The sequence below is a fragment of the Traorella sp. mt218 genome, from assembly GCF_055420025.1.
In genome coordinates this window covers 1-56484 of the sequence record NZ_JBVAYM010000012.1, presented here as the reverse complement: position 1 = coordinate 56484, position 56484 = coordinate 1, and the positions used below count along the sequence as shown (strand labels likewise).

The window sequence follows — 56484 nt, the reverse complement described above, 5'->3', positions numbered from 1 at the left end:
TGACTTACTTGAAGATCAACGCTCTTTGAAGCCAATTTATCCAATGCATTTAATGTTCCAAAGACAATTGAAGAAACCCCGGCACATACCAGATCTTCACCCTTCCGGGCACTTCCGGCATGACCGCTCACCGTTATTTTCTTGATTGCTTCATTCTTTGAAACAACACAGACCCGGACCATCTTAACCTTCGATAGCTTCTACAGTTAATTTTGTATATGGCTGTCTGTGACCCTGTTTACGGTGGCTGCTTCCGTTTTTACATTTGTACTTGAAGATGATGATCTTCTTTCCTTTACCTTGTTTTTCAACCTTTGCTACAACCTTAGCACCCTTAACATAAGGAGTACCTACCTTCGTTGTTCTGTTTGAATAACAAACCACCTTGTCAAATTCAACTGTATCTCCTTCGTTAACATCTAACTTTTCTACGAAGATCGTTGAACCAACTTCACATTTTACTTGCTTTCCGCCAGTTTCAATAATTGCGTACATCGTTGCACCTCCTTCTATCTTTGACTCGCCAAATGAGGGGACCATCGTCTTAACCCTTTTATGAGCGGTTGTACCCAAATAAGGGAAACAACATCCGTATATTACCATAAAGGCACTCAAGAGTCAACAAAATTCGAAAAAAAGCCTTTAAACAAGCATGTTTTTTAAACAATGACAGAAATGACTAATAAATATCATCCTCTTTAAATAATTCACTATCCATATTCTGTTCAACTGCCGGCAGATCCGGAAGCTCTTTTAAGCTTTCAAGCTTAAAGGCATCCATGAACTCCTCTGTTACCTCATAAAGAAAAGGACGTCCCGGACCATCTGTACGGCCACATTCCCGAATCAGGTTTCTGGCCAGCAGCTTACGGATCATCATATCACAATTGACCCCTCGAATTTCTTCGATCTCAATACGTGTCAGCGGCTGTTTATAAGCAATGATCGCCAGTGTTTCCAAAGCTGCCTGGGAAAGCGTAGCCATCTTGCTGCTTGAAAAAAGTGCTTCAGCCGCTTCATGGATCTTCTCCTTCGAAATAAACTTATAGCGTCCGCCATAATTCACACATTCAAAACCATGATACTCCTTGCAATACTCATCCATGATATCCTTGATCAGCTCCAAGACATCTTTTTCCATCATATTACAAGAAGCAGCCAGCTGTTCAAGCGTACATCCTTCATCACCGCTCAAAAAAATCAATCCTTCGATCACGCTGCATCTCTCATCCATCATCTTCCACTCCTTTTACGATCCAGATCTCATCCTCTTCATCAATGATATAAGAAATGATCTGGAATTTGATCATATCTAAAATAGCCATAAACGTAACGATGACCATCTGTTTGCTGGTACAATCGCTGCAAAGCTCTGTAAAACTCATCGTACCTTTAAAACCATCCAACCGCTCTTCAATCTGTTCCCTGCGCTCATCAACACTTAATTCCTTCACCGTCATCTTGGTTTCAAGCGGGTGATTCAAAGCTAAACGGCGCAGCACCTTATTCATGGCCTTCATCAGATCATAAGGACTGCCGCTGAGCTTTTCTTCTTTTACCACGCTCATCCACTGCTGTGTTTCATTGCTTAAAGGTTTTGTATAAGAAAGCTGACGTTCTTCATATAATGGTTTTAATGACTCGCTCGCTTCTTTATAACGCTGATATTCAAGAAGCCGTTTCACCAGTTTGTCACGATGATCTTCTTCATATTCTTCTTTGATCTCTACTTTTTCTTTCGGTAAAAGCTTTTTGCTTTTATATTCCAAAAGACCTGCCAATTCAGTTAAGAATTCACTGGCAATATCAAGATGCATCTCTTCCATCTGATTCAGATATGCCAAATATTGCTCACTTAAAACATCCATATCCAGATCAAAAAGATCCAGCTTATTTTCTTTGATCAAATGATACATCAGATCCAACGGACCTTCAAATTCTGAAATCGTAACTGAAAAATGCATAGAAATCCTCCAACTATGATATTATATCATAATATCTTTGATAAAAACATGCTTTATCTTTTTCAAATATACCTATATACTATATGTAGGTAAACTATGTCCTTCATTACTGTCTTATTACAAAAAGGATGGAGAGATTAATCATAATAAAATAAACAAAAAAAATATGAAAAAAAACAGCTAAAACATTAAGATGTGTATCTTCTGCTGGAAAAACTGCCTTTATTAGTTCATTTCAAATAACTGCAACCGCTTTAGCTGGAGGAAAAGTTTCTGTGTCTGCATTTGAAGGTATGTATTCTCATTAAAACTTAGCTTCAGTGGTAATATCGGTATAACCGTGGGACCAAATTCCAGTGTTTCATCCAGTTTATCTGTATCAGGTTCACTAACGGCAAATTTTGAAAAAATGAATCACGTATATATACCCAGAAATTTATAAATACTAAATCGTTCTAAAATTCTATAAAAAGCTGGAAAGGGGTATGAGCATGTTTAAATTTATTAAAAAACGTCTGATATTAGATAAGAAATCTAGTAAATTGTTTGATTTATTATTGATCGGATTCACGATTGGTATCATAAACTTTATTTTATCAGCTTCCTTTTCTAATTATTTATTTAACAGTTTTAAAATTTCACTCATATCCTATACTGATATAAGTCTGCTAACTGCATTGGCATCTATGCTTTATTTGTATTATTTAGATGAATTACCTGCTTTATCTTCATTGATTGATGATGAAAATATAAAAATTATAATTAAAGGTATTTTATGGTCAATACTTATTGGTCTGATTGTAGCATCTGTTTCTCTTCTCAGTAATCTTTTGCTTCAAGAAATATCTAAGAGCGAAGCACCGCCGATCTTTGTCTTTGAAGTATATCCACCATGTTTTCTTCTTGTTTCTCTTTGTTATATATCTAAACATATACAGTCAAGCAATCAGAAAAAAGATAGAAATTTAAAATATTCGCTGTTCTTTTTAATCATTGGATTTGCCGGCATGCTTTTACGTCTTTTCCTTTTAAATGATGTTTATTTTGGTGGAGAACTTGTGACGATATTTGGTGCCTTTCCTTTTATCATTCACTTGTTTACATATTTTATTTCACCATTGCTTGTCATAGTCGGACTTATCAGGATTTTATTTTCGAAAAACCAAAATAGAAGAAACTGATCCTTAAAAATGCTTTACTATGATTTAATATAAAGAGATGATACATATGAAATTCATATATCATCTCTTTTTCTATCTGTTAATCTACGATCTTACCCGGATTTAAGATGAACCGGGGATCAAAGACCTGTTTGATTTTTCTCATCAATTGAATTTGAGTTTCACCTACAGATTCTTCTAAATATTTCTTTTTCGCATGACCGATTCCATGTTCACCGGAAACTTGTCCATTTAATTCTCTTGCCTTTGCATAAAAGCCATCCATGACTTCATGAACGACACGCGTCCAGGTTGCATCATCCATGTCATCTTTACAAATATATACGTGAAGGTTGCCATCACCTGCATGTCCAAAGCTGCGAATACGCACATGATATTTCTTTGAACATTCTCTTGTATATTCTACAAATTCAACGACCTTGTCAAGGTTCAAGACAACATCACATTCATCCATTTCAGTCGTTGAGTTTTTGATGGCTTCAAGAAAAGCACCTCTGGCATTCCAAATAGCTTCCTGTCTTTCTTCAGTATCAGATAAGAATACATCTAAGGCCTTGTTTTTCATAGCTGTTTCAGAGGCTCTATCCAACATAGATTCAATTTGTGCTTGTGAATTTCCGCTATATGAAACGATCAGATATGCCGGATAATTGCGATTTGGAAATTCCTTTCCTAAATATTCCTGGGCATCATCCAAGACTTCTTTTTCCATAAATTCGATTGTTGTCGCTACATCAGGCAATTTCATGATTTCAGGAACGGTTTTTAATGCAGCTGACAAAGAATCAAACGGGATCAACAAGCTAGTCATCTTCTTTGGAGAAGGCAGGATCTTCATCGTAATACGGGTTACGATCCCAAGTGTTCCTTCCGAACCGATCATAAGATGCAGCAAGCTGTATCCACTGCTGTTTTTTGCTACCTTACCGCCTAATTCCAGGATTTCTCCTTCCGGTGTTACAACCTGCATGCCACGTACATAATCACGGGTAACGCCATATTTCACGGCCCGCATGCCACCGGCATTGGTCATCACATTTCCGCCGACCGTAGCACTTTTTTCACCCGGATCAGGAGCATATAAAAATCCGGCATTCTTTACGACTTCTTGCACTTCCATCAATAATACTCCCGGCTCCAAGGTCACGCTCATGGTATCCGGATCAATTTCCAGGATATGATTCATCAAGGAAGTGTTGACAACGATACCGCCTTCTAAAGGCACACAGCCGCCGCACAAACCGGTTCCGGCTCCTCGAGGTGTTACCGCAATATTCTTTTCAGAAGCATATTTCATGATCTTGGCTGCTTCCTGGGCATTTTTTATCTGAATGACAACCTCGGGTTTCCTTTTCCCGTATATCATCATTTCATCATGAGAATAATCAGGATGAATGTCATCATTCACAAAGATACGATCCTCAGAAACAAAGCTTCTTAAAACTTCAAGATCCTTTTCATCAACTTTCTTATAAGGCTTCATGATTTACCCTCCTTAATTTTCGCAATAAGCTTAGGTATCAACGTATAAATATCATCTACAACCGCATAATGTGCCAGATCAAAGATCGGTGCATGAGGATCCTTGTTGATGGCAATGATCATCTCACTGTCTTTCATCCCTGCCGTAAATTGAATAGCACCGCTGACACCACATGTGATGATTAATTTAGGCTTGACGGTACGTCCTGATAATCCGATTTGCTGATTGACATGTCCCAATCCCTTTTCAACCATTGGACGAGTCACTGCAACGGAAGCATTTAAAAGCGATGCAAATTCACGAATCATTTTCATTCCTTTTTCATCCTTGATCGCTGAGCCGGCAACAACTAAGCTTTCAGCTTCTTCTATGCTTGAAACCTTGGCCTTTTTTTCTACTTTAAGAATTTCAATATCTGATTTTTTTATTTCATCACTGACCTTACATTCAATGATCTTTCCTTGCGGCTTTCTTAACCTCTCAGAAGCATTCATGACCTTATATCGTACGGTCGCAAATTGCGGACGACATCTCGTGTTAATGATCTGGGCCATGATATTTCCACCAAAGGCCGGACGGATTTGGATCAAATCGGTATTTTCACGCATTTCAAGTGAAGTACAATCTGCTGTCAAACCTGTTTGGAAACGGACAGCCACCCGCGGAGCCAGTGAGCGTCCTGTTATCGTTGCACCCACAAGACATACAGAGGGTTTCATTCGATGAATACAGTCCTCAAAAACATTGGCATAGCTATCGACACGAAATATTTCCAAGCTGTCATCTTCATATAAATAAACCCTATCTACACCGCTATATAATAGTTCTTCCGCAAGCTTCTTGATATTTTTACCGGCCATCAAGGCTGCAACCTTCATATGAACGGGCCTGGCTAATTCAAGTGCTTTTCCGATCAATTCGTAACTGATAGGATGAATCATTTTATGATCATGTTCGATATATACCAAAATATCCTGCCATTGGCTTTTATCCACTTCAGCTTTCTGCTCTTCCTCTATATGAATCGCATTTACGGGACAATTTTTTACACAGATACGGCACATCTTACATGCCGCATTGATCTCTACTTTTCCATCGACCATCGACATGGCAGCAAAAGGACATTGTGCTACACATAACCCGCACTGAATACACGTATCATGATTAATTACCAATTGTGCCATGTTTCTTTCCTCCTTCGAACACTTTTAACTCTAAAAGCTTATCATATAATGCAGATGCATTTTCTTCACTCGTGCCTTCCAAGCGTACAGATTCTAAATCATAGGATGGCTCAAAGATCTTCTCTACTTGGGTAGGTGAACCGCTTAATCCATATCGCCGGATATCACGACATTCACAATCATCCATCGTTAATAAATGAATATCTTTCTTTTTTGCCTCCTTCATCTTAAGATATGAAGGCAGCCCCGGTTCAAAGATACCTTTTTCGACAGTCAGAAGACATGGATAATTCAAACGTACCTCAGCCACGCTGTCCATCATTTCCTGCAGAACCGTAATTCCCATTTCATCAGCATCGATCAGCTTCCGCACCCAACTGACATGAGGAATTTTCAGCACTTCTCCAATCGCAGGACCTACCTGAGCCGTATCCCCGTCAGTCGTCTGCTTACCGCACAAAATCAGATCGACATGGCCCATCGTTTTAATTCCCTGTGCCAGAGTAAAGGATGTTGCCAGAACATCTGCCCCGGCAAAACGGCGGTCGCTCATCAGCCATGCATCATCAGCACCTAAGGCCATGGACTCATATAAAACAGCCTTTGCCGAATCGGGTCCCATCGTGATCACATAAATTTCAGCTTGTGTTTTTTCCTTGATACGAAAAGCAGTTTCTAGTGCATATAAGTCATATGGATTCATTTTCGTGTCAATGCCCTGACGGATAAGGACGCCTGTTTCAGGATCTACTTGTACCTTTTGAGTATCCGGTACCTGTTTGACACATACCACTATTTTCATAATTCTCCTCCTTACCAAATCAACGTCTTTATGAAACAATTATAACTATTATAGCACTAAATCCGATAAGGTGAAACCGTTTTCAAGCCAAAACATTGTGAAATAATTTATAAATGCCTGTCCATCCATCAATGGTCATCATGATGCTCAGATATAAATAAATGACAGCACAATTGCTCATGCTGCCTAAGCTTTTTTCTCTTGTTAATCTATTTTGTATAGATATTGGTATCTACGATCATACGCTTCAATTCTTTGATATCAAAAGGAAATAAAGGATAAAGATATGGAAGCTTAAACGTACGTGTTGTCAGAAGCAATAAAAAATGAATGAGCAGGCCGATACAAAAGCCGGTTATTTGAAAGGCCAATGACAGCATCGTCAGCATGATACGCATGATCTTATTCGCCAGTGCCACTTCATAGGATGGAGTTAAAAAATTACCCAGATTGCTTAATGCGACAAGCAATAGGATCTCTTTCGTATAAGCTCCCATTTCAATTCCAAAATCACCTAGGACAAAGACAACCAGAAAGCCCATCATGCTGTTGATCAAATTAGGTGCATACAGAAAGGACTGACGGATCCATTCGATCAAAAGCTCACAGATCAAGACCTGAAAGGCGATAAATCCGATATTACGGCTTTCTGCCGGAAGCTGTAAGAAGGAATGGGGACTTAGCATGCATACGATGATGAAAGGCAAAAGATAGATGCTCATAAAGACACCTAAATAACGGATCAACCGTGTAAAAAATGAAACGATCGGCGTTTGGGTATATTCCTCGATCTGTGAAAGCTGTTCAAAAAAAGTAGTCGGCAGGATCATGGCACTTGGCATGTTATCTACCAAAATGATGATATGTCCTTGAAGCAGATGTATCGCACAGATATCGGGACGTTCGGAATAACGTACATGGGGATAGGGATTTAGCGTTTTGCCATATAGCACTTCAACAAGATTACGTTCATTATTGATTTCAATGTTTTGATTAAGCATCATTCGTTTTTGTATATCCCCAAGAAGCCGGTGATCTGCCTTATCATCCATATAACAGACAGCAATATCATTTTGAGTCATCCTGCCTTCCTGTGTCAGCTCGATCTTTAGCTTTTCGCTTCTGATACGACGGCGAATGAGTCCTACATTAAAAAGGATATTTTCGCTGAAGGAATCATGACTGCCGCGAATGCTTTTTTCAATATTCGGATTTTCGATCCCCCGATTTGGATAAGCACGTGTTTCTAAAGCATAGACTTCATCTTGAATACATACCAGACATTGTCCGCTCATCAATAAAAAAACAGCTTTAGAATAGTCGTCAATCTTTTCAGAAGAACCATTGAAAAAACATAACGGATCCTGATCTTCACTAAATAGAAAGCCTTCGATGATGGAAGTAATTGAACTTGTTGATGTCAGTGAGGAAAGAAACATCATGAAGACGCTTTGATGATTCAGGATGACCTCATGCTTGACGATATCAAAGGATTCAAGATTTTTTAATCGTTCAATCATGGGCTTTAAAGAAAATGGCTACCCAGAAAGCCATAAAGATCGCAAAGCTGATTCCGCTGGCAGTCTTATCAAATAAACCTGTTAGGATACCGATCCAGCCTTCATTCTGAGCGGCACTGAGTGAAGCATGCGTCAGTGAATGACCAAATGAGAGAATCGGCAATGTGGCTCCGATACCACAGATGCGGATCAGAAAATCATAAACGTTTAAGCATTCCAGCAATGAACCGATAACTACAAATAAGGAGGTGATGTGGCCGGGAGTCAGCTTTGTATTATCATAGATCATTTGACCGGCCAAGGCACATCCACCGCAAAATAAGAATCCGTATAAATAAGTCATGCTAGCTCCTTTCAATGCAAATGGCATGGGCAACGCTTGGGATTGAAAGCTTTTGCTGAGTCAAAAAAACATTATGCAAAGAACCGGTCGCTACCAATAAGATTCTCTTCATCTTCTTGCTTCTTAGATCTTTGAATAGCTTTCCTAGTAAAACAGCCATGGAACATCCGCATCCGCTGCCGCCGCAAAAGACATCCTGATGATTGATATCATAGATCATGATGCCACAGTCATTCAGCTTATTTTCTAACTGAAATCGGGCTTTTTCGATCATTTCGGACAGCATTGCATAACCAATCTTTCCCAGATCCCCGCTAACGATCAGATCATAATCATCAAAGGTGCGCCCCAGATCTTCAAAATGAGTCATGATCGTCTGATAAGCTGCCGGTGCCATGGCCTTTCCCATATCATTGACATCGCTAAACTGCCAGTCGACGACACTGCCGATCGTAAAAGAGGTAACCTTAAGGTCAGAAAATTCATTACTTAACAAAACTGCACCGCTGGCAGTAACCGTCGATGTCGAACATTCTTTTTTCTGTACACCGTATTCATTCGGGTATCGAAACTGACGTTCCGCAGCCTGTGTATGAGAGCTTGTAAAAGCAAGGACATGCTTCATATGCAGATGTTCTACTGCCATCGCCGCATGACCGATCGTCAATGCCGAATTGGAACAGGCACCATAGAGTCCTACAAAGGGAGCTTTCAATTCACTTGCTAAATAATGGGTGCAAAGCTGGTTGATCAAATCTCCGGCATAGATCAGATCCACCGTTTCAGCCTTTCCTTTTTTCAGACATTTATCTACACATAGACGATTCATTTCTATTTCTGCTTGTTCAAAGGAAGGCTGATTCAAATAGGGATCACAGGTATAATCATCAAAATAAGAACCTAAGGGTCCTTCTTTTTCTAATTTTCCGACAATGACATTTTCACTTTTCACATAGACATTCTTAAATTGCAGCGTCGTCATAACATTCTTACCCAATAGGTGATCAAAGAAAAGATGATCGCACTGACAATTCCATAAGTAATGACCGAGCCTGCCAGCTTGAACATATTGCTTCCGATACCATAAATCAATCCTTCCCGTTTACATTCCAGCGCTGAGCTGGAGAGTGCGTTTGAAAATCCTGTAATAGGAATGAAAAGTCCTGCTCCGGCATATTTCGCAAGCTTGTCATAAATTCCCATGCCGGTAAGTATCGCGGCGATGAATATAAAGAATAAGATCGTTAAGATACCGGCATTTTCTTTAGAAAAATATATCATCAGCCAGTCGTTCAAAAGCTGACCGGATACTGCCAGCATCCCTGCACTGATAAAGGCTATCAATGCTTTTCTTGCCTTGTGGTCATTCACCTGATGGCGTGAACTGATTTCATGCAATTCTTTTTGATTCATAAAAAATCCTCCTTTTCATTAGTATGAACAGGAGGATTTGATTAAATCATTTTATCTTTCAGTTTTTGCAGAATACCTTTCTCAGCTCTGGAAATCTGTACCTGTGTACAGTTAAGACGTTTGGCCACCTCACTCTGGCGGAATCCCAAGGTGTAACGGAAATAAAGGATGAGCTTTTCTTTTTTGCTAAGAAAGCTGATTTCATGATTTAAGCCTAATATAAGGACCTCATCTTTTACCACATCCGCAAGCTGATCATTAAGGGTGATCGTCTTTCCATCACTTTCAGTGATCTGTTCATCAATGCTGGAAATATGCTGATGGGCATCAAAGGCAATATAGACCTCTTCAATGCTGCATGCACAGGCAGCGGCGATCTGCTCATAAGTAGGCTCACTGTTCAGCTCATGTATCAGCCTTTCCCTTTGCGCAAGCATACGGATATAATTCTCCTTGATCGAACGCGAAATGCGGATCGAACCATCGTCACGGAAAGAACGCTTGATCTCTCCTAAGATGATCGGAATCGCATAGGTAGAAAACTGGACATCCTTGGAAAGATCAAAGTGATTGAGTGCCTTCATCAGACCAACGATACCGATCTGGAAAAGATCCTCACGATTTCCTTTATATAAGAATCTCTGAATACATGAATAAACCAATCCCTGATTTTTTAATACGAAGTATTCCTTCGCTTCTTCATCATTTTCTTGAATGATGCGTATCAGCTCAAGATTACTTAGATTTTTGTAGCTGTTTCTGGACGACAACGCTCGTACCCTCTTTCAGACGTGAAATCACATCAAAGCTATCTGAGAAGGTTTGCATGATCGTCATCCCCATCCCGCTTCTTTCAAGCTCAGCCTTACTTGTATATAGAGGCTCCATCGCCTGCCTGATATCTTCAATGCCATTTCCCGAATCACTGATGATCATTGTCACACAGCCATTATCATCATAGCCGATTTCCAGCTTCACAAGCTTATTGGGATTTGAATCATATCCATGAAGGATGGCATTGGTCACCGCTTCGGAAACGATCGTCTTGATCTCCATCATCTCCTCGATCGTTGGATTGAGGGGAGAAAGAAAAGCACAGGCCGTGATCCTCGCAAATGATTCATTTTCCATACGGCTTTTAAATTTTAATGTTACTTTATTCATAAGCAAGCCTCTTCCTTGATCAGATGAAAAAGTCCCGACATGGCAAATATCACCCGATGATGCTGATTCAAGCCTCTTAATACTAACTCACACTGATTCGATGCACACTGCTTGTAGCGTGCAAGCACAAAACCGATACCTGTACTATCCACAAAGCTGACATCAGTAAAGTCCAGAATGACCTTTGCCGGATGCACTGAATCGATCAAACGAATACATTCTTCTTTGATCAGCGAAATCTGATAATCATCTACATCTTCATTTAAATAAAAAGTCAACACATCTTTTTTCTTTTCAACGCGCATAACTCATTCCTTTCGGATTCATTTTATCACGTTATGAAACAAATGTGGTGACTTGCGACAAACTAAGTCAAAACTCGCCAAAAAGACATCTGAAAATAATCCAAAAACTGCATCTTGGAAACGCTCTGTGCCACACCGATATCAACGATACTTTCACTTTGATTATCATAGATGATCCTTACTTCACCGATCTTCTCTTGAGCATCTAACGGCAGATCAAAGCGTGTCTGTGTAAATATCTGTGAAGTCACATCTACCTTTTCATCCTTATTCAAAACAACACCTACATCATTCAAATAAATCAGATCAACCTCATGCGGCAGCCCGACCTCAAAGGTATGACGCTGATATACCTCATTCTTCTTGAAAATAGGCTGATAGATAACCTTAGAAAAACCAACGTTGATCATTTCCATCACTTCCGCATTTCTCGTTTTAGAATCCGGTTCCTTCATCACCACACCGATCAAACGTAAATCATCCTTTTTGGCCGTAACTGTAATACAGCTTAATGCTTCCTGGGTAAAACCGGTTTTCAAGCCATCGACACCTTCTACATGTTTGACAAGCTTATTGGTATTGACCAGCCAGAACGGATTGGCACTATCCTCACGAATATAGGCATCATAGGTAGAAGTAATGGAAAGAAGCTCCTCCTTTCCCACTTCGATCAGCTTTTTGGCGATCAATGCCATATCCTTGGCACATGAATAATGATTTTCATCATGCAATCCCGTCGTATTTTCAAAATGTGTATTGACTAAATTCAATTCACTGCCTTTTTCATTCATCCTGGCAACAAATTCAGATACGCTGCCACTGATCCTTTCCGCAAGTGCCACCATCGCATCATTTGCACTTGAAATACAAACTGCTTTTAAAAGATCCCTGACGCTCATCTGTTCATTAGGCTGCAAGAAAACCTGGCTGCCTCCCATGCTGGCAGCATTTGTTGATATGCTCAAGATCTCCTCTGACTTTAAAGAACCATTATTGAGGGCTTCATAAACAAGGATCAAGCTCATCATCTTTGTCATGCTGGCAGGAAAAAGCTTTTCTTCACCATTCTTATCGTAAAGCACCTTTCCTGTTGTCGCCTCAATAAGATAAGCACTTTGGGCATGAGCCGCCAGCTCTTCTTCACCATGAACATTTTGTGTAAAACAAAAAAAGCATAAAAATAAGAGAACTACTTTTTTCATAAACCACCTCATCCTATTTTATGAGGCAATGAGAAAAGTTAGACATCGATCGAAGAACTCTTTCTTATCAGAAAAAGAAAGATGACACGCAAGACCCCCAAGCTTAATACACTGAAAAGAGTCAGGATATCTGCATATCGTGCACTTACCTGTTTAAATATTTTATGTGACAGAAAACAATCTAAGACAAAGCCGCATAGCAGTAATAAAAGAAATACTACGAACAAAACTGCATGAAAGCTTTGAAAATGATAAAAATAGAAACCTAGCAATATGATCAAACAATTATTCAATGCCAGTATCCCACCAAGCCTGTTTGAATGGGCTGCTTTTCCCAAAAGATATTTATTATAAAAGGGGATCCATGCCTGCCAATATCCGCTGTCATGGGCATTTTTATAAATCTGCATCAACGCAACGCTTTCAAATACATAGGTAAATAACAGATAAGCCATGAGAATAAGAAAGATTGCGACAAAAAAATAAAAAATTGCCGATAAGATGCTAATTAGAATAAGAACGCTTATACCACCCATAAGATCACCTCAATATGTAAATATTATAACATATGATAAAAAGAAAAGCATTCTCATAAAGAAAATGCTTTTTCATGTTATTCAATGACCTTATAGATCAATGGTGCCTTTTCAACCTTTTCATTGCTCATTTCAAAGCAATCATAGAAATGATCGATCCACTCATCGCTCAATGGCTGATCTGTATGGATGGTCGCTAAAAAATCACCAATCTCAACATGATCACCATCTTTTTTATGAAGAACGATTCCCACAGCATGATTGATCGTATCTTCCTTTACCGCTCTTCCGGCACCGATCTGCATTGCCAATGTTCCCAGCTCCAATGCCTTCAAGCGTTTCACATAACCCTCTTTTTTAGATGCCAGTTCAATTTGCATCTTTGCCTTAGGAAGCAGCTCCGGATGGAGGACCTGCTCAGGATTTCCGCCCTGTGCCTTGACCATTTCAACAAGCTTGCCAAGAGCAGCACCGTTATCAATATTTTTCTGAAGCATGGCTCTTGCTTCCTGTTCATTTTCAGCCAGTTTTCCCTGCATCAGCATGATTGCACCGGCATTCATGCATAATTCTTTAAAATCTTCAGGACCTTCATTTTTTAAAGTGGCAATGGCTTCTTCAACCTCTAAGGCATTGCCGATCGCATTGCCTAACGGCTGGTCCATGCTGGAGATCATGGCACGGGTATCCTTATTTAATTTTTTGCCGATTGCTATCATGGTGCGTGCCAGCTTTTCCGCATCCTCAGGAGTCTTCATAAAAGCTCCATCTCCGAATTTCACATCTAAAAGGATCGTATCAGATCCACTGGCAAGCTTTTTGGACATGATGCTTGAGGCAATCAGCGGAATGGAATCTACGGTTGCAGTCACATCACGTAAGCTATATAATTTCTTATCTGCAGGTACCAGCTGTTTGGTCTGACCGATGATGGCCAGACCGATTTCATTGACCTGTTTTTTAAACTGTTCTTCATCCAAAGCAACCTGAAAGCCATCAATTGATTCAACCTTATCTAAAGTTCCGCCGGTATGACCAAGCCCTCTTCCGCTCATCTTTGCAACCTTCAGGCCACAGGCAGCGACCATCGGTGCCAATGACAGGGATGTCTTATCACCTACACCACCTGTTGAATGCTTATCTGCTTTGATGCCGGCAATATCACTCAGATCAATGATCTCACCGCTATGCATCATCTCATCACAAAGCCATGCGATCTCATCATCATTCATTCCCTGAAAATAGATGGCCATGCATAAAGCGCTGACCTGATAATCCGGAATGCTCCCATCTACATATCCTTTGATCCAGAAGGAAATCTCTTCTTGTGTTAAGGCAAGTCCATCTCTTTTTTTCTCAATTATATCTACAAAACGCATATTATGCTTCCTTTCTTTGCAGTGTTACGACACTGAATCGTTCATATTTCTGAATGCTGACCGTTTCAAAATCATCCTCATCATAATCAGGAAAATACGTATCTCCTTCATATGCCTGATCGATGACGCTGATCACCATTTTATCTACATAAGGCAAGGCTTCTTTATAAACCTGTGCCCCACCGATGACAACTAATTCTTTGTCATTATTTTTATATTTGTCAATGACTTCTTTTATATCATGAATGACCTTTACGGCATCATCATGATATTCATAGTTTCCCCTTGTCAGCACGTAATGAAAGCGATGCGGCAAAGGCTTCTTGAAGCCTTCAAAGGTCTTACGGCCCACAAGCAGATCCTTGTTCATCGTATAATCACGAAAATGCTTCAGATCCTCTTTGATGTTCCATGGCATCCAGCCATCCTTGCCAATCAGATGATTGACATCATAAGCAACGATAAGGGAAATCATACGCTGACCTTTCCTTTGATTGCCGGCCATGGATCATAATCAACGATTTTAAAATCATCATATGTAAAATCATAGATGCTTGTCACATTCGGATTCATGACCAGCTTCGGAAGCTTTCTTGGTTCTCTTGAAAGCTGGGTTTCGATCTGTTCAAAATGATTGCTGTAAATGTGGACATCTCCAAAGGTATGAATGAACTCCTTTGCTTCATAACCACAGACCTGAGCTATCATATGTGTAAAAAGGGCATAAGAGGCAATATTGAACGGTACGCCTAAAAATACATCGGCACTTCGCTGATAGAGCTGACAGGATAAATATTTTTTATCTGAGGAAACATAGAATTGCATAAAGGCATGGCAAGGAGGAAGAGCCATATCTTTGATCTGGGCAGGATTCCACGCACTGATGATATGTCTTCTGGAAAAAGGATCATTTTTCAAATCATGGATCAGATTTTCCAGCTGGTCCACCCCAAAGAAATCACGCCACTGATGTCCGTAAACCGGACCCAGATCACCATACTTCTTCGCAAAATCATCATCATTTTTGATCTTTTCGATAAATTCTTCCATGCTCTCATTCTGATAAGCATCAGATTGCTTATATTTTTCATAAGGCCATTCATTCCAGATACGTACATGATCCTTAACGAGAGGCTGGATATTCGTAGAACCGCTGATAAACCATAAAAGCTCTAATGCAATTCCCTTGAAAAATACCTTTTTGGTCGTCAGTAAAGGAAATCCTTCCCGAAGATCCATCCGCATCTGATATCCAAAGCAGGATTTCGTACCCGTATGGGTACGATCCATTCTCATCTCACCATTTTCCATGACATGTCTGCATAAATCCAGATATTGTTTCATAATTGTCCTCCCAATTCTTTAATTTCATCCTCACTTAAGCTGCGCCATTCTCCTGCCTTTAGGCGAGCATCCAGCTTCAGCGGACCAAACGCCACTCTTTTTAAATAAACGACCTCATTTCCGACATGATGAAGCATACGCTTGACCTGATGATACTTTCCTTCCTGAATTGTCAGATAGATCTCCTTTGAACTGATCCGCTCGGCCCTGCCCGGCTGATAGATTTCATCTTTGAGCTCGATGACCTGTTCAAGCTTTGAAAGCATCTCTTCTGTCACCTCATTTGCACACTGCACGTAATACTTCTTGTCAACATGATATCTTAAAGAAAGCAGACGATGGGCCAGTGCTCCATCATTGCTGATTAAAAGCAGCCCTTCCGTATCCTTATCCAGTCTGCCAATCGGAAATACATCATCTCTTAAAGGAATATCAAAACAATCTAAAACTGTTTTATCCTTACGGTCTGTTGTCGCACTGACAACTCCCTGCGGCTTATTCAACATATAATAAACATATTTTTGATAAATGATCCTTTGATCATCAAATAAAATGATATCATCTGCTTCATTGATCTTCAGATCCTCTTTTTTTACGACACAGCCATTGACCTTGATCCTTGACTGTCGTATCAGCGCTTTAACTTCCTTGCGCGTTCCCAGATTTGCATGGGCAAGATATTTATCCAATCTCATCTTCTTTTCAGCTTTCTGATGATCATCTTAAAATTGATATGGAAAAGCTGCTGCGGAAGCTGGAAAACAGCCGTCAAAGCTACATAGACGATCAGGACGATCACTCCTTCCAATACAAACAGCGGTATCATCTCAATTCTGCCAAAGCGGGTAATATCTCCAAAGATCGCATGAAGCCCCATATATACAAGACTTGTCAGCAAAAGACAGAAGCACATCACCAAGATCTTTCTTAACGTATAATTCCAATTGATCTTATATTGACGATTGAGATAATAAACATCCATCACGATGATCGTGATATAAGAAAGCAGATTGGACATCGTTGCCCCGGTCATTCCAAAGATCTGGACACAGAAAAATAATGAAATAAACTTCACGACAGCTCCAACAGCTAAAGAAATCAAAGGTTCCTTACGCAATCGGCAGGCAATCAACAGTGATGTAAATAATGGTGCGATCGTTCCGAAGATTGCATCTATCACACGATAGCGCATCAGATAATCCTCGTAATCAAGCTGCTGGATCGTTGCCACGACCTGACCCAGACCATCACTCATGGAAAGTGTAGGATTACCGAATAACAGATACATGACTTCTTTTGAAAAGAAAAACAAACAGAAGGACAACGGCAAAACGATATAAAGCACTGACTCTAACGTATCCTTCACATGCTTGCAGACCTGCTTGAAATTTTTACTTTCCAAAGCAGTAGTAATATAAGGAATCAGCGAGGCACTGAAACCGACAGCGAGGATCTGCGGTATCGCAATGATCTTTTTCGTATGCATCGCTATGACCGTACCATAAATATAATTACTTAAATCAGCATTCATTCCGGTGGATTCCAGGGCTCTTGAGAAGAACATCAGATCGATCATATCCGAAGAATAGGCAACGATCGAAGAAACAAAGTAAGGGATCGCGATGATGATCAGCTCTCTCAGCAACAGCTTAGGATTATTGTTGGCAATTCTCTCTTGGGTTGCCGCCAATTCCCTCATTTCCTTTGTTTCCTGCTTATCATACTTATAAATATGCAGTAAAGCACAAATCGCTGAAACAGTTGCCGAGAAGACCGCAAAATATACGGCCCATATCTGATCTTTATCAAAGATATAGACAGCGATGGCCCCTGCACCTAACAGGAAAAATACTCTGACCAGCTGTTCAAAAACCTGTGAAAAAGCATAAAGCTCCATCCTCTTCAAGCCTTGATAAAAGCCGCGATAACCGCTCAGCACCGGTACAAAAAACAAAGCAAAAGAAATGATGATCAATACGTTCTTCGTAATTTCAATATCTTCCGCACTGCTTCCTTTGGCAAGTATCAATTCCGCAAGCTGGGTGCTGGTCAGCAGGACAAAGCACATTCCGGCAAACCCCAACGCCATCATCAGCCCCAAAGAAAGTTTTTTGATCAGCAAAGCTGTCTTATAGTCTTTTACGTTATAATATTTAGCTACCATCGTCGCAATGGCAAACGGAATACCGGCTACCGATATATTCAAAAGATAAGAATAGATGTTATAAGCATAACCATAAAATCGAATATTCTGATCTCCGGCAATCATATTAAACGGTATGACATAGACCAATCCCAACACCTTGGAAAGCAATACCCCGGCACTGGAAATCAGTCCTCCAAATATGATCGATTGCTTACGATTTTCATTCATTGCCATCCACTACCTCTTCACCTACAAAATCATCATAATTTGCATTAATGATAAAATATATATAATTGTCTGTCTGATTCCTATCTCGATAAACAACAAGACAATTCAGCACGAACGCCTTCTCGCTGCTCGTACCGCTGATACCTATTCCTTCATAATACCCTCTGTCGACATTGACTTGATTCGGGATCATGTTATATACCGTATCTTCAAAGATACCGATACTTGGTGCAACCTGTTTTTCATTGATCTCCGCAATATTTGCCCCGATCATCTGAACATTGCTCATTGCAACTCTTGGATTAAAGATTCTGACCTCATATATGTAGCCATCCTCGCTTTTTTCCATCTGAAAATCCCAGTCAAACGGTATATTCGTGGTAATCTGCTTCGAATTGTCAATCAGCAGCTCCATAAAGTTTTCATATCTTTCATTCTGCTCCTGTTCATTGCTGCCATTCGATTGAAAGCAGCCTCCCAGCAAAAGTGTTAAACACAGCAGTATTCCTGTTTTTTTCATGACAACACCTCGTCAACATTGTATCACAATTAACAGCTAAATGGTACTATAAAAAGATCTCCTGCATTTTTCAGGAGATCCTTTCAAGAATTAACAGCAATTACTCTGTACGCATACGGAATGAAACACATTCAGTTTCATGGGTACAGTTAGGACTTGCACAGCGATCACATCCGACACTGATTTCATGAGCATCACAAATTTTCTGGTTATTAAAGATACATGACATGACCGAACAATTGATCTTAGTTTTATTTTCCATCTTTTTTTCCTCCATGACTTAGTATGCCAGATAAAAAGAGTTTTATTCCTCATAGAGGATCAATGCGCTGAAACAATAGATCTGTTCATCATTGTTTTTGAAACAGGCATTGGAAAACTTAATATCAATGACCTTCTTATCCTTGATAAATTCGTTGATGACCATCGTCAGATCATTCTCATGCTGTTCATCGATACATTTTACTTTCATAAAAGAATGATATCTAAGAATCCATAAATAATTTGTCGTAATTTTGATCAAGAACCACTCTGGCTTCATAACCGATCGCTGTCATTGGCAGACGTAATACATTCTCACATTCATTCTTTTGACTCAGCAAGTATTTGATCACGATCGGGTTAGATTCTAAAAAACATAGATGTGCAAGCTTCTTAAAAAAGATATCCAGCTCACTGACATCTCTTCCCTCTTCAAGACCTTCAAAGAAAGCGTGCATCTGTAAAGCCGCAAAATGAGCAATGACGCTGACGACTCCGCTCATTCCACTTGTGATTCCTTCTAAAAGATAATCATCATTGCCGCTGAGCACAATAAAATCTTGGGTGGCATTTAATATTTCCTTGACCATTTCCAGATCTCTTGAAGCCTGCTTCAACGCAACGATATTTTCAAAATCATTTGCCAGTTTGATAACAGTTGCCGCACTCAATGATACGCCACATCTTGCAGGCACATTATAAAGCATGATCTTCTTTTTAGTTTCAGTCGCAAGCGTTGAAAAGTGTTCATATAACCCAAACTCTGTAGGCTGATTGTAATAAGGGGTCACGACCAGATAGCCTTCAAAATCCAACGCTTCACTTAATTTCAACAGGCGCATGGAATCACAGGTATTGCTGCTGCCGATCCCAAAATAGATCTCGGCACGGTGATCACAAAGTTCAATCACATGTTCCAGCAAGGCAAGCTTTTCATTTTCACTGCATGTCGAGCTTTCACCCGTTGTCCCACATACCACAAATCCTTCTACCTTTTCATCTAAAAGACGTAAGATAATCTTATCAAGGGCCGGATAATCAATGTCGTTTGTAATCGTAAAGGGTGTAATAAGGGCCGTATATAATTTTTTCATTGTTTTTTCTCCATTAATATTGGCTGTATCTGCCTAGATTTATAAGCTAAATCCAAAGCAGCTTTCAGTTGTGTAAAATCACTTGTACAGCTATTCGGTTTCAGCTCACAAGCATCCTGATAAAACGGCAGGATGTAGAAATGCTTCATATTGATCACTTTCATGACATTCACACCACTAATGCCTAAGATATCATTGCTTGCGATCCCTATTAACACGTTTTTCTGATTACGTACCATTGCTTTTGCACATAATGCTACCGGACAATCATAAGCACCATGGACGATTCTGGAAAGCGTATTGGCACTGCATGGTACGATTGCCATCAGATCAAAATCATTGAGCGGTCCGATCTTTTCTGCTTCCACTATATTCGTAATGATCGGATATGTGGTCAATGCCTGACATTTTTTCATTAAATCAGCAGCACTGGAAAAACGTGTATCAAGCATCGCAACGTTTTTAGTAAAGACAAAGCTGAGCTCATATTCATCATAAAGCTTTTTTAGTTCGCATAGAACGCGTTCATGATTGCAGAAGGATCCGCTGATCCCAACCAACAGCTTATTTTTCATATAAGATATCCATAAGCGTTTCCTGCATGACATGGGCAGCACTTTGCGGTGAAAAAATAGCGGGAAGCGGTCCGGCATGAACGATTCTGCAATGTCGCTGGCGAAGCAGCGCTTCATTAAAGGAGGCACTTCTTACCAGATTGATGATCAGATTTTCATCCATCTTGCGTATCATCAGATCATCAATGATATTCGTAATCGAAGTATTGATGATGATCGAAGAAGGTTTGAGTCCGAGATACTCATCAACGCTTACAAAATCACTGCTTTCCTCCAATACGACTCGGCGAACCACCCGTATTTTTACGCCTATCCTTTTCAACAGCTCATAGATTGCCTTGCCGCTATGCCCATAGCCGATCAGATCCACATCAAGATCCAGAAGACCCTGATTTGTGTTATCTAAAAGCAGAAACAAAACACCTTCCGCAGTAAGTTTGGAATTGGCCTGAATAAAGGCCTCATAAGAATTTAAATCAATTTTTCTATAAGGTAATTCTTTGATCTTAGGCGTCATATTTCCACATATGATGACTCCATCTTCTTTGATCATATCAAAAAATTCTATTGGACATTTCATATCAATACCACGAACCACCATGGCTCCGTCATCCTTCCATCCGGACATCGGCAGTAGGATCGCATCAAACTTCATTTTTAAAACAGTAAAATCATCAAGCAGGATACACTCCATCTTATTTTTTAGATACTGATATACCATATTCATGCGTGTATCACTATTTAATATCGCAAGCATAGTCACACCCTTTCAATATAAAGTATGCCCAATGGCATATCTTGCGACAAAAAAAACGCACAGAGTGCGTTTTACTGGGCAATGACGTAATAATTTCTTTTGCCGCGCTTAATAACTGTCTTATTATCAAAAAGAGCGTTTTCTTTAGAAATGATCGCTTGAGGATCCTTGAACTTTTCTCCATTCACCTGAATCGAACCCTGTGAAATCCATTCTCTTGCCTCTCTTTTGCTGCTGGCGATATGAGCTTCCACTAAAACATCACACAAGGTCTGAGCGTCGGTTACATCAGAAGATTCAAAAGTAGAAAGGGCATCCTTGATCTCATCCTCTTTCAGTTCCGTGATATTTCCTCTGAACAATACTTCGGTGATACGCAACGCTTTCTGCAGCTCCTCTTCACCATGAAGGTCACGGACAACTTCCGCTGCAAGAGCCTTCTGGGCTTCACGCTTGTGAGGTTCAGTCTTCATCTTTTCTTCCAAAGCTTCAATTTCTTCTTTAGATAGGAAGGTCAGAGTTTTCAGATAATCGATGACCTTGCTGTCTTCACTATTCACCAAAAACTGATACATTTCATAAGGAGATGTCTTTTCACGATCCAGCCAGATCGCCTTTCCCTCGCTTTTTCCAAATTTAGTACCGTCAGCTTTAGTAACCAGCGGCATCGTAAAGGCATAAGCTTCTTTACCAAGCTTCTTGCGAATCAATTCGATACCGGCTGTCATATTGCCCCACTGATCTTGTCCGGCCACCTGCATGATACAGTTTCTGCTTTCATAAAGGTGCAAAAAGTCAAGAGCCTGAATGATCATATAAGAAAATTCAGTATAAGTGATTCCCTCATCCAATCTTCTTGAAACGATATCTTTATTCAACATATAGTTGATATTAAAATGCTTCCCATAATCTCTTAAAAAATCAATGAAGTTGATATCCTTGCACCAATCAAAATTATTAACGACCTCAAATCCAAAAACCTCAGATGCCTGCTTGGTCAATTTTTCGATATTGTGTGCAACCTCTTCCTTAGATATCATGGCCCTTTCTGCAGTAGGCTTCGGATCTCCGATCAGCCCGGTAGCCCCTCCTACCAAAAGAATCGGATTATGTCCTGCTTTCTTCAATCTTTTCGAAATCAAAAAAGATGAATAATGACCGATATGCAAACTGTCACCGGTAGGATCGGTTCCGATATAAAAAGTAATTTTTTCATTGTTTAAAAGATCTCTGATCTTAGGCGAGCTGCAGTCCTTGATAAGTCCTCGCCATTCTAACTCTTCATACAAATTCATAATTTCCTCCCTAAAAATAAAAAAGCGTCATCCAAGGACGCTTTACGTGGTACCACCTTAGTTCACATCAAATGTGCACTCATATCGTTAACGCCGATATACGTCTTATTCTCATAAGCAGCTCCAAGGTGTATTTCTATAGTCACATTATGATTTTCACCAGCCATCATATCTCTGAAAAGTGATCCTATAGCTCTTTTCTCTTCAACGCTATTTTGTTGTTTTACGAGCAGTATAAATATAACTTAATTCGATTTCTTTGTCAATAACTTCATTTTCATCATGCAGCATCTTTGTCATGACACGCATCGCTACGGCACCCAGATCATAGTCAGGGATCTTGTAGGATGAAATCTGAGGACGTGCCATTGAGTTATACTTACTGTCATAAACACATATAATTTCCATATCATCCGGGACTGAAATACCATTTTCATTGGCTGTATTCAGCACGGCCATAGCCTGTGAATCACGATATGCCAGTACCATCTGATGAGTATGCGTCTTAAAATATTCCTTTAAATACAAATAAGAGGAACGATATTCCTTAGGAATCTCCACATACTGATCAAAAACAAGTCCTCTTTCTTCAAATGCCTTCTTGACACCGCGTAAAAGCTGACGAATATAAGAAGGATTTTTGCGGTCTTCTATGAGCGCAATATTTTCAATCCCCTTATCCAAATACTTCACTGTCGTTTCATAAGCCAAGTTCTCATAATCGATAAAGACAGATCCTATCATTTCATCCGAGATCCTGTTTCCGATCACGACGATAGGGATCTGATAGCTGTTAAGTGTTGCCAGCTCATTCCGATTCAGCTTGTCATTGAAGATGATGACACCATCTGCCCTTGACTTAATAATGTTATCGATCACATCCTCCATCTGTGTGATACCTTCGCTCACCGAATGCAATACGATATTATATTTATAGATCTTAGCTACATCCAAAAGTCCGTTGATCACTTGTCCCGTCATAAAGATGCTTGTTCCCGGAACGACCAGTGCGATGGTCGTTGTCTTCGATAACGCCAGGCCCTGTGCAATCGCATTTGGCTTATATCCAAGCTTATTGATCGCTTCTTCAACCTTAAGACGTGTATCTTCACGCACGACATCACTGCCATTGATCACGCGCGAAACAGTGGCCAAGGAAACATTCGCTTCTTTCGCAACATCATAAATTGTAATTCTCTTCATCTTCATCACCTGCCCATCATTGTTCTTCTTTGTCATCCAAAATATTCTTCAGTCCTTCATAAGCGCTTGTCGCAACATTTAAGATACCCTTTTTCGTTGCTTTGATGCCCTTTTGCACCTTATCATCATGAATTACTTCAACTACTTTATCGCTCACTGTATCGATCGTCTTAGCGACCTTCTCATTTTCCAGAATATTGCCAACGCCGCTTTCTACACCGGCATAGATCTTTTTTGAAAGCTCTACGACCGTTTCTTTACCGCTTGCCAGCTTTTCCTGCAATTGAGGATTGTTTTTGATATCATGGACGACCTGAGAAGTCTTATTTACCAGCTGATTCATTTCATTAATAAACGTATCTTTCATTTCCTGTGCTTTTTCAGAATTTTTATTTTCCGCATACCATGCCTTAAACTTTTCAAAAGCCTTGTTCATTTCTTCAATCACATTTTCGATTAATTTTTTGATCTTAGAATCGTCATCGTCATCATCCAGTGTGATGATCTTATATTTCAGTTCTTCCTGAATTTTTTCAATATCCTTATTGTTATTATTTTCCATGTTTTCTCCTTTATTCATCCTGTATAGGGACATTTGTTTTCGATGAAGCATCTGCTTCATCAGCACTCATATCAACATCACTTTCAAATTCCTTATTCTTTCCGTCCTTATGAATAAGATTCATCAGCCATTCCTTTAAAGCACTTATCGTTTGAAACAAGCTCAAGGAAATACTTTTCAAAGACTCCTTTGTCAATTCATGCACCTGATCGATACTTTTTGATATTTCACCCACTGTATGAAGCGGTACATCCAGCTTCCTTAGCTGCATATTTGCCTCATCAAGCGTTTTAGCGGCACTCTTTAAACAAATGATAAGATTCCTTACCATGATGATCAGATAGATCAGCAAAACAACTCCTAACATTGGCAAGATCTTTAAACAGATGTAGCTCAATGATTCAAAAAACTGTTCCAGTTGCATATGTTCACCTCATTATTATAAATATACCTTATTCTGTAAGCAATTTCAAGAGCAATGAAAACTTTTTACAAGATCTTTCCACTTATAAATATCTTTTGAACTCATAAATAAATAAACGACATTCTCTTCTCTGCTTAAGATACGGGCATTTTCTTCTGTTTCATCCATGACCCTGCAGTTTGGAATCAGCTTCGCCAAATCATAAATATCAATATCGATGCCCTCTTCTTTTTTAGCGTTTTCCGGGAAAGGACAAAGGATGACCTCATCTGCCTTCTGCAAGCTCTCTGCGAAATCATTCATAAAAGCATAGATGCGTGAATAACGATCCGGCTTAAACACAGCAACAAGCTTTTTGTCAGGAAACTTAATACGAGCCGCTTCAATCGTCAAGGCAATAGCAGTCGGATGATGAGCATAATCATCAATATAGATCTGAGTACCCTTGCTTTCGATCGCAAAGCGTCTTTTCGCACCTTTAAATGTTGACATTTGTCTTTGCACCACGTCTGCCGGAATGTTCTCGCAATATGCAAGTGCAATCACGGCCAGCGTATTCCAGCACAGATGAATACCTACATAAGGTAAATCAAAATGGCCATAAAGCTTACCATGGATCATGACATCAAATGTCATGCCGTTTTCATCCTCCTTGAAATCAACGGCCTTGACATCACACTTCTCATGCAATCCATAAGTAAGTACAGGACGCTGAAAATCCATGCTTTGAATATTTTGATCATCTCCAAATACGATCAATTGTTTTTTTACCTGTTTTCCGAAATCGATAAAGGCACTTTTATAGTCATCCAGATCACGATAATAATCGATATGATCCAGATCAACGCTGGTAATGATGGCATAATCAGGATGATACGCCATAAAATGACGCTGATACTCACAAGATTCAAGTACAAAATAATGAGCATCCTTTTCCATATCACCTCTGCCGTCACCAATAAGAAAGCCGGTAGGCTTAACTGCCGACAGCAAATGAGCCAGCATGCTTGTCGTCGTTGTCTTGCCATGCGTGCCCGCAACAGAAATCGAAGTATATCGATCCACCAATTTTCCCAAATATTCATGATAATAATATACTTCGGCATTCTTTAATGATTTTGCCTTCTTTACTTCGACATTCGATTCATCAAAAGCATTGCCGATGATGATCGTTTCACCTTCATTGATATTTCCTTCATCAAATGATGTAATTTTTATATTTCTTTCCTCCAAAGGCTTTTGCGTAAAAATATATTTATCAATATCGCTTCCCTTGACCTCTTCTCCCATATCATTCAGAATGCATGCCAGTGAAGCCATACCGCTTCCTTTGATTCCTATAAAATGTACCACATTGCTCCTTCTTTCTACTCATTGATCGACTTATTATCACCAAACAGTGAAAACTGTACGCAATCATCGCTCTCTTCTTCACCACTGATCAGCTCTTCCAAAGGAATATCATCCTTCCAGTCATCTTCCTCGATGACCGGCATATCCGCCTGCTCATTTTCCTTGATTTTTGCAATTGCTTCCTGTTCATGAACATTCAGCTCAGCCTGTCCGTAAATAGGTGAGATCACAGTTCCCAGACCGTCTTTTTTCTTTGTAACAGGGGAAGACGGTGCCAAGGCCTCGACCTTTTTTCCTTCACCCTCACCAAACATCGGAGAAATCACTGAATTGATCTCAATGTCACGCTCTTTCTTCTCGCTGACAGCTCTTTCAGGACGCTTTGTTTTTATTTCAGCTGCCTTTTCTTTTTTCGGCTCATCCTTAAGCTGTATATTAAATTCTGTTCGCAGCAAGACCTCATCATGATCCTCTTTCTCTTTTACAGCCGGAGTTTCACTCTTTTCAGGACTTCGCTGAACATTGCTTTGGACCATCGGCTTATTTGGAGCTTCAGAGAGAATATCTTCAAAATCATCCACTTTTGTGAAATCGATCTGTTCAAGCTTATCTTCTTCTACGACAACATCTTCTTCATCAAACAATAAATTTTTCAGCCACTCAAACATCCTTTAACCTCCTTAAGTCATCCATGATCCCTATTTTTCAAGCATCGAGCTTAAGAAATCATCGATTTGTTCTTTTGTCTTTCTCAATTTGCTGACAAATCGTCCAATTTCCTTTCCCTGTCTGTAAACGACAAAAGAAGGAATTCCCATGATCTCATGATCGATACAAAGATCGATATAGGCATCTCTGTCAACATATACAAATACATACTGGGAATATTTTTTTATCAATTCAGGAAGAAAAGGCTTGATATATACACAGTCCGGACACCAGTCGGCACTGAATACAAAAACATGGGTCTTATCTTCCTGGATCAATTCATAAAACTGTTCTTCACTTTCTAAAACATCCATCAATTCTTTCATAATGACTCCTTTACTTATTCACTTTGCCCTTCGATCAATTCTGAAAGAGAGCCGCTATCCGGAAGCTCCTTATTAAATTCATCCAGATCGCTCATGACAGAATCTGAAGAGCTTCGCAGAGAATACTGCGCAATCACCTCATCAGAATCATACTGCAGGGATTTCGCAATAATAAACATTGAATGCACCAGTGGCTGGATCTGTACTGCTCTTAAGACAGCTGTAAAATTTACATATTCCATATCTAAAAGCAATAGATAGCTTCCATCCTCAAGCTCTGTGATCTGACACTCATATTTATGGTAACGATGATCGCTGCCTTTAAAGGTACCGGTAACATCATAAAATAAATCTGATATTTCATTTTCCACCGGCTCTTCCAATTCATAAGTGGTTGATGCCTGATAGTAATCATGGATCACTACTTCATTTGGATTAAAATTCATGATGAATCTTACGCCATCTTTCATGAAAAGTGAGCTTAAAGGGTTCGACTGCAAACGTCCGACATCTTTAGGAAGATAATATGAATAAAGAGGCTTATTCATTGTGGTATAAGATATTGGAGCCTGATCAGAAAGCTCATGAAATTCATTTGTAAGCTCGCTTTTTAAATCAGCTTCATTTACCTGACAACCGCATAGCAGCAGCGCCAGCCATAGACATGCCACTTTTTTCATATGTCACATCCTTTCTTATTTACGCCAGATTCCCCGATATATCGGATGATCCTGTTTCATAAATTTCAATTCATATTCGCTGATGGCATCTTCAGGATGATCTTCCTTACGAAAATCTAAATAAACTTCCTCTAAATGAAAACGACATTCCTGAAATTCAAGCAGCGAAAATTCAAAAAGCTGTGTATTATCTGTTTTCATGATCACTTTTCCATGATCACTAAGCAGATTGCGATATACTTCTAAAAAGGTACGATAAGTAAGTCTGCGCTTCGTATTTCTTTTTTTCGGCCACGGATCAGAAAAATTCAAATGAATGACATCCAGTTCTCCCTTTTCAAACCACTCATTTAAATCCTTGGCATCCTGACAGATAAATAAACGGTTTTTCTGAAAACTGCCCTCTGCTTTTTTTAACGCTAAAGCAGCAATGCTGGTATTTCTTTCAAGACCGATCCATCCTTCATTCGGATACTGTTCGCTCATCGCCAGCCAGTAATCCCCCTTCCCGGAACCAATCTCAAGATGCAATGTATCAACCTGAAGAATTTCTTTCCATCTGCCTTTATATTCATTCGGCTTTGCCACATAAGATGGCTGTGTAGGCAAATAATCCTTTGCCCATGGAAGATTTCTGACGCGCATATTATTTACCCAAAGTTTCTAATGCAGCAGCATAGATAGCAATGCTCGTCAGCATCTCTTCGATATTGATCGCTTCATCGGCCTGATGCGGACCGCCAATAGTCAATGTTGTTTCTAGAGGACGTGGAAATTCCGGACCGAAAGCAACACAATTCGGTAATTTACGTGCATAAGTTCCGCCGCCCATTGTCATAGCAGGCGTAAAATCATCCTGTGAATACTCTCTGTAAACCTGCATCAGCTTTTGAATAAAATCGCCGTCAGGATTCAAAAACAAAGGCTTGCTGTCAGACAGACACTCTACGCTTCCATCAAGGCCCGCCTCTTTCAAAGCCTTTCTCATGCCTGAAGTCACTGTTTCACAGGTAGTATCATTTGGATAGCGTATATCTAAGATCATCGAAATTTCATCATCATCGATACGGATGATTCCCGTATTACAGCTTAAAGGTCCCATATAAGCACCCTCAATACCTATTTGTGTCTTATATCCGCGAACATCCATTAACATCTGTGCCAAACGCGTCAGCTGATCATCCTGATACACGCAGCCTACAAAATTTAATAAATGCAAGCCCGCATTGACACCCATCCAAGGAGTAGAAGCATGCGCAGAAACACCATCAAGATGGATCTTCGTCATACCCTTTTCTTCTGAAAGAGAACCGCTTAGACCATTTGCTTTCAAATAAAAATCAAATTCCTTCCCATAATCGAAATCATTTACATAAGCATCCGCTTTTCCGATAACGACATTCATGCGTTCACCTGCTTGCATCGATTTAATAGGAGTATCATTTTTAAATTTTAATTCAAGGCTCATGATTCCCTTTTCACCGTAGATCACAGGAAAAGAAGCATCCGGAGTAAAGGAAAAAGAAGGCAGCTTTTCATGCTTGCAGTAATACTCCATACACTGCATGCCACTTTCTTCATCACAACCGCAGATCAGCTGGATTTTCTTATTTAATTTTATTCCATTATCTTTTAAGATCCTCATTGCTGTCAATCCGGCAATCAACGGTCCTTTATCATCCAATACCCCTCTGCCGAACATAAAGCCTGCTTCCTCTTCACAGCCCAGCGGATCGCGTGTCCATCCATCACCGATCGGAACGATATCCAAATGAGCAAGTATGCCAATCGAATCCTCTTGATCTCCATATTCGATCACACAGGCATATCCATCGATATCTCTTACATTGAAACCAGCTTTTTGACCGATTTCCATCATTTTATCTAAAGCAGCCCTGCAAGCCTTGCCAAAAGGTGCATTTGCTGATTTTGTAGAATCGTCACGCAAAGAAGGAATGCTGACGATCTGTTTTAAATCATCTTTAAACTGCTTTTCATATTTTTTTGCTTCTGATTTAAAATCCATATTAACACCTCGCTATTATTCTATCACATTTTCATTTATTTTCATAACTTTTTCAGCTTTCAATTTTGTTATTTTATGTGTTTTTTAAATAAAAAAGAAGCATTGATTTCAACACTTAGCTTTACCAATGCTTCTTTTAAACATTTATCCTTTATTTAAAGAATTTTTCTTCATCAAGACGACAAGGATCATGGCACTTAAAATCATCATCAAACCATAACATGCAATCAAGCTCATATCACCCGTACTTGGTGTTTCTGAAGGCTTTTCTTCTTCTGGATCTTCCTTCGAAGGTTCGCTTGGTGTCTGTGGATCACTCGGTTTTTCAGATCCCCCAGGGGTAGAAGGTTCTTGCGGAACATCAGGATCTTCTGCACTAGAAACCATATATTCTACTTCGATGCTACCTTCATAATTTCCAATACCACTGACAGTCAATGTATAAGTTCCTGCTTCTGTAGCTTTATTTCCACTTACTGTATAATCAATTCCTTCAACTAGGACAACATCATTCACTACGACCTTAATTTCCTGTACTTGTTCTTCACCATTAGCGACAAGCTCATTTAATAAGGTAACCTGTGTAGTTTCTGTGGAAATCACACCTTTACCAGCACTAAGGATCAATTCAAGCTCAGTCCTGTTTTCAACCTCATCTTCGGCTACGATTGTATATTTACCTTCTCCACGAATAGTATAAACACCGTTTTCTGAAGATATTTCTTGTCCATTTACTTCTACAGATTTTAATCTATCGTCAGTAACTGTGAATTTTAATTCACCGCCATAATATGTACCGCTGACAAGTTCAGCATCTGTTTGAACATTTTTCAATAGAGGGGCCTGTGTATCTTTTACGACTGTATAAGTTCCTGTTTCTGGATCCAATTCTGTTGGCGCAAACTTATCAGCACATAACTCTGCCGGCACCTTTGATGAAAAATTACCACCAGAAATGCCAATCACATTTCCAGCTTCGTCCCACTGTTCTTCCGTTTTATTTTCATTACTGAAGGAATATGCTTTTATAGCTTTTGAATCAGAATTTGCGATAAATGTACCATCCTCAATGATAACACTTCCTAAATCTTGATATCCTTCACGCTTAACAACTGATATAGCTGCACCATCGGCAATTACACCATCACCTTCAGCTTTAGGCTGTGCTGATTCAGTTGCACGAATCAATGTTTTTTCTCCGCTTACATATAAACTTCCGGCACAAAGCTGAATACCTACATATTTTGCTTTGATAACAGAATTTTCGATAGTTACTGATCCGCTGCTTGGAAAATAAATTCCATAGCCTTCTTCTACATTTAAAACAGAATCAGTCATTTTAATAGCATTATTTGATTCCATTCCATTTGTAACGATACCATAAACTTCTCCTAAAACAGTCATCTCGACATTTTCAAGTACAAGTGTAGTATTGCTGCAAAGCATTAAAACACCGGCATCGCTCAGATTCTGGACAGTCTTCACTGTACCATTCTTAATTGTAAGGCCTGCTCCATCATAATTGACATCCGCAATTTTTTGAGTACCTGTATATGTATAGGTATGACCACTTAAATCAAGGGTACCGCTTTGATTTCCTGAAACAATAGACTCATTACCAGTATAATCATGCAGCATTGTTACTACACCGTCAGCAGCATACTGAATTGCCGAAGAATATTTTCCATAAATGTATTGAACACCATCTTCAGCAGTCACTAGATATCCACCATTTTTGATGAATTCAGCACTCATTTCATTATAAACAAGTACCGCAGATGTTCCTAATTTTACAGCATCACTGCCTCCTTCGAGGACTTCTAATGTGACACCTTCACCTATTTCAGCCGGTAACTGAATCATACTATTACCACTGTTTACCTCAATAGGGATCACACCTGAAATTTTTCCACCGCAATCATTTACAGAATTGATGACTCTCATGGTAGAATCAATTCCCTCTACCGGTTTGCTGCTATATAACGTTCTCAAATAAACAACACGTCCGCCATTCTTAGTAATCGCAGATCCGTCAATGTTATAGCCATTCAAATCAAGAGTAACACCATAATTTTTCGTTTCTACACCACTGGTTAGAACAAGATCTTTCTGCAATTGAACAACACTGCCTGCAGGCGCATTGCTAAGAGCCAAGCTTAATGTCAGATAATTTGTTGTATTACCATTGACATTTCTGACTACTGCTTCAGCAGCTTCGTTTGTAACGCCGACAATAATATTACCTTCATTGTCTGTCCGTGCACCATAACCATCCTTAAAAAATTTCTTATTATTGATAATATTTTCAATATCAGCACCATGATATGAACCGCCACTAACCTGTGCAGTTGCTCCTTCATCAACACTTATAATATAAGCTGATGTGCTTGTGGTCGTATAAGAACCACCAGTAACCGTTAAATCAGCACCACTACCTGCCATAATTACAGTATTGCTCGAAGTAAATGCACCACCGGAAATCGTTAAATCACCACTATTCGCTCCACCATCATAATGTAAGCTTCCGACTGCTACGCATCCTGTACCAGTAGCATTGATCGTTCCTCCGGATATCGTTGCAGTGTTGTTGTTTAAAACTGCATAACGATCATTATTTGGCTGATTAATAGTACCATCCTTAATTGTGAGAACACCAAAATCATCATTTTTTATAGTGATCGTTCCTCCAGTAAAAGTGCCTCCATTGATCGTTAATTTTGCTGAATTACCACCTTCACTTGGCTTAGGTTCACCATTCGTTCCTGCTTCAGCGGCTGATTTATCAAACCATCCGTTTCCGATCAAACTTGAATATAATCCAGTGTTGCTTGCAAAAAATTTAACATTTACGTCATCTTCAATAGTCATCGTACCGAAATTTTTAATCACATACCATGAATTATTTCCACCATCGCTTGAACTAACACTTTGTTCCATGGAACGCGTAAAAGTGCCTCCTCTTAATACAATCGAAGCATTGATATCATTATAAAGTGCGCCCTTTCCATTGGTGATATTATCAACAACACCGGTTTTATATTCCGAAGTATCTTTTATAATTGTTCTTATGCTTTGATTTAAAATCGTATGACTGTTCACATTTGTAAGCGTATGTCCTGCAAGATCAATCGTAATATTTTTATTTACAGGAATTACCACATCCTCTTGTACATCTTTTAAAAGAGTTATAGTATAAATACCTCTGTTATTATCATAATTATAATCACCTATATTCGCAATAGCTTCTTGAATAGAGAGATACTCATCATGAATTTCCTCATCCTTAGAGTTAGTAACTACAACTGCGTTGTCTGCTTGACCGTCATTTGCCTCTACTTTTTTCACGATCGAGAAACACATTGATAACGCCATTGTAAAAGACAACATCCACATTAAAGATTTTTTAATTAATTTACATTTTTGCATAACCGTTTCTCCTCAAAATTTTCTCATTCATACCAAACTGATTGAATAATCATTTCCTATTATTTTCCATATCAGCCTCCTTTAAAAGAGTGTGGCCTTTGAAGTAGTTATATTTTTTACCCTTTTCCTATCCCACATTCTGCGACATATAATGTAGACAATTTCTTTCAAAGGGATTATAATAAAAAAGGATCAATAAAGCAGATAATTCGTATTTTTGAAGTTTTTTCAAATTATCTCACAATGTCTACATTTTACTGTAAATATAAAGAAAAAGATTCCTGGAATGGAACCTTGATGATCATATAAATATGAATATTTTATCGTATAAAATTTGTCGATTGCTGGGCTTCTTTTTCAGGTAAACCGTACTTTTCTTTTCCTAAAGCAATGCTCTTCATTAAAAAAGACATATTTCTGGCAAGGGTGCGCATCGTCTGTAAACCTTCCGGATCTTCATTTGCTTCGCCTCTTTTGGCACCATGCACGCTGTTCCAATATTGACTGGATGCAATCGGCATACCACAAATCGTAAAGTACTTGTTCAATTCATCAAAGGTAGCAGAACAGCCGCCACGTCTTGCAACCGTTACACTCGCTCCTACTTTCATACGTTTATCAAAATGAGTGCTATAAAATAAACGATCCAAGAAGGAAATCAAAGTACCATTCGCACTGGCATAATAAACAGGACTGGCGATGACCAAACCATCACATTCTTCAAATTTTGCGGCACACTCATTTACTACATCATCAAAAACACATTTACCCGTTTTATAACAGCTGCCGCAGGCAATACATCCGCGAACATCCTTTTGACCAATTTGTACAACTTCGCTTTCAATGCCTTCTTCTTTAAAAATCTTTACCATTTCATCCAAAGCAATGGCCGTATTACCATTTGCCCGAGGACTTCCATTGATCAATAATACTTTCATCTTTAACCCTTCTTTCTGTAAATTCTTGCTTCATAGGCTTGTAACTCATTTGAAAATATTTCCTTAGGAAAGATACATTCATAGCTCTCATCTACAGGATGAGCTTTTTGTGGTCTTTCACCTAGGTTACAATCTATGAGGTAATGATCTCGCTGGTAAGTAAAACGATTTTTCTTTTTATTTAACACTTTGAAATCACCATATATTAATTGTATATCACTTTTTCTTAAAGAAATCAATTCCTTATAAGCCTTGAATACATTCTCATTGATAGGCTGATGAAGCCCTTGATGATGATTTGGAAATTTCTTGTTCCATGGCAATAAGACGCGTGTATGTTCTCGAGTACCGGCAAGTATTGTCCTAAAAACTTCTTCATGCGACTGTGTTTGAATATGTTCTTCATAATAGCCTTTTGATTCGACATCACTGATCTGTGACATAGAGGTAAAAGGATAATTGACTAAACCCATCTCGTCTCCTTGAAAGATAAAAGGAGTGCCTTTTAAGGTCATTTGCATGACGGCTAACAAAATAGCAATGGATTCATGATATTCTTTTTTATTTGATATCTTAGAAATCATTCGAGGATTATCATGGTTATTATAGAAAATGGACATCCAGCAGTTATTACCATAATTTTCGATCCATTCAATCATATAATCCCGGAAATAATTCAGATCATAAACATAATCTTCAAAACGGACATGACCCGGTGTTTCTAAATGATCAAAGGAAAAGATCATATCTAATTCTTCCCTCTCTTCGCCGGTCACCAGCTGGGCCATCTTCATCCCTAAGCCGGGTGTTTCACCTACAGAAAAGGCATCATGCTTGGCGAAAGCTTTCTTGTGGATCTCATGTAAATATTCATGTAAATGAGGCCCATAATAGTAATGTTCAATACCTGTGTAACCCATCATTTTCCCAATCGTTTCATTTCCTGATGGAAGACCCTTTTCTTTGGATATATAATTGATGACATCCATGCGAAAACCATCCACACCTTTATCCAGCCACCAATTGATCATCGCAATGATATCTTCTCGAACATGAGGATTATCCCAGTTTAGATCCATTTGTTTTTTAGAAAACAGGTGCAATCCCCATAATCCTTCTTTCTCGTAATGATTCCAGGCAGAACCAGAAAAGAATGATGTCCAGTTATTTGGCAATGTATCTTGCTCTTTCAGAAAATAATAGTCACAATATTTGCTTTGAGGATCATGCAACGCTTTTTGAAACCATTCATGTTCATCTGAAGTATGATTTACTACCAGATCCATGATCAGCCTCATTCCTTTTTGATGGACTTTCTCTAGTAATTCATCAAAGTCTTCCATCGTTCCAAATTCTTTCATGATTTGTTGATAATCTCGAATATCATAACCATTATCATCATTAGGAGAATCATAGATCGGAGATAGCCATATCGCATCAATGCCTAGATCGGCTAAATAATCCAATTTTTCAATAATACCCCTTAAATCACCAACACCATCATGATTGCTGTCATAAAAACTTCTTGGATAAATTTGATAGAAAACCGCTTCTTTCCACCATTTCTTTGTTATTTCGCCCTTTGATACAAATGGAACATCCTTTTCCATGTTCACCAAATGCAACAACGCATCGAAAAAAGAATCACCTAATTGCTTACGAGTAAATCGGGCAATTGTTTTTAGCTTTAAGTTAGATACAAGTGAATTTGTAATGAGTTTTTCATTCAAACCTAATTGCATCAATACTTTATATAAAGCATCATGCCCTACCGGGTTTTGATATAAATCTTTGATCTTACTTTCTAATGTTAGTTTTTTCATATTTGTATTATAGCTTATTTTTGAGATAATGAACATGTGACATTTTAATTTATAGACAATTATATTGTATGTACCTAGAATGTGATAAATTTTACCATTGATATTGTATGATTTTAGCTAAATATATGCCTAACATTGCTTTAAATTCCAAGTAGTTCTATAGATGATTCTATTTGTTTAATCAAATAATTATATTTGGAAATTAATAATCGTTCAAAGTCTTCATATACAGTTATGCTTTCTAATTCTAATTTATTAATATCTATAATGTAATTACCTAACATAGCAAATCTTACAATTTCTTTACTTGCAATTGAAGTTAATCCATTCCGAGTGATCAATATTGTTGCTGAATTACCTTTATAAGACATTATATAACCTATTTGACGTATTACTTCAACTCCTACCTTAGATTCCCAATTCTTACACTCTATTGTAATCAAAGGTCCTAATTTCCAAAATTCTGATTTAAAAGATATATTACTACAGCTTATATCTATTTCATCGCGTCCTGTATGAATTCTTTTACCCATTAATTTTAAATTTTCTGAACAATTAATTAAATATTGTACAATATTTTCTAATGCTTTACCTTTTTCATTTGTACTATTCACATCAAGTTCTTTAATTAAAGTTTTATATTCATTTATATTAAACTTTCTTATATTTCCAAGTAATGAAAATTCGGGAAAATTATTTTTTATAATTTTTAAAATAGCTGGTAAAAAGACATAGCGTGTTTTTAACAATTGTACATAATCTTTAGAAATGATTGTTTCATCTTTTCCAGTAAAATAAGCATTTGTTCTCCGTAATGTTTCTAAATAACATTGATAGTAAATATCTTTATTAATTATCGGTTTACCTTTAACTACAGTCGAATTATCGCAAATCTCTTGTTCCATATATCTCATAAAACTTTTATGAATTTTTCTTATATCTTTTTCTTTCCATTGATTAATAGATATAGCTAATACATAATTTAACACTTTTTGCCAATCTTTGTATAATTCATATGGTTCAAAATATTTTTTGAATGCATAAATAGGATTGGATACAATCGTATCTATTTCTCCAATTGTTATCAAATCTATATCTGAGGAGTTTAATTTTTCTCTTATATATGGACGTTCAAGGCTTAAATAAAGTTTTAATCCGCCCTCTAACAATAAGAATGTTTCACCTGTTTTACAATCAGGTAAATGAGAAATAATTCTCCTTCCTTTCAAATCATCAAGCATAAAACTAGTTGTAATTATCTGTTTACCAAAAAGAAAAGGTTTTTCATTATCAAACCAAATCTTAAATGTAGAACTTGCTAAATCGCCTCTATCATCTTCCAATTTAGAATTTGAATATAGACAAAAAGCTTCAATTTGATCTAGTCTAAGTAATAATTTTTTTGGAATACGAATATGACCATCATAAACAAGATGAATTAAATACAAAGATATGAATGTTTTAAAATATCAGTATCTTCCGTTGAATTAATATTTAGTAAATCACCATTTTTCATTGGATCTGAAATTATTTTATCTATTTTCTTAATATATTCTTTTCTGCCAACTATACAAAAAAAGTTCAAGAATATTTTCATTTTCAATACGCTCAAATATTTCTTCTCTAATTATTAATATTTCTTCTTCAAATTCTTGAAATGTGTATTTTAAACTATCGATATGTTTTAATTCTATTCTATTGGTTTGTTCGTCTAAAATACCACAAAGATATACAAATAAAAGATTTTGTTGTTTTAAAATATCCATATTCTCTCCCTTCTAGATATTTAATAACATAATATTTGAAAATCCATGAATACTTAATTAGTACAAATGTCTAACTAATTTTCCTTGTCATCTAGTCTGTTAAATTAGAATAATCAGTCTCGCTTAAATATTCCTTCTTTTCTAAATTATAAAAACTCGGATCTGATAAATACAAATCTTTAAAACTATCTTTTAATTTAATAGCACATGGTTTAAAAGTTACATAAGTTAACCCACCACTAACAATTCCACCTACAATAGGCACTATTTTAGAAAAACCTTTTGCAAAAACATCTTTGGTCATTTTAAAACCTAGTGTTGTCGCTACTTTTTTAACTATTGGATAAAGAGTTGTTTTAGTAAGTACTTTTTGTGCAAGGGATTTTGATACTTTTTTAGAAGCTGTTTCAGCAATAATCTTTACCCCCTGATTAGCACCATTTACACCAAACATAACACCTAGAAAAATTAATAACTGATTCATAGTCTCATCACTAATGTTTTCACCATTTAATTCAAAATCACTAAAACCATATAAGTATGCTAACTTTTGCATCACTCGCAACATGAATCCAAAATATTGTGCAACATCAGCTGGAATGGTTGCTGCCATTGCAGCGCCTCCAGGCAATCCTGCTGCAAAAGAAATTGCTGAAACTTTATTTGTTTCATAGTCAATCATTTGATCTGCTATTTCTGTAATTTTAGAACGCAATATCCCTGCACTTGCAGGATTATCTTTAATTGCTTTTAATACCTGCTCTTCTGAATAATATTTGATCAATTCTTTATATAAAGATTCACTACTTTGCACTTTTACACCAGGAATTTTTACTGCTTGAATTAAAATATCCTCAGGTGTTACTTCAATACTGCTCACCTTTTTAGAAGTATCTTTTACAATTTTTTTTACTTTGTTAATTGATGTATTCACCGATTCGCTAGCTAAGTTCTTTGCAGAATTCGCAAGATTTTCTGATTTATCGATAATTTCTTTTACATCTACTTGTGAAACTTTTTCTTTATCCTTTGATAATGATTCTTTTAGTAAATTATTCTTTTTTTCATTCTTATGCTCCCTTATTTATCTTTCAACTTCATTCTCAAATATTTTTCTAACTTTTTATCAACACAATATATGTAGCAACCTTTTTGCCCTCTTGTTAATAATGTCCTATATGTATTTTTAATGATTCTATCAGCAATACGTAATGCTTCTTCTTTGTTTTTCTTATATAATCCTTTTAGTCCTTTAATTGATTGATCAGTTGTAGCTCTTTTTGTAAAATCAGTAACTATCCCATCCTCATATCGTAAATCTTCACCTATAATTACCCCTACATAATCAAATTCTAAACCTTGGCATGTATGAATACATCCGATTTCATTCACTGATTCAGGATCAATCGCCCAAGTAGAAGAAGAGCCCAAATTCCACGACATACCAAAATCCCCAATTTGAATATCATGAATATCACTATTATTTTTACCCTCTTTAATCCAATTCCAGCAATAACCTGCTACTATTCTTGATTTATTATTTATTTTGTTTTTTTCTAAGATCAACTGTTTTACTTCTTGAGGAGTGCTGCAAATACGAATATCATAATCGTAATCAAATTCATCTGTTGCCTCTTTATTGATTTCTAAAACATTATCGATCCAAGATAAGTAAGAGTCACTTCCATTACATCGAAACTGTGAAATTAATGTATCTTCATAAATTTCGGCATCAAAATATTGGCACCATTTCTTTATTGCATCACTATTACCAATATCTTTTGTGGTAACCAATTGAAAATCATCCACAAAAAAGATACTGGTTTTCGCAGCATTTATAATTTCTTTAATTTGATTTTCTCCTAAATTCTGAAACATTCCCGACTTTTCATTTAAACGATGGGCTTCATCAACAATTAAACAATTGAAATCATCTTTTAACGATTCAGTAAATGCTCCTGAGCCTTTAAATAGATTATCAATATAAGCTTTTCGATATTTTCCATCTGTCAATTTTTTCCGATATACTTCACGAGGTGCAGAATTTTTTGTAACATATATCACATTCTGATTAAGATTTAATATTGCTACTAGCATATTAATCGCAAGAACTGTTTTTCCTGTACCAGGCCCTCCATGAATAATATAAACTTGTTTCTTATTCGTTTTATTTTTAGCAATCTCTAAAGCCTTTTCAAAAACAACTTTCTGATCGTCTATAAGAGTAAATTCTTTATTACCTTTTAATAATGAAGATAAGCAATCTTGTAAAGATTTACTTGGCACTATTTTTCCTTGTTCAATATGATTTAACACATTGGAGTTTCCTTTTTTTATTATTTTTGATATAAAAACTTACTAAATTTCTGATTATCTTTTCATAAGTTGGTAAATGCCGATATATCCCGTATTTTAGGGCTTTATCGGTATTTTCTTTTTGGAAGATACCTTGCATAAGCTGGCATTTACCAGCATGAAAATGCAACCAAAAGTAGTAAATGAGTAGTAAATATAAGCTCCGATATTAACAAGCCAGTCTTTCCAGTTCCGCTTTTGCAGATTGAAATGTACCGTGTGCGTAATAGCCAAGTGTCATGGTTATGTTAGCGTGTCCCATGAGATATTGCAGGGTGTTTGGGTTCATTCCTCTATTTGCCATATTCGTACAATAAGTATGCCTGAATGAATGTGGTGTGATGTTCGGTAACTTATCCGTGTGATACTTGTTATATTTCTTAATCAATCCTCGCACCATACCCTCATAGTTTCCTGCAACTTTAGGCAAGCCCTCACGGTTTAAGAATAGGAAATTGCTGTAACCACCTACAATCAGCGGTTGTGCTTTTCCTCTGCTCTTTAGTATTCTTTGGATTGCTTGATAAGCCCGTTCTGTCAATGGAAGTTCCCGTTTTCCGTTTTTGGTCTTTGGTGTTTCAATATAGTAGCCTATTTCGCTATCTTTCAATAGCTGGTGGTCTATATTGAGTATTCTGTTCTGCATATCAATATGCGTCGTCAGTCCGCAAAATTCAGAAATACGAAGTCCCGTTTCCAGCAGAAGCACAACCTCATCATAATACTTGCTGTAAATCTTGTCCTTTTCCATAAAGGCAAGCAGGCGTTCTTCCTGCTCTGGTGTAAGGATAACTTTCTGCTCCGTATCATCTTCCAGAACATCACTTAGCTTAAATTCAAACGGGTTCTTTCTGATACAGTCGTCTTGTATCGCCATGTAAAATGACGCTTTCAAGGAACGCTTATAGTTATCAATCGTTTTATAGGCATATCCTTTTTCACTCATTCTGATAGCCCATTCTTTAGCGTCCGATTGCTTCACAGTATCAATCGCCCTCATACCCAACGGGTCGTTTTTCAGAGCGTTCATAAGATACTGTCGTCCTTTTTCAGTAGCCCTTTTGATGTTCTTTCTTTGGCTGTTCTTCTTGTCGTAGAGCTGGCAGACTGTCATTTTACCGCCGACTGTGTCGATACCGTCGTTAAGGTCTTTTTTTATCTGTGCTTCTTTTTCCCTCAACGATATATCATCACGCTTTCCAGCAGGTGTCTTGTCTGTCGGTACAAGTTTCCAAGAATAGACAAATTGTGGCTTTCCGTATATATCGGTATATTTATAAACGTATCTTCCGTCTTTTCGCTGGCTCTCTCCATTACGCAAATTGCGATTTTTACCGTCTTTTCGTTTTACATTAGACATAGTGTAAAGCTCCTTTCCGTCATGGAATGAGCCGTGATACGCTATATTTATTATACCATATCTACGGCTCAATGACATTAGATTTCGTCCAATGTATCTATGATTTTTTCAAATTGTTTTCGCTTAATCTGAATACGGTTACCGTTCACGATAACCCAGCCAGCGTCAATATTTTCTTCGGCTAATTTACGCAATTTCTTTTCGCCAATGCGGAAGTATTTGGACGCTTCTTCAATCGTCAGCGTATATTTTTCCCAGATAGGCACATCAGTATTGTTCATAATCTATGCACCCCCTTTACTGTGTGTCATTTTTTACAAGCAGGCAGACGGCTTTGGAAAGCTCCGTTAGTATCTCAACTATTCCCATTCTTGTGGGCAGAACCGCACCATGCGGACGTATCATTATTCTGTGAGGATAGGTCGTGGCAAAACGACTTTTCCAACAGTCGCTCTCGGATCACTGCGTGGGTCGCTCGCTTTCTTTTGAAAAGGTCGTGGCGTACAGTCCCCGTGGCTCGCTATCTCACAAACGTATCTGTCTGCTTTATTCAGTTGTCAAAGAGCTGTGGCGAAAGCGTGTTGCTTTCATGTAAAAGCAGGGGCAGAGCAGGAAAGAGGGGATTGAACAAATCATGCTCTGCGGTTACTGCTTGTTATTCTTCGGTTTCTAAAGGAATATCAAAGTCCAAAATCATTTTGATAAGTGCTTCTCTGATACGTCCTTTTAATTCCATGTCTACGACTATGCAGACATTACCATATTTGTCGTAGAACGGACGCAAACAACATTTTGATATGTACGGGTCATACAACGCCAGTATCTTTTCAATCGCATTTACGTTGCCGTCCACAGCCGACGAAATAAGGTAAAATGACGGGCGTGTGTTATTCATCATTCATGTTCTCCTTTAATTTTTTCTTGATTTCTTCAAGTGAGTTCTTCCTACTGCGGAACGACGTTGAACGGTTAATCTTTAATCTGTCGCCGATTTCTGTATCGCTCATGCCTAAGAAGAAATACATCAACAAGATTTCTCTGTCTTTTTCAGACAGATACTTAATCGCTTCTGCTAAATCATCATCAAGGACACGAACCTCAATACCACATACATCAAAGGCGGTATAATCGCTTTCGTATTCGTCCCAGACTGCCAGCTTTTCTACGACGATTTCTGGAAGTTCACAATAGGAAATTTCCTTATTTCTTCGTCGCTTTAATTCTTTGCGATAATTACGGACAATGCCTTTCACTACACGTTTGAGCTTGCAGTCAAATTGACATTGTATTGTCTTTTGAAAGTCCGACGGTTTCATATCATCACACCCCCTTTCCGTTATGACGTGAAAAGTGTTTATCCCTCTTTCCGCACCATATCTGTACAGCAAGGTGTGATTTGTTGCATGATTTTGAAAAAAAATGAAAAAATTTTTTCGGGTACAAAAAAAGCCCGCACAAAACATATAGTCTGTACGAGCTATTAAAGCTGTGAGATATTCAGTTGTTAATAAAATGCTGTTAGGTAGTGTATGACCGTATAAGATTATGCTTAAAACTTTCCATGACACAAGCCCCCTTACAGCACTTGATTTCTATTAAACTTTTGTCTTTTTTGTAATCTTGTAAATATATTCTTCTGGAGTAGGGCGTTTATTTCCAAAATACTTTCTGAAATTCTCCTGCACTTCTGGGTCGGTGCTGTTCATAGCTTCATCAATCGTCGCTTCAATATCAGCTCGAACATCAGCTAATGACACACCGCCAGCTTTTGCACCAGCTTTCAATGCTTTTTTAATATCTCGTTTTTTAAGTCCTATCATAGTATTACCTCGTCACAATTTACTGAATGTTTTAGAAATGTTTTTCAAAATGCTTATATAGAATAATCCCTAAAAATGTTTGCAGTAGGAATAAACCAAATATAATGCCTATAATCCATGCTTCAATATGAAGTAACGCAAGTACAAAAGCAACAAACAAGTACACGAAAGTCATTAACTGATATACTAAAGAACCAGCTTTCATTCTTAAAAATATTTTTCTTTCATCAACATTATTGATGTGATTTTCTCTATTTATATTTTGTAATTTTTCTTTATTTTTTGGCATTTCATAATAACAAATTTTCAATAATTGAACACCAGAAGCAAAAGCTAAACCGAACCCCATTGCGTAAAAAAGTGTAGCGTAATAATCAGTATCAATAACGAAATATCCAAAACATATAAAGATTATACCTATAATAATCTCAATGATAAATGATAATTTTTTCTTCATTGTTAATTCCACCTTTCAAAAGACTACATTTTCTGTATTAAAAAAATCGTTTTATGGTTGTTCAAATTATCCTGAATGTAAGTTTACTTTAGCTGAACATTTTAGAAAGAAAAAACTAACCAAAACGAATGTAAAAGAATTACTGGAGGGAAAAGAAACCCTGGTAAAAGGAATCAAAAACAAAGAGAAAAAGCCCTACAATGCCGTTGTAAAAATTGGGGAAAAGGGATATATTGATTTTATATCTTTCTCAAAATAAACATAAAAGCCCTTTAAAGAGGGCTTTTATATATTAATCACAAATCACTTATCACAAATCACAAGTGATTTGTGATTGTTGATGATAAAATAAGAATAAGAAGAAATAGAAAGAAGTGAGTGATTGTGGGAAATTTAGGCGCACAAAAAGAAAAACGAAATGATACACCAATCAGTGCAAAAAAAGATATAATGGGAGATAAGACGGTTCGTGTTCGTGCTGACTTGCACCATATCATAAAAATCGAAACAGCAAAGAATGGCGGAAACGTAAAAGAAGTTATGGAAATAAGACTTAGAAGCAAACTTAAGAGTGTGTTGATATTGCAGTATCTTAAAATTTTGTGTATAATAGGAATTGAAGTTAAATTAGATGCTAAAAATTTGTAATTAAGAAGGAGGGATTCGTCATGTTGGTATTCCAAATGCGTAATGTAGATAAAACATCTACTGTTTTGAAACAGACTAAAAACAGTGATTACGCAGATAAATAAATACGTTAGATTAATTCCTACCAGTGACTAATCTTATGACTTTTTAAACAGATAACTAAAATTACAAACAAATCGTTTAACTTCTGTATTTATTTACAGATGTAATCACTTCAGGAGTGATTACATGAACAAAAATATAAAATATTCTCAAAACTTTTTAACGAGTGAAAAAGTACTCAACCAAATAATAAAACAATTGAATTTAAAAGAAACCGATACCGTTTACGAAATTGGAACAGGTAAAGGGCATTTAACGACGAAACTGGCTAAAATAAGTAAACAGGTAACGTCTATTGAATTAGACAGTCATCTATTCAACTTATCGTCAGAAAAATTAAAACTGAACATTCGTGTCACTTTAATTCACCAAGATATTCTACAGTTTCAATTCCCTAACAAACAGAGGTATAAAATTGTTGGGAGTATTCCTTACCATTTAAGCACACAAATTATTAAAAAAGTGGTTTTTGAAAGCCATGCGTCTGACATCTATCTGATTGTTGAAGAAGGATTCTACAAGCGTACCTTGGATATTCACCGAACACTAGGGTTGCTCTTGCACACTCAAGTCTCGATTCAGCAATTGCTTAAGCTGCCAGCGGAATGCTTTCATCCTAAACCAAAAGTAAACAGTGTCTTAATAAAACTTACCCGCCATACCACAGATGTTCCAGATAAATATTGGAAGCTATATACGTACTTTGTTTCAAAATGGGTCAATCGAGAATATCGTCAACTGTTTACTAAAAATCAGTTTCATCAAGCAATGAAACACGCCAAAGTAAACAATTTAAGTACCGTTACTTATGAGCAAGTATTGTCTATTTTTAATAGTTATCTATTATTTAACGGGAGGAAATAATTCTATGAGTCGCTTTTTTAAATTTGGAAAGTTACACGTTACTAAAGGGAATGGAGATAAATTATTAGATATACTACTGACAGCTTCCAAGAAGCTAAAGAGGTCCCTAGCGCCTACGGGGAATTTGTATCGATAAGGGGTACAAATTCCCACTAAGCGCTCGGGACCCCTTGTAGGAAAATGTCCTAAGTGTGGCAACAATATTGTATTAAAAAAATCGTTTTATGGTTGTTCAAATTATCCTGAATGTAAGTTTACTTTAGCTGAACATTTTAGAAAGAAAAAACTAACCAAAACGAATGTAAAAGAATTACTGGAGGGAAAAGAAACCCTGGTAAAAGGAATCAAAAACAAAGAGAAAAAGCCCTACAATGCCGTTGTAAAAATTGGGGAAAAGGGATATATTGATTTTATCTCTTTTTCAAAATAAACATAAAAGCCCTTTAAAGAGGGCTTTTATATATTAATCACAAATCACTTATCACAAATCACAAGTGATTAATCACAAATCACTTGTGATTTGTGATTCTTAATGATACAATATTACTATACAAAAAAAGAATGGGGCGTAGTTATGGAGAAGGAAAAACTAAAAATACTTGAAGAATTAAGACGTATTTTTATCTAAATAACGAGCTGTTATAACCCATGTAATTTGTCCGATAGCAATAACTCCTGCTATCGAAAAAAACACAACTTTACTCATATATCCCATAAAGACAAGAGCAAATAATACAAGAACCAATAATGTAAGTGTTACTTTATAAGCATTCGCAAGAGAAGCATTAGTAATTGCGATATTTCTTTCATCATTTTCTAATATTTGCATTTCTTTTGTTGGCTTACTGAATATATCACAACCCATAAAAATCAATATTATTCCAATAAGCGTTGTACCATAGACAACCAAATCTGGACGAGGTACGGGCAATAGTTGGTGTACGCCTAAACCATAAGTTAGTAAACCACCTAAAAAGATTATTACACCGATAAATAATTCAACTTTTTGTATCTTATGTTTCATTTGCTTTCCTCCTCATAAATAAATATTTCTTCAATACTCATTTGAAAGTACCTTGCAATTTTAAAAGCTAAGATAATAGAGGGATTGTAGCGTCCATTTTCTAAAGAGCCTATTGTTTGACGAGATACTTCAAGAGCAGTCGCTAAATCTTCTTGTTTAATACCTCTTTGTTTTCGTAATTCTTCTAAACGATTTTTCACAACATACCCCTTTCTTGAACAAATGGAAAGTTTGCTTTCCTTTTCTAATCTTATGATACTCCTGCAAGTAAAGAATGTCAAGCAAACTTTCCATATTTTATTATCCTACAATCTTCCAGTTGCTATCCTTATGTAGCACAAGTTCATACTGCGATATTTGTGTAGCCTTTGTCTGATTATCAAGGAATTTCACAGCAACTTTGACTTTCACATTGTCCCCGTCCTTTGTAAAGATAGGGTTTACCAGTTCAGCATAAATGTAGTCCCTGCCGATAGGCTCAAGCACATTTCCCGATACATAGTAGGCAAGCTCTTTTTCTGTGGCTGTCGGGTACAGCTTAAAGAATGTTTCAAGAAATGCAGTAGCGTCATTGACGGTATCAGCGTCTACACTTGCATTTGCTTCTGGTGTCTTAGGCTCATAATCTGATTTCTCGATTGCTGGTGCAAGGGTAGGGTTCTGAACGATTACCATATCCCCGTCAGCGTCTACATGGACTTTTACGGTATAGGTTGCTTTCACATTGCTTGTCTGTTCTCCCTCTTTTATCTGCTGATCCACTTCGTAGGTAGCAGAAAAAGTGTCCGTTCCCGACTGTTCAATACTCCATACAATCACATCTGTAACTGTGGAGCTGGTCGGTATATCGGTTCTAATGGTATCCACATTCAAGTCCTGCAATTCCTTTGTCAGATAACCGCTGATTGCCTGCGTCCTTGCTTCAATCGCTTCTTTGCTGTTACTCCATGTGTAGTAGGGCTTTGCAAAGTTCTTCACAAAATTTTCTATCCCGTTGGTGTCCTGCAAGCGAAGCTCTATGATTTCTTTTTCATGGGTCGTGTGCTGGTCGATAGCCGTAAAATTCTTATACGCCCCAAAGCTCACGCTTGCGATAAGCACCACCCACAATGCAATCACGGATTTTTTATGTGTGCCTACCTTGAAAGTACGCACCTTTTTTTCTTTGGGTTCTTTGATAGTTTCTGTCTGTTTCTTATTCTTTCTAAACATGATGAAATCCTCACTTTCTATTGTTTTACTCGTCCTGCACCGATTAAGTGCTGTTGCCAGTAACTACTACTTAGGTCTGCATATCCTATCGGGTCGCCTGCGTGGTACATCTGTGTCGGCGAAACAAGAATACCGACGTGTGTTACATAACTTCCAGCGTTATAGGTAGAATGGAAAAATACCAAGTCCCCAGCCTTTGCCTGCGAAAGTGGAAGATGTTGGGTTGCGTCATACTGTGCTTGTGCGGTTCTCGGTAAGGAGATACCAGCTTTTCCATAGCACCATTGCGTCAGTCCCGAACAGTCAAAAGAAGTGTTGGGATTGCTACCGCCATACACATATTTCCAGCCTTGATATTTCAATGCTTCATTCATTACCTTTTGTGCCAGTTCTCCCGATACCTGCGGAACAGTTAAATACTGATTGACTAATTCCACATAGAACATATTTCCATAGCCATACCGCCAGCCCCCATTCTTCGCAACGGCTATCGGGTTGGTGTAGGTTACTTTCTTTCCACCCGATTTTTCACGGGCGAAGCTCTCTGCAAGGTTAAAGGTGTGTTTCTTTCCTTTTCCTGCCACATATCCCACATAACCACCACCATAGTTATAAGACTGTATCGCTACATTCAAATCGTCGATACCTTGATTTTTACAGGAAGAAAGCAGGGACGCAAAATACTTACACCCCTGCTTGATTGAGCTTTCCGTATCTAAAGAGTTGGGCGGTAAACCAAGACTTTCTGAACTCTGCATAACATCTTCTGCCGTACCGCCACTTTCTACTTGAATGATAGCCAGTAGCACGTTGACATACTCGGAGATACCGTTTTCTCTGGCGTATTTTTCCACCATAGGCTGATGTTTCAAGACTTCTGCGGATAAATTCATACCCGTAATGCCAGAAGAAAAGTTGCTGTTCTCGTCGTCGCTGTCCGCACTAATGAGGACACCAAAGAAAAGGACTATGGAAAAGAGGATAGGAAACAGACTGCCAATAAGAGCGATATGTTTCAGTTTCATTTTTTCTTCTGTCCTTTCTTCGTTACAAGGTTACGGTTCTTTTCGGTATGTTCCGTTGTACGCTTTGATTGTTCAAAGGTCTGTTTCTTTGTAGTACGCTCTGCTTTGTAATTCTGGCGTGTTTCCTGCGATACTACTTTTTCTACATTCTGCCTATGTACTGGCTGTGCAGGCTGGGTCGCTTTCTTATCAGAAGCACCAGAAGATAACGGACGCTCTTTCACAACATTTGTCTTGACTGGTTCACTTGCTTTTGAAGTGGTCGCTGTGGCAGGACGTTTCACTTCCTGCATTTTTTCCGCACTCGGCTTTGGAATGGTTGAAGCTGTGGCTGGTCGCTCATGGGGACGGGTAGCTCCCGTTGTCGCTGATCCGTCCGTCTTTCTTTGTCTTGCTTCTTGTGCCTTTTGAAGCTCCATACGTTTGTCAGCGATATTCTGTCTATGCTGTTCCTGCTTTTCCAAGCGTCCCGTCTGTCTGGACTGCTGTTCCTGCACCATGCCACGCTTGAAGTCTGATACGCTGGACTTTGCCTTTTCCTTTGCGGAATACACCGCATAAGCGGTCTGTGTCGGCATATCCTTGATATTCTCTTTGACAGCGTTAGCCTTGTCTTTCACTTTATTTTTCGTATCTAAGACAGCACCCACCTTTGAGCCTGCACGCTGTCCCATGCTGGAAGTGGTATTGCCCCGATTTTCTTTAGAAGCCGTATTTTTTCTTTCGGCTCTCTTGCCAGCAACGGCACTTCCAGCTACCGCACCAGCCACACCACCCGAAATACCGCCAGCACTTACCGCCCTTGCAATACGGTGTTCCATACGCCTAGCCCTATGTCGCATAAACAGATACGGTCTGCGGAAAATTCTTCGTCCCATGTTTTGACTGTCGCCAGCATTAAGTGAGAACATACTCATTAAGTCGCCCAGTTTCATATAGATACCAGCAAAACACACTATCTGCAAGAACGCCACCATAAAGAACGGGTAGTCTGTGGAGATGTTATAAAACATACTGGAAATGCTGAACGCCACCGTTACAATGAGCGTTATTCCTGCCCGTGTCATTATGGTATTAAATACCCTCACGATTGCCTGCTTTGCCATGCTTTCATAGCTCGGTATCATGGAAAGTAGAAAGCTGATAGGTAAAAACATTGCAAAGATAATAAAGAGTATCTGGCTGAACAACATCATACCCGTAAGCAAGAATACAAATATCGTGATACCTAAGTTAAAGAATAGCAGGAAGAACACCATACCTAAACGGTTTACGACCTGCGGTATCGTCAGATTGTTGTTGTCATTGTCCTCGATTTCTGTTTTCACGACTTCCTCTCTGGTCTTGCCGTCCTCGTCCTCTGGACTTACTGATACCAGAGCTTCTACACGGTCTGTCCCGATTTCCTCTGCGTTGCTGTTACCAAATTGAAGCAAGAGCCACGGCTGTTCCACTTGAATGGAAAACAAGCTGTCCCGTATCAAGTCCACGCTGTCCTTGCCCTCGCTGTCAGAGTTGGGGAGCATGATTTTTGTTCCCAAGTCCAAAGAAGCGGTACTGATGTCTGATGAAAATTCATTTATCTTCTTGATGTAATCGGGAGCGTAGGCAATAAAGGAAGCGGACAACACGAACACCACCACAAAGTTAATAACAGCGTGAAGTGCCTTGCTGGTTTCGCGTTTGATAAGTCCCGTATAGGCAACATAAAGTCCCACTATTAAGATAATGAGAAGCAGGAAACCGACATAGAAGCCCGTAGAAGAAAAGCCGTTCTCGGTAACGCCTGCAAGGGTCTGTATGCTTTGTCCGATACTGTCTGCCATATCGTTAATAAAATCAAGTTTGTATGCTTCCTGCACCACATAGCCCGTAGCATTGCTTAAATAAAGGCTTATCGTCCAGACAAAATTGGTAATGCAGTAAAGTCCGTACTGCACCGATTTTCCGATACCGTCCAGCCAGTTCCATGGCAACCACGACCAGCTATTATCCACATAAAAATCAAGCTGGTAATTCGACAGCGGATATTTTGAGTAAAGATTTTCTGCGTTTATGGTATCGTCCACAAGCCCCGTCGCATGAGCCACCGTCCCCAGAAGTGAGAGCAGGATAAGGGAGAGTGCCACGACAAACAGAGCCATTTTGAGAAAGTGAAGTATCTTCCTTTTTGTGAACGCACCTTTTATCCTTTCTTTCATCACTCCACCTCATTTCTCTGTACGGGCGGTCTGGTATCAAAGGCGTGTAGCAGTTCTTCAAAGACTGGGTGTATCTGCACCACACCGACACGCCCGTATAAGTCCTGCAATAAGCATTGTCCGTTCTCCAAATCACGCAAGCGTTTCTGGTTGTTCTCGTCGTCCTTGTCGATACCGAAAAATTCTAAGGTCTGCTTTATCTCGTTGATGTCAGTAGAACGAAAGGCAAACTTCAAGCCGATATTGTTTTTCAGACTTTCCTTTGACACGTCGCCAGAAGATTGTGTAACAAAATAGACGCCTGCCTGCATAGCTCGTCCAGCACGCACCAGCTTATTTGATAAAGTTTCGCCTTGTGCCACATTTAAGAACGCCCACGCTTCGTCAAGGTCTACAATCTTAAAAATGCTTCTGTCTGAATGGATAAAATCAAGGGCAAAGGTACTAATCACAATCAGCATAGACACCGACAATAATTCAATGGTCGTGTATTCCTCAAATGTTGTATCCTTATCTGGTAATACTAAGTCCGCTACTTGAATGATATTGAGTTGGTTATCCAGACTGATTGCATTTTCCACCGTACCGTCTGAAAACAGCAGGTGTGCAAAGTCGTAGTCCGTGAAGCTGTCGATATGTTCTGCGATATTTCTTGATATGGGTGTATCTTCACGGCGTAGCTCGTCTATCACATGGAGCAAGCCCCGACTGTCGCTCTGGGTAACGGAGCGTACCGCCTTACGAAGTACAGGGAATTTTTCGCCGTCCCTAGAGGAAATACCCGTAAGGAATGTTAAGATGTCGATTGCCAGACTTTCAGCGTCTTTTACATTCTTCATAATCACGAACGGGTCAAGAAGTCCTGCATTGTCCTTGTCGCTGGTAAGGTTTACGATATTGATTTCATGGGCGATTTCTGGGAGCGTTTCTTTCCAGTTGCCCCTCTCAGCTTTGGGGTCTAAAATGACTGCTTGACCGCCAAACAGCACCGCATAATATACCAGAAGATTGTTGCAGAATGACTTTCCACCGCCAAGCGAACCGACAAAAGCAGAAGCAAGAGCGTTTGTTACTGTACCTTTTACACCCTGCGAAGCTAACGACGGTTGCAGGTACACATTTCTTCCCGTATCAACGGAATAGCCCATATAGATACCCGTAGTTTCCCCTAACTGCTGGGTCGCACCAAAACCAAGACCTGCCAAGAAATCTGATTTTACATACTGCACGTAGTCATTGATATATCGCTTGCTGGCAGGAAGAAATTCAGAATGAAGCCCCAGCATATCCCCAGCAGGACGCACCAGCTTTACATTGAGGTCGTCGTAAAAATCTTTGACTTCATCACAACGGCGTTTTAATTCGTCCAAATCATCAGCCGATACACGCACTACATAAGAGAGCTTATACATACTTTCTTTTGTCTGGTCTAAGTCCGTTTCCAGCTCATCCACGCTGTCTAATGCGTCCACCACATTTGAGCTTGTTTCACTTCCTGCTTGATAAGCGTGATTGTCAAGGTCTTTCAATTCCTTTTTCTTGTTGCGGACGGTTGTTAATGCTTTACGGTTCTCCACGATTTCTACATTCATAGAAGTATCAACGGGGAATGTGAATTGCTGTTGCTGGAAATAGAAGATTTCAGACGACGGAAAATCAAGCTCGCCAACAATCGCATTGACGGTAAAGTAGGACACATAGCTTTCCCTGTCCTCATGTTCCAATCGCAAATACCGCTGGCTTTCCTCAATCACACACCTTGTCGGACGGATAAGGTCGTAGTATTTTATCAGCGTTTCTTTCTGTAATTTCTTCTTTGGTAGCTGGTACTCATAATCTTCATAGGCGATACCGTCCCTGCCGTAAAGATGTTCCATGAGATACCCAAAATCATGGATTTCCAAGCGACGCACCTTAAAGCGACGGGAGATTTTATTTTCCAGCAACTTTTCCATTTTCATATAACGGTTGATTTCATCATTCGGCATGGAAACAAAGTCATTCATCAGCGTGTGGTTCACTTCATGGAGAAATTCCTTGAATGTCAGCCACGCCGATTTTTTGATGTTCTTCAGATTGAGCTGTTCTTCCGTAACCATGAGCTTAAAGCCAAGAAAAAAGCGGTAGTCCACTTGATTGTCCCCAATCATTGATACTAACGCTTCGGTCTGTTCGTCTATCTTCTGGCAGGCAACTTCCTTTAATTTCCCCGTAACCAGCTTCTTTGACTGCTCCTGCATACTTCGTATTGAGCTTTCCGTTGCAATCTGCAACGCATGAATTTTTCCCTCACGGGACTGTGCGATAAGCTGTCGGAAACTGTCATGCACGATAAATTTCTGCTCTGCGGATAGGAAAGAATAGTTGTATGGTATCAGCTCATAATAAGCAAACACCTCATTGTCCTTATTCCAGACAAGGTTATTGTCAATATATTTTATCGGGAACATAGTTCACACTCCTTACTGCCGTGATTGTTTCATTGAGTATCTGCTTATGCAGTTTTACGGCTTTTCCTGCATAAGTGATTTTCGGTCGCAGGGCATAGGTTATCTGTGATTTCAAAAAGCTGTACGGCTTCTTTCCGTCAAAGGTTTTCTGCGACATAAACCATGTGAGAGCAACGGGAATACCAAAGTATTTGAGAAATGCTCCCTCAATCATGGAAAGTGGGGGAATATCCCCAAACAGAATAATGAGAAATTCCGTAATCACAAACCATGTAATCTGTGTAAAGGTAACGGGAAAGGGTAAGTTAAAGTCATTGATTGCATACAAGACTTTTTCCACGTTCCAGATACCCGTATAAGATTTAATCTTTTTCAAGTTCTTTCAGCTCCTTTCGTAAGTTTCTAAATAGAAAAGGACAGCCATTTTCAGACTGTCCCTTAAAGAGAAATACGCTGTCAGTAACAACAATGCTTGTCGCTGATCTTCCAGCGTTAATATGGTATCTCGCACATACCTCGGCTTGTTTCAATAAAGCAACCGCCCATATCCAAATCTCGCCCGTAGGCTTCATAGTCAATGTAATTCTGTAAGCTGGGTGGAATGTCCCCAAGTGCCTGCAATTCGTCTATGTAGTAATAGGCAACGTCTGTCATAGTTTCACAGTCGGGATAATAATAAATATCGTCCTTGTGTTCCACGACTTCTTCCAGCGTCCCGTAGTGGCTGATAAATTCGTCCAGACACTCTACAATATAGTCGGGAAGTTCCTCTATCATTTCATACATCTCATTGAGTTCTTCAATGGAAACATACTCGCCAATCGCAATGGGGAAGTTGTCGGTATCATGGATAGCGTATTCCTCATACTGTTCATTCAAGCCGATTTTTTCTTTCACATCTTCCTCGTCAATGGGGAACGTGAACCAAGCACCGACTAAATAGCCCTCATTGTATTTGCCAAGATTAGCAATGTAAACCGCCATATCATCAATCATAAGCACCACCTCATTTCCTACTCTGGCAGTTCAAAGATACCGTGTTCTGTTACTAAAAATTTCCCGTGTTCCTGCAAGTGAGAAGCGTAGGCTTCAAAGTCAAAGTAATATTCTTGACAGTCCTCGGATAAATGCTTAAATGTCGGGTCGTTCATCAGCTTTTGCCTTGCAACATCTATCATGCTTTTGCAGTCGGGATAAACCGTAATCACGTTCCTGCAAATATAAAGTGCTTCTAAATTTTCATACACGGTAAGAAGTGATACATATTCTTCCTGCATATCGCTTGAAAGCTGGCGGTACATAAAATCTAATTCGTTGAGCTGGTACACGCTTGTATGTTCGTGGACTTCATCAGCAAAGGGCAGTACCTTTTCGATAATGCGGTAATCCCCACTTTCTGCACCGACACCTAACTTTTCTTCAAACTCTGCAACATCTATCGGCAGGTCAAACCAGTATGATGTTGTTTCTTCGCCAGTTGTTCCTTTCGTTTCCACCAGCACCCTTGTTTCCTGCATTGTTCCTCACGTCCTTTCTGTTGTTTCATCACATCTTGTAAGGTCTGGTACGACATACCAAACACATATTTAGAAAAATCTTCTAACTGTCTTTCTTCATAATCGGCAGGGTTCAGTCGTTTCATTTCCTGCCACACCTTACGCTTGTAAGAGGGCAGGTCGGAAATATAATCACAGCCGACTTTCGTCTGCATATCCTTAAAAATATCGCTCATTTCATCACTCCAATCTAAAATTTAGGTAAGAAAAAAGCAGTCAATCCTAAGACTAACTGCTTTGTGTGTATGGATATGAAATTGTCAAACTGGGATTTATCAATATAAACTACCATGGAAAAATATAATAAAATACCAAAGTACTTAATACAATTCCGACAATATACATTTTTCTATAGTTTACTTTTTTGAAAAATATTATGGTAAACACAACAGCTCCTATAATATCCATTAACAACTGAAATAGGAATGTTTGATGTTCCAAAAAATAAATAAAAACTGCTATTGTTTCAGCAAATAATGCTCCTACTGGTAAAGAATATAATACTGAACTAAAAATATGTTCCCTATTCCAATAGTACAGAATAAATGCTGCTATTGCACAAGCGATTGACCAAACAGTAAACAATATGAATAGCCCAAAGCGGAATCCGCCGGAAAACATAGGTATAAACATTCCTAATATTGCTTGTAAAGCATAAAAACTTAATGTCATTCCAAACATATACAAGAACGAACTAATTCCTGCACAAATATTTGAGGTGCTTAACATAACGATGATAGTATTGGTAATAATCCAAAAACCAAACAATGTTTGAGGTGATGAAAAACTCCATAGTGTATCTGCGGGAAAATAATCTAACAGTCTACATATACACCCTACTAATATACCAATTACAAATATCGCTGTATAAGACTTATATGTATTTCTTAGTTTTATATTTGACACAATAGTTTTCCTCCTAAGTTCAAATTCATATTTGTCGTTTTCTTCATATCCATATTATATCACTCACATATTAGCACTACAATAAAATTTTATGCACCGATAATCTTGTTGAACAGCTCTAACAGTACATCTTTCACACCGCCGGCATTGAATACCAAGCCGACAGCAATCAAGGCAACTACCAAGAAGCCAATGAGCTTTGAAAACTCACGCTTGAACCCTAAGTAGATACCGATAACCACAATCGCCATAAGCACTAAGCTCTGTGCGTTTGATAAAAACCATTGATATAAATTTTGTCCGAAATTCATTTAATTGTCCTCGCTTTCTTTTAATTGTTCCATTTCATAGTCAGCTTCTTTGCCGACATTCAAAATACACATCAAGACTACGCCGATACCCATTCCCATAGATACCAGCAGGAAGTCTTTTAATAATACCCACATTTTTTATCACTCCTAACTTTCTACTAAATCTTTTGCAGGGGTCGTCTGCTGTTTGATTATCATTTCATGCTTTTCTGTGAGCTTTGCCTGCTGTTCGATTGTTTCCATGTAGTCTGTACCGTTTCCC

At 38.4% G+C, this 56484-nt stretch carries 68 protein-coding genes, 1 pseudogene and 2 other annotated features (1 of these 71 only partly in view); of the genes and pseudogenes, 6 read left to right on the top strand and 63 right to left on the bottom strand.

Annotated features, from left to right (window positions below; genetic code table 11):
- The 4 genes from ACZYT3_RS07580 to ACZYT3_RS07565 form a co-directional block, all read right to left on the bottom strand.
- Positions 1–182, bottom strand: the 5' portion of a protein-coding gene (locus ACZYT3_RS07580) for a ribosomal-processing cysteine protease Prp (RefSeq protein WP_464088217.1). 136 nt of this gene lie to the left of the window's left edge; the window shows 182 of its 318 coding nt (coding positions 1–182); the start codon lies at positions 180–182; its stop codon lies off the left edge, out of view.
- A 1-nt stretch (position 183) separates the two neighbouring features.
- Entirely contained in the window at positions 184–495 is a 312-nt protein-coding gene (gene rplU, locus ACZYT3_RS07575) for a 50S ribosomal protein L21 (protein ID WP_071442802.1), read from the bottom strand.
- A 12-nt stretch (positions 496–507) separates the two neighbouring features.
- Positions 508–575 (bottom strand) — a sequence feature (ribosomal protein L21 leader region).
- A gap of 104 nt (positions 576–679) precedes the next feature.
- Positions 680–1237: an SMC-Scp complex subunit ScpB gene (gene scpB, locus ACZYT3_RS07570; protein WP_294561283.1), complete on the bottom strand. Its 558-nt coding sequence runs from the start codon at positions 1235–1237 to the stop codon at positions 680–682.
- A complete protein-coding gene (locus tag ACZYT3_RS07565; protein ID WP_464088216.1) occupies positions 1227–1964 on the bottom strand; it encodes a segregation and condensation protein A in 738 nt (245 codons plus the stop codon). The genes scpB and ACZYT3_RS07565 overlap by 11 nt, the downstream gene beginning before the upstream one ends.
- Positions 1965–2455: 491 nt before the next feature.
- On the opposite strand from ACZYT3_RS07565, the gene ACZYT3_RS07560 reads away from it, so the two are divergent.
- Positions 2456–3145 (top strand): hypothetical protein, encoded by a 690-nt coding sequence (locus ACZYT3_RS07560; protein WP_464088215.1) that lies wholly within the window; start codon positions 2456–2458, stop codon positions 3143–3145.
- Positions 3146–3224: 79 nt separating this feature from the next.
- Here the strand turns inward: ACZYT3_RS07560 and ACZYT3_RS07555 are convergent, their stop codons facing one another.
- From ACZYT3_RS07555 to ACZYT3_RS07330, 46 genes are all read right to left on the bottom strand, one after another.
- The gene (locus ACZYT3_RS07555; RefSeq protein WP_464088214.1) at positions 3225–4628 is read right to left on the bottom strand and encodes an FAD-binding oxidoreductase; all 1404 of its coding nucleotides are present in this window, start codon (positions 4626–4628) and stop codon (positions 3225–3227) included.
- Positions 4625–5812, bottom strand: a complete 1188-nt coding sequence (locus ACZYT3_RS07550; protein ID WP_464088213.1) for an FAD-binding protein — start codon at positions 5810–5812, stop codon at positions 4625–4627. Before ACZYT3_RS07550 ends, ACZYT3_RS07555 begins: the two co-directional genes overlap by 4 nt.
- On the bottom strand, positions 5793–6614 hold the full coding sequence (locus tag ACZYT3_RS07545; protein WP_464088212.1) for an electron transfer flavoprotein subunit beta/FixA family protein: 822 nt from the start codon (positions 6612–6614) through the stop codon (positions 5793–5795). Before ACZYT3_RS07545 ends, ACZYT3_RS07550 begins: the two co-directional genes overlap by 20 nt.
- Positions 6615–6823: 209 nt before the next feature.
- Entirely contained in the window at positions 6824–8134 is a 1311-nt protein-coding gene (locus ACZYT3_RS07540) for a spore germination protein (RefSeq protein WP_464088211.1), read from the bottom strand.
- Positions 8127–8477: a SpoVA/SpoVAEb family sporulation membrane protein gene (locus ACZYT3_RS07535; RefSeq protein ID WP_294561290.1), complete on the bottom strand. Its 351-nt coding sequence runs from the start codon at positions 8475–8477 to the stop codon at positions 8127–8129. The genes ACZYT3_RS07540 and ACZYT3_RS07535 overlap by 8 nt, the downstream gene beginning before the upstream one ends.
- 1 nt (position 8478) lies before the next feature.
- A complete protein-coding gene (locus ACZYT3_RS07530) occupies positions 8479–9459 on the bottom strand; it encodes a stage V sporulation protein AD (RefSeq protein ID WP_294561291.1) in 981 nt (326 codons plus the stop codon).
- Positions 9456–9890: a SpoVA/SpoVAEb family sporulation membrane protein gene (locus tag ACZYT3_RS07525; RefSeq protein WP_294561292.1), complete on the bottom strand. Its 435-nt coding sequence runs from the start codon at positions 9888–9890 to the stop codon at positions 9456–9458. Before ACZYT3_RS07525 ends, ACZYT3_RS07530 begins: the two co-directional genes overlap by 4 nt.
- Before the next feature lie 41 nt (positions 9891–9931).
- Positions 9932–10660: a sigma-70 family RNA polymerase sigma factor gene (locus tag ACZYT3_RS07520; protein ID WP_464088210.1), complete on the bottom strand. Its 729-nt coding sequence runs from the start codon at positions 10658–10660 to the stop codon at positions 9932–9934.
- Positions 10626–11054 carry an anti-sigma F factor gene (spoIIAB, locus tag ACZYT3_RS07515; protein ID WP_294561294.1) on the bottom strand — a complete coding sequence of 143 codons (429 nt, stop codon included), beginning with the start codon at positions 11052–11054 and terminating at the stop codon, positions 10626–10628. The genes ACZYT3_RS07520 and spoIIAB overlap by 35 nt, the downstream gene beginning before the upstream one ends.
- Positions 11051–11359, bottom strand: a complete 309-nt coding sequence (locus ACZYT3_RS07510) for an STAS domain-containing protein (protein WP_294561295.1) — start codon at positions 11357–11359, stop codon at positions 11051–11053. The genes spoIIAB and ACZYT3_RS07510 overlap by 4 nt, the downstream gene beginning before the upstream one ends.
- Positions 11360–11421: 62 nt before the next feature.
- The gene (locus ACZYT3_RS07505; RefSeq protein WP_294561296.1) at positions 11422–12561 is read right to left on the bottom strand and encodes a D-alanyl-D-alanine carboxypeptidase family protein; all 1140 of its coding nucleotides are present in this window, start codon (positions 12559–12561) and stop codon (positions 11422–11424) included.
- A 38-nt stretch (positions 12562–12599) separates the two neighbouring features.
- Positions 12600–13097 (bottom strand): hypothetical protein, encoded by a 498-nt coding sequence (locus tag ACZYT3_RS07500; RefSeq protein ID WP_464088209.1) that lies wholly within the window; start codon positions 13095–13097, stop codon positions 12600–12602.
- Positions 13098–13174: 77 nt separating this feature from the next.
- Positions 13175–14476 carry a pyrimidine-nucleoside phosphorylase gene (locus tag ACZYT3_RS07495; RefSeq protein WP_464088208.1) on the bottom strand — a complete coding sequence of 434 codons (1302 nt, stop codon included), beginning with the start codon at positions 14474–14476 and terminating at the stop codon, positions 13175–13177.
- Position 14477: 1 nt separating this feature from the next.
- On the bottom strand, positions 14478–14951 hold the full coding sequence (locus ACZYT3_RS07490) for a dihydrofolate reductase (protein WP_294561299.1): 474 nt from the start codon (positions 14949–14951) through the stop codon (positions 14478–14480).
- Entirely contained in the window at positions 14948–15820 is an 873-nt protein-coding gene (locus ACZYT3_RS07485; RefSeq protein ID WP_294561300.1) for a thymidylate synthase, read from the bottom strand. The genes ACZYT3_RS07490 and ACZYT3_RS07485 overlap by 4 nt, the downstream gene beginning before the upstream one ends.
- Positions 15817–16515, bottom strand: coding sequence for a pseudouridine synthase (locus ACZYT3_RS07480; protein WP_464088207.1), 699 nt, complete (start codon positions 16513–16515; stop codon positions 15817–15819). The genes ACZYT3_RS07485 and ACZYT3_RS07480 overlap by 4 nt, the downstream gene beginning before the upstream one ends.
- Positions 16512–18200 carry an oligosaccharide flippase family protein gene (locus ACZYT3_RS07475; protein WP_294561302.1) on the bottom strand — a complete coding sequence of 563 codons (1689 nt, stop codon included), beginning with the start codon at positions 18198–18200 and terminating at the stop codon, positions 16512–16514. Before ACZYT3_RS07475 ends, ACZYT3_RS07480 begins: the two co-directional genes overlap by 4 nt.
- On the bottom strand, positions 18187–18714 hold the full coding sequence (locus ACZYT3_RS07470; protein ID WP_294561303.1) for a hypothetical protein: 528 nt from the start codon (positions 18712–18714) through the stop codon (positions 18187–18189). The genes ACZYT3_RS07475 and ACZYT3_RS07470 overlap by 14 nt, the downstream gene beginning before the upstream one ends.
- A 100-nt stretch (positions 18715–18814) precedes the next feature.
- Complete coding sequence (locus ACZYT3_RS07465) at positions 18815–18976, bottom strand: DUF1540 domain-containing protein (protein WP_294561304.1); 162 nt, start codon at positions 18974–18976, stop codon at positions 18815–18817.
- A gap of 42 nt (positions 18977–19018) precedes the next feature.
- Positions 19019–19186, bottom strand: a complete 168-nt coding sequence (locus tag ACZYT3_RS07460) for a sporulation protein Cse60 (RefSeq protein ID WP_294561305.1) — start codon at positions 19184–19186, stop codon at positions 19019–19021.
- A gap of 13 nt (positions 19187–19199) precedes the next feature.
- Positions 19200–20069: a 4-hydroxy-tetrahydrodipicolinate synthase gene (gene dapA, locus ACZYT3_RS07455; protein WP_464088206.1), complete on the bottom strand. Its 870-nt coding sequence runs from the start codon at positions 20067–20069 to the stop codon at positions 19200–19202.
- Positions 20066–20644 (bottom strand): dipicolinate synthase subunit B, encoded by a 579-nt coding sequence (locus ACZYT3_RS07450; RefSeq protein WP_464088205.1) that lies wholly within the window; start codon positions 20642–20644, stop codon positions 20066–20068. Before ACZYT3_RS07450 ends, dapA begins: the two co-directional genes overlap by 4 nt.
- Positions 20634–21401 carry a hypothetical protein gene (locus ACZYT3_RS07445; protein WP_464088204.1) on the bottom strand — a complete coding sequence of 256 codons (768 nt, stop codon included), beginning with the start codon at positions 21399–21401 and terminating at the stop codon, positions 20634–20636. The genes ACZYT3_RS07450 and ACZYT3_RS07445 overlap by 11 nt, the downstream gene beginning before the upstream one ends.
- A 71-nt stretch (positions 21402–21472) precedes the next feature.
- The gene (gene tyrS / locus ACZYT3_RS07440) at positions 21473–22696 is read right to left on the bottom strand and encodes a tyrosine--tRNA ligase (RefSeq protein WP_464088203.1); all 1224 of its coding nucleotides are present in this window, start codon (positions 22694–22696) and stop codon (positions 21473–21475) included.
- A 30-nt stretch (positions 22697–22726) separates the two neighbouring features.
- Positions 22727–22913, bottom strand: a binding site (T-box leader).
- Positions 22907–23899 carry a LacI family DNA-binding transcriptional regulator gene (locus tag ACZYT3_RS07435; RefSeq protein ID WP_294561932.1) on the bottom strand — a complete coding sequence of 331 codons (993 nt, stop codon included), beginning with the start codon at positions 23897–23899 and terminating at the stop codon, positions 22907–22909. (Overlaps the previous feature by 7 nt.)
- Positions 23900–23915: 16 nt before the next feature.
- On the bottom strand, positions 23916–24461 hold the full coding sequence (locus ACZYT3_RS07430) for a hypothetical protein (protein ID WP_464088202.1): 546 nt from the start codon (positions 24459–24461) through the stop codon (positions 23916–23918).
- A 10-nt stretch (positions 24462–24471) separates the two neighbouring features.
- Positions 24472–24885 carry a hypothetical protein gene (locus ACZYT3_RS07425; protein ID WP_294561930.1) on the bottom strand — a complete coding sequence of 138 codons (414 nt, stop codon included), beginning with the start codon at positions 24883–24885 and terminating at the stop codon, positions 24472–24474.
- 45 nt (positions 24886–24930) lie between these two features.
- On the bottom strand, positions 24931–26238 hold the full coding sequence (murC, locus tag ACZYT3_RS07420) for a UDP-N-acetylmuramate--L-alanine ligase (RefSeq protein ID WP_464088201.1): 1308 nt from the start codon (positions 26236–26238) through the stop codon (positions 24931–24933).
- A 14-nt stretch (positions 26239–26252) separates the two neighbouring features.
- Positions 26253–26906, bottom strand: a complete 654-nt coding sequence (locus ACZYT3_RS07415; RefSeq protein ID WP_464088200.1) for a hypothetical protein — start codon at positions 26904–26906, stop codon at positions 26253–26255.
- A gap of 30 nt (positions 26907–26936) precedes the next feature.
- On the bottom strand, positions 26937–27272 hold the full coding sequence (locus ACZYT3_RS07410; protein WP_464088199.1) for a thioredoxin family protein: 336 nt from the start codon (positions 27270–27272) through the stop codon (positions 26937–26939).
- Between the two features lie 14 nt (positions 27273–27286).
- Complete coding sequence (locus ACZYT3_RS07405) at positions 27287–27952, bottom strand: hypothetical protein (protein WP_464088198.1); 666 nt, start codon at positions 27950–27952, stop codon at positions 27287–27289.
- Between the two features lie 15 nt (positions 27953–27967).
- Positions 27968–28597, bottom strand: coding sequence for a tRNA (guanosine(46)-N7)-methyltransferase TrmB (gene trmB, locus ACZYT3_RS07400; RefSeq protein ID WP_294561925.1), 630 nt, complete (start codon positions 28595–28597; stop codon positions 27968–27970).
- 1 nt (position 28598) lies between these two features.
- On the bottom strand, positions 28599–29978 hold the full coding sequence (locus ACZYT3_RS07395) for a Sapep family Mn(2+)-dependent dipeptidase (protein ID WP_464088197.1): 1380 nt from the start codon (positions 29976–29978) through the stop codon (positions 28599–28601).
- 144 nt (positions 29979–30122) lie between these two features.
- Positions 30123–33404, bottom strand: coding sequence for a hypothetical protein (locus tag ACZYT3_RS07390; protein ID WP_464088196.1), 3282 nt, complete (start codon positions 33402–33404; stop codon positions 30123–30125).
- A 320-nt stretch (positions 33405–33724) separates the two neighbouring features.
- Positions 33725–34342, bottom strand: a complete 618-nt coding sequence (locus tag ACZYT3_RS07385; protein ID WP_464088195.1) for a flavodoxin family protein — start codon at positions 34340–34342, stop codon at positions 33725–33727.
- A gap of 2 nt (positions 34343–34344) precedes the next feature.
- Positions 34345–36165 carry an alpha-glucosidase gene (locus tag ACZYT3_RS07380; protein ID WP_464088194.1) on the bottom strand — a complete coding sequence of 607 codons (1821 nt, stop codon included), beginning with the start codon at positions 36163–36165 and terminating at the stop codon, positions 34345–34347.
- 140 nt (positions 36166–36305) lie between these two features.
- Positions 36306–37613, bottom strand: a complete 1308-nt coding sequence (locus ACZYT3_RS07375) for a restriction endonuclease (RefSeq protein ID WP_464088193.1) — start codon at positions 37611–37613, stop codon at positions 36306–36308.
- Positions 37614–37709: 96 nt separating this feature from the next.
- Positions 37710–37931 (bottom strand): hypothetical protein, encoded by a 222-nt coding sequence (locus ACZYT3_RS07370; RefSeq protein ID WP_464088192.1) that lies wholly within the window; start codon positions 37929–37931, stop codon positions 37710–37712.
- A gap of 91 nt (positions 37932–38022) precedes the next feature.
- A complete protein-coding gene (locus tag ACZYT3_RS07365) occupies positions 38023–38865 on the bottom strand; it encodes a hypothetical protein (protein ID WP_464088191.1) in 843 nt (280 codons plus the stop codon).
- 146 nt (positions 38866–39011) lie between these two features.
- Positions 39012–40247, bottom strand: coding sequence for a DUF2075 domain-containing protein (locus ACZYT3_RS07360; RefSeq protein ID WP_464088190.1), 1236 nt, complete (start codon positions 40245–40247; stop codon positions 39012–39014).
- A gap of 208 nt (positions 40248–40455) precedes the next feature.
- Positions 40456–41646 (bottom strand): site-specific integrase, encoded by a 1191-nt coding sequence (locus ACZYT3_RS07355; protein ID WP_009271880.1) that lies wholly within the window; start codon positions 41644–41646, stop codon positions 40456–40458.
- A gap of 77 nt (positions 41647–41723) precedes the next feature.
- On the bottom strand, positions 41724–41927 hold the full coding sequence (locus tag ACZYT3_RS07350) for an excisionase (RefSeq protein WP_004613735.1): 204 nt from the start codon (positions 41925–41927) through the stop codon (positions 41724–41726).
- A 374-nt stretch (positions 41928–42301) separates the two neighbouring features.
- On the bottom strand, positions 42302–42544 hold the full coding sequence (locus ACZYT3_RS07345) for a helix-turn-helix domain-containing protein (protein WP_008787631.1): 243 nt from the start codon (positions 42542–42544) through the stop codon (positions 42302–42304).
- Positions 42534–42962, bottom strand: a complete 429-nt coding sequence (locus tag ACZYT3_RS07340) for an RNA polymerase sigma factor (RefSeq protein WP_008787630.1) — start codon at positions 42960–42962, stop codon at positions 42534–42536. Before ACZYT3_RS07340 ends, ACZYT3_RS07345 begins: the two co-directional genes overlap by 11 nt.
- 279 nt (positions 42963–43241) lie before the next feature.
- On the bottom strand, positions 43242–43466 hold the full coding sequence (locus tag ACZYT3_RS07335; protein WP_008787629.1) for a hypothetical protein: 225 nt from the start codon (positions 43464–43466) through the stop codon (positions 43242–43244).
- Between the two features lie 31 nt (positions 43467–43497).
- Positions 43498–43923, bottom strand: coding sequence for a hypothetical protein (locus tag ACZYT3_RS07330; protein ID WP_008787628.1), 426 nt, complete (start codon positions 43921–43923; stop codon positions 43498–43500).
- Between ACZYT3_RS07330 and ACZYT3_RS07325 the strand changes: the two genes are divergently transcribed.
- The 5 genes and pseudogenes from ACZYT3_RS07325 to ACZYT3_RS07305 all read left to right on the top strand — a co-directional run bounded on the left by ACZYT3_RS07325 (position 43898) and on the right by ACZYT3_RS07305 (position 45967).
- The gene (locus ACZYT3_RS07325) at positions 43898–44182 is read left to right on the top strand and encodes a topoisomerase C-terminal repeat-containing protein (protein ID WP_008787627.1); all 285 of its coding nucleotides are present in this window, start codon (positions 43898–43900) and stop codon (positions 44180–44182) included. The two genes, ACZYT3_RS07330 and ACZYT3_RS07325, sit on opposite strands and share 26 nt — an antisense overlap.
- 191 nt (positions 44183–44373) lie before the next feature.
- Positions 44374–44543 (top strand): annotated as a pseudogene (locus ACZYT3_RS07320) (MLS leader peptide).
- 48 nt (positions 44544–44591) lie between these two features.
- Positions 44592–44675: a 23S rRNA methyltransferase attenuation leader peptide gene (locus tag ACZYT3_RS07315; protein WP_001814874.1), complete on the top strand. Its 84-nt coding sequence runs from the start codon at positions 44592–44594 to the stop codon at positions 44673–44675.
- A 124-nt stretch (positions 44676–44799) separates the two neighbouring features.
- Positions 44800–45537 (top strand): 23S rRNA (adenine(2058)-N(6))-methyltransferase Erm(B), encoded by a 738-nt coding sequence (gene erm(B), locus ACZYT3_RS07310; protein WP_001038792.1) that lies wholly within the window; start codon positions 44800–44802, stop codon positions 45535–45537.
- Between the two features lie 145 nt (positions 45538–45682).
- The gene (locus tag ACZYT3_RS07305) at positions 45683–45967 is read left to right on the top strand and encodes a topoisomerase C-terminal repeat-containing protein (protein WP_002326770.1); all 285 of its coding nucleotides are present in this window, start codon (positions 45683–45685) and stop codon (positions 45965–45967) included.
- 177 nt (positions 45968–46144) lie between these two features.
- On the opposite strand, the gene ACZYT3_RS07300 is transcribed toward ACZYT3_RS07305, so the two are convergent.
- The 13 genes from ACZYT3_RS07300 to ACZYT3_RS07240 all read right to left on the bottom strand — a co-directional run bounded on the left by ACZYT3_RS07300 (position 46145) and on the right by ACZYT3_RS07240 (position 56357).
- Positions 46145–46561 (bottom strand): hypothetical protein, encoded by a 417-nt coding sequence (locus ACZYT3_RS07300; protein ID WP_008787625.1) that lies wholly within the window; start codon positions 46559–46561, stop codon positions 46145–46147.
- Positions 46558–46761 carry a helix-turn-helix transcriptional regulator gene (locus ACZYT3_RS07295; protein ID WP_008787624.1) on the bottom strand — a complete coding sequence of 68 codons (204 nt, stop codon included), beginning with the start codon at positions 46759–46761 and terminating at the stop codon, positions 46558–46560. Before ACZYT3_RS07295 ends, ACZYT3_RS07300 begins: the two co-directional genes overlap by 4 nt.
- A 100-nt stretch (positions 46762–46861) precedes the next feature.
- Positions 46862–47773 (bottom strand): conjugal transfer protein, encoded by a 912-nt coding sequence (locus tag ACZYT3_RS07290; protein ID WP_008787623.1) that lies wholly within the window; start codon positions 47771–47773, stop codon positions 46862–46864.
- Between the two features lie 17 nt (positions 47774–47790).
- The gene (locus ACZYT3_RS07285) at positions 47791–48798 is read right to left on the bottom strand and encodes a bifunctional lytic transglycosylase/C40 family peptidase (protein ID WP_285395101.1); all 1008 of its coding nucleotides are present in this window, start codon (positions 48796–48798) and stop codon (positions 47791–47793) included.
- Positions 48795–50999: a CD3337/EF1877 family mobilome membrane protein gene (locus ACZYT3_RS07280; RefSeq protein ID WP_008787621.1), complete on the bottom strand. Its 2205-nt coding sequence runs from the start codon at positions 50997–50999 to the stop codon at positions 48795–48797. The genes ACZYT3_RS07285 and ACZYT3_RS07280 overlap by 4 nt, the downstream gene beginning before the upstream one ends.
- Positions 50999–53449: a conjugal transfer ATPase TcpF gene (gene tcpF, locus ACZYT3_RS07275; protein ID WP_008787620.1), complete on the bottom strand. Its 2451-nt coding sequence runs from the start codon at positions 53447–53449 to the stop codon at positions 50999–51001. Before tcpF ends, ACZYT3_RS07280 begins: the two co-directional genes overlap by 1 nt.
- Positions 53427–53825, bottom strand: coding sequence for a conjugal transfer protein (locus ACZYT3_RS07270; protein WP_009243016.1), 399 nt, complete (start codon positions 53823–53825; stop codon positions 53427–53429). Before ACZYT3_RS07270 ends, tcpF begins: the two co-directional genes overlap by 23 nt.
- Positions 53826–53941: 116 nt before the next feature.
- Positions 53942–54445: an antirestriction protein ArdA gene (locus tag ACZYT3_RS07265; protein WP_002323345.1), complete on the bottom strand. Its 504-nt coding sequence runs from the start codon at positions 54443–54445 to the stop codon at positions 53942–53944.
- Positions 54446–54462: 17 nt separating this feature from the next.
- Positions 54463–54966: an antirestriction protein ArdA gene (locus tag ACZYT3_RS07260; protein WP_008787619.1), complete on the bottom strand. Its 504-nt coding sequence runs from the start codon at positions 54964–54966 to the stop codon at positions 54463–54465.
- Positions 54885–55181 (bottom strand): hypothetical protein, encoded by a 297-nt coding sequence (locus ACZYT3_RS07255; RefSeq protein WP_008787618.1) that lies wholly within the window; start codon positions 55179–55181, stop codon positions 54885–54887. Before ACZYT3_RS07255 ends, ACZYT3_RS07260 begins: the two co-directional genes overlap by 82 nt.
- Positions 55182–55290: 109 nt before the next feature.
- Positions 55291–55911 (bottom strand): hypothetical protein, encoded by a 621-nt coding sequence (locus tag ACZYT3_RS07250; protein WP_008787617.1) that lies wholly within the window; start codon positions 55909–55911, stop codon positions 55291–55293.
- Positions 55912–56000: 89 nt separating this feature from the next.
- Positions 56001–56162, bottom strand: a complete 162-nt coding sequence (locus ACZYT3_RS07245) for a hypothetical protein (protein WP_002322988.1) — start codon at positions 56160–56162, stop codon at positions 56001–56003.
- 60 nt (positions 56163–56222) lie between these two features.
- Complete coding sequence (locus tag ACZYT3_RS07240) at positions 56223–56357, bottom strand: DUF3789 domain-containing protein (protein WP_017143882.1); 135 nt, start codon at positions 56355–56357, stop codon at positions 56223–56225.
- Positions 56358–56484 lie beyond the last annotated feature (127 nt).

Bases quoted from the DNA above. Each gene is read 5' to 3' on its own strand.
- ACZYT3_RS07380 (WP_464088194.1), bottom strand. From the start codon at position 36,165: ATGAAAAAACTAACATTAGAAAGTAAGATCAAAGATTTATATCAAAAC.
- ACZYT3_RS07445 (WP_464088204.1), bottom strand. From the start codon at position 21,401: ATGCTTGCGATATTAAATAGTGATACACGCATGAATATGGTATATCAG.
- ACZYT3_RS07540 (WP_464088211.1), bottom strand. From the start codon at position 8,134: ATGATTGAACGATTAAAAAATCTTGAATCCTTTGATATCGTCAAGCAT.
- ACZYT3_RS07555 (WP_464088214.1), bottom strand. From the start codon at position 4,628: ATGAAGCCTTATAAGAAAGTTGATGAAAAGGATCTTGAAGTTTTAAGA.
- ACZYT3_RS07480 (WP_464088207.1), bottom strand. From the start codon at position 16,515: ATGAGATTGGATAAATATCTTGCCCATGCAAATCTGGGAACGCGCAAG.
- ACZYT3_RS07525 (WP_294561292.1), bottom strand. From the start codon at position 9,890: ATGAATCAAAAAGAATTGCATGAAATCAGTTCACGCCATCAGGTGAAT.
- ACZYT3_RS07435 (WP_294561932.1), bottom strand. From the start codon at position 23,899: ATGAAGAGAATTACAATTTATGATGTTGCGAAAGAAGCGAATGTTTCC.
- ACZYT3_RS07490 (WP_294561299.1), bottom strand. From the start codon at position 14,951: ATGATTTCCCTTATCGTTGCTTATGATGTCAATCATCTGATTGGCAAG.
- ACZYT3_RS07495 (WP_464088208.1), bottom strand. From the start codon at position 14,476: ATGCGTTTTGTAGATATAATTGAGAAAAAAAGAGATGGACTTGCCTTA.
- ACZYT3_RS07410 (WP_464088199.1), bottom strand. From the start codon at position 27,272: ATGAAAGAATTGATGGATGTTTTAGAAAGTGAAGAACAGTTTTATGAA.
- scpB (WP_294561283.1), bottom strand. From the start codon at position 1,237: ATGATGGATGAGAGATGCAGCGTGATCGAAGGATTGATTTTTTTGAGC.
- ACZYT3_RS07315 (WP_001814874.1), top strand. From the start codon at position 44,592: ATGTTGGTATTCCAAATGCGTAATGTAGATAAAACATCTACTGTTTTG.
- dapA (WP_464088206.1), bottom strand. From the start codon at position 20,069: ATGAAAAAATTATATACGGCCCTTATTACACCCTTTACGATTACAAAC.
- ACZYT3_RS07470 (WP_294561303.1), bottom strand. From the start codon at position 18,714: ATGAAAAAAACAGGAATACTGCTGTGTTTAACACTTTTGCTGGGAGGC.
- ACZYT3_RS07500 (WP_464088209.1), bottom strand. From the start codon at position 13,097: ATGGGTGGTATAAGCGTTCTTATTCTAATTAGCATCTTATCGGCAATT.
- ACZYT3_RS07430 (WP_464088202.1), bottom strand. From the start codon at position 24,461: ATGGAAAATAATAACAATAAGGATATTGAAAAAATTCAGGAAGAACTG.
- ACZYT3_RS07325 (WP_008787627.1), top strand. From the start codon at position 43,898: ATGATAAATGATAATTTTTTCTTCATTGTTAATTCCACCTTTCAAAAG.
- ACZYT3_RS07390 (WP_464088196.1), bottom strand. From the start codon at position 33,404: ATGCAAAAATGTAAATTAATTAAAAAATCTTTAATGTGGATGTTGTCT.
- ACZYT3_RS07465 (WP_294561304.1), bottom strand. From the start codon at position 18,976: ATGGAAAATAAAACTAAGATCAATTGTTCGGTCATGTCATGTATCTTT.
- tyrS (WP_464088203.1), bottom strand. From the start codon at position 22,696: ATGAATTTGTATGAAGAGTTAGAATGGCGAGGACTTATCAAGGACTGC.
- ACZYT3_RS07560 (WP_464088215.1), top strand. From the start codon at position 2,456: ATGTTTAAATTTATTAAAAAACGTCTGATATTAGATAAGAAATCTAGT.
- ACZYT3_RS07285 (WP_285395101.1), bottom strand. From the start codon at position 48,798: ATGAAACTGAAACATATCGCTCTTATTGGCAGTCTGTTTCCTATCCTC.
- ACZYT3_RS07330 (WP_008787628.1), bottom strand. From the start codon at position 43,923: ATGAAGAAAAAATTATCATTTATCATTGAGATTATTATAGGTATAATC.
- ACZYT3_RS07370 (WP_464088192.1), bottom strand. From the start codon at position 37,931: ATGGATATTTTAAAACAACAAAATCTTTTATTTGTATATCTTTGTGGT.
- ACZYT3_RS07550 (WP_464088213.1), bottom strand. From the start codon at position 5,812: ATGGCACAATTGGTAATTAATCATGATACGTGTATTCAGTGCGGGTTA.
- ACZYT3_RS07545 (WP_464088212.1), bottom strand. From the start codon at position 6,614: ATGAAAATAGTGGTATGTGTCAAACAGGTACCGGATACTCAAAAGGTA.
- ACZYT3_RS07265 (WP_002323345.1), bottom strand. From the start codon at position 54,445: ATGATTGATGATATGGCGGTTTACATTGCTAATCTTGGCAAATACAAT.
- ACZYT3_RS07340 (WP_008787630.1), bottom strand. From the start codon at position 42,962: ATGAAACCGTCGGACTTTCAAAAGACAATACAATGTCAATTTGACTGC.
- ACZYT3_RS07475 (WP_294561302.1), bottom strand. From the start codon at position 18,200: ATGGCAATGAATGAAAATCGTAAGCAATCGATCATATTTGGAGGACTG.
- ACZYT3_RS07335 (WP_008787629.1), bottom strand. From the start codon at position 43,466: ATGATAGGACTTAAAAAACGAGATATTAAAAAAGCATTGAAAGCTGGT.
- ACZYT3_RS07290 (WP_008787623.1), bottom strand. From the start codon at position 47,773: ATGTTTAGAAAGAATAAGAAACAGACAGAAACTATCAAAGAACCCAAA.
- ACZYT3_RS07355 (WP_009271880.1), bottom strand. From the start codon at position 41,646: ATGTCTAATGTAAAACGAAAAGACGGTAAAAATCGCAATTTGCGTAAT.
- tcpF (WP_008787620.1), bottom strand. From the start codon at position 53,449: ATGTTCCCGATAAAATATATTGACAATAACCTTGTCTGGAATAAGGAC.
- ACZYT3_RS07395 (WP_464088197.1), bottom strand. From the start codon at position 29,978: ATGGATTTTAAATCAGAAGCAAAAAAATATGAAAAGCAGTTTAAAGAT.
- ACZYT3_RS07280 (WP_008787621.1), bottom strand. From the start codon at position 50,999: ATGAAAGAAAGGATAAAAGGTGCGTTCACAAAAAGGAAGATACTTCAC.
- ACZYT3_RS07535 (WP_294561290.1), bottom strand. From the start codon at position 8,477: ATGACTTATTTATACGGATTCTTATTTTGCGGTGGATGTGCCTTGGCC.
- ACZYT3_RS07460 (WP_294561305.1), bottom strand. From the start codon at position 19,186: ATGAAAGTAAAATGTATCGATGAACAGCATGAGAATGATCTGACGATG.
- ACZYT3_RS07565 (WP_464088216.1), bottom strand. From the start codon at position 1,964: ATGCATTTTTCAGTTACGATTTCAGAATTTGAAGGTCCGTTGGATCTG.
- ACZYT3_RS07345 (WP_008787631.1), bottom strand. From the start codon at position 42,544: ATGATGAATAACACACGCCCGTCATTTTACCTTATTTCGTCGGCTGTG.
- ACZYT3_RS07530 (WP_294561291.1), bottom strand. From the start codon at position 9,459: ATGACGACGCTGCAATTTAAGAATGTCTATGTGAAAAGTGAAAATGTC.
- ACZYT3_RS07425 (WP_294561930.1), bottom strand. From the start codon at position 24,885: ATGCAACTGGAACAGTTTTTTGAATCATTGAGCTACATCTGTTTAAAG.
- ACZYT3_RS07255 (WP_008787618.1), bottom strand. From the start codon at position 55,181: ATGAGCGATATTTTTAAGGATATGCAGACGAAAGTCGGCTGTGATTAT.
- ACZYT3_RS07385 (WP_464088195.1), bottom strand. From the start codon at position 34,342: ATGAAAGTATTATTGATCAATGGAAGTCCTCGGGCAAATGGTAATACG.
- ACZYT3_RS07260 (WP_008787619.1), bottom strand. From the start codon at position 54,966: ATGCAGGAAACAAGGGTGCTGGTGGAAACGAAAGGAACAACTGGCGAA.
- ACZYT3_RS07505 (WP_294561296.1), bottom strand. From the start codon at position 12,561: ATGAAAAAAGTAGTTCTCTTATTTTTATGCTTTTTTTGTTTTACACAA.
- ACZYT3_RS07405 (WP_464088198.1), bottom strand. From the start codon at position 27,952: ATGAAAAAAGTGGCATGTCTATGGCTGGCGCTGCTGCTATGCGGTTGT.
- ACZYT3_RS07450 (WP_464088205.1), bottom strand. From the start codon at position 20,644: ATGAAAAATAAGCTGTTGGTTGGGATCAGCGGATCCTTCTGCAATCAT.
- ACZYT3_RS07350 (WP_004613735.1), bottom strand. From the start codon at position 41,927: ATGAACAATACTGATGTGCCTATCTGGGAAAAATATACGCTGACGATT.
- ACZYT3_RS07245 (WP_002322988.1), bottom strand. From the start codon at position 56,162: ATGGCGATTGTGGTTATCGGTATCTACTTAGGGTTCAAGCGTGAGTTT.
- ACZYT3_RS07415 (WP_464088200.1), bottom strand. From the start codon at position 26,906: ATGTTTGAGTGGCTGAAAAATTTATTGTTTGATGAAGAAGATGTTGTC.
- ACZYT3_RS07240 (WP_017143882.1), bottom strand. From the start codon at position 56,357: ATGTGGGTATTATTAAAAGACTTCCTGCTGGTATCTATGGGAATGGGT.
- trmB (WP_294561925.1), bottom strand. From the start codon at position 28,597: ATGCGCGTCAGAAATCTTCCATGGGCAAAGGATTATTTGCCTACACAG.
- ACZYT3_RS07300 (WP_008787625.1), bottom strand. From the start codon at position 46,561: ATGAAACATAAGATACAAAAAGTTGAATTATTTATCGGTGTAATAATC.
- ACZYT3_RS07510 (WP_294561295.1), bottom strand. From the start codon at position 11,359: ATGCGCGTTGAAAAGAAAAAAGATGTGTTGACTTTTTATTTAAATGAA.
- spoIIAB (WP_294561294.1), bottom strand. From the start codon at position 11,054: ATGAATAAAGTAACATTAAAATTTAAAAGCCGTATGGAAAATGAATCA.
- ACZYT3_RS07485 (WP_294561300.1), bottom strand. From the start codon at position 15,820: ATGAAACAATATCTGGATTTATGCAGACATGTCATGGAAAATGGTGAG.
- rplU (WP_071442802.1), bottom strand. From the start codon at position 495: ATGTACGCAATTATTGAAACTGGCGGAAAGCAAGTAAAATGTGAAGTT.